The 55907-nt window shown below is 73.9% G+C and carries 52 protein-coding genes (1 of these 52 running past the window's edge); 26 read left to right on the forward strand and 26 right to left on the reverse strand.

What is annotated here, in order from left to right:
* The 7 genes from BS73_RS31340 to BS73_RS31370 form a co-directional block, all read left to right on the forward strand.
* On the forward strand, positions 1–297 hold the final stretch of the coding sequence (locus BS73_RS31340; protein ID WP_051941201.1) for an acetate--CoA ligase family protein. 1854 nt of this gene lie to the left of the window's left edge; the window shows 297 of its 2151 coding nt (coding positions 1855–2151); the start codon falls outside the window, past its left edge; its stop codon occupies positions 295–297.
* Positions 294–698, forward strand: coding sequence for a Zn-ribbon domain-containing OB-fold protein (locus BS73_RS31345; protein ID WP_152617793.1), 405 nt, complete (start codon positions 294–296; stop codon positions 696–698). Before BS73_RS31340 ends, BS73_RS31345 begins: the two co-directional genes overlap by 4 nt.
* Positions 695–1864, forward strand: coding sequence for a thiolase (locus tag BS73_RS31350; protein WP_037577748.1), 1170 nt, complete (start codon positions 695–697; stop codon positions 1862–1864). Before BS73_RS31345 ends, BS73_RS31350 begins: the two co-directional genes overlap by 4 nt.
* Positions 1865–1915: 51 nt before the next feature.
* Complete coding sequence (gene fabG / locus BS73_RS31355; RefSeq protein ID WP_037577749.1) at positions 1916–2656, forward strand: 3-oxoacyl-ACP reductase FabG; 741 nt, start codon at positions 1916–1918, stop codon at positions 2654–2656.
* A 687-nt stretch (positions 2657–3343) separates the two neighbouring features.
* Positions 3344–3697 (forward strand): hypothetical protein, encoded by a 354-nt coding sequence (locus tag BS73_RS31360; protein ID WP_037577750.1) that lies wholly within the window; start codon positions 3344–3346, stop codon positions 3695–3697.
* Entirely contained in the window at positions 3697–4476 is a 780-nt protein-coding gene (locus BS73_RS31365) for a hypothetical protein (RefSeq protein WP_037577751.1), read from the forward strand. The genes BS73_RS31360 and BS73_RS31365 overlap by 1 nt, the downstream gene beginning before the upstream one ends.
* Before the next feature lie 237 nt (positions 4477–4713).
* Positions 4714–5946 carry an MFS transporter gene (locus BS73_RS31370; RefSeq protein WP_051941203.1) on the forward strand — a complete coding sequence of 411 codons (1233 nt, stop codon included), beginning with the start codon at positions 4714–4716 and terminating at the stop codon, positions 5944–5946.
* 754 nt (positions 5947–6700) lie between these two features.
* Here BS73_RS31370 and BS73_RS31380 read toward each other — a convergent pair.
* Entirely contained in the window at positions 6701–7525 is an 825-nt protein-coding gene (locus BS73_RS31380) for a DNA-formamidopyrimidine glycosylase family protein (protein ID WP_037577753.1), read from the reverse strand.
* Positions 7526–7748: 223 nt separating this feature from the next.
* On the opposite strand from BS73_RS31380, the gene BS73_RS31385 reads away from it, so the two are divergent.
* Together BS73_RS31385 and BS73_RS31390 are read left to right on the forward strand one after the other, a co-directional pair.
* Positions 7749–8597: an SGNH/GDSL hydrolase family protein gene (locus BS73_RS31385; RefSeq protein ID WP_051941204.1), complete on the forward strand. Its 849-nt coding sequence runs from the start codon at positions 7749–7751 to the stop codon at positions 8595–8597.
* Positions 8598–8663: 66 nt separating this feature from the next.
* The gene (locus BS73_RS31390) at positions 8664–10391 is read left to right on the forward strand and encodes a thiamine pyrophosphate-dependent enzyme (RefSeq protein WP_084704496.1); all 1728 of its coding nucleotides are present in this window, start codon (positions 8664–8666) and stop codon (positions 10389–10391) included.
* A 103-nt stretch (positions 10392–10494) separates the two neighbouring features.
* Here the strand turns inward: BS73_RS31390 and BS73_RS31395 are convergent, their stop codons facing one another.
* Positions 10495–11079 carry a TetR/AcrR family transcriptional regulator gene (locus BS73_RS31395; protein WP_037577755.1) on the reverse strand — a complete coding sequence of 195 codons (585 nt, stop codon included), beginning with the start codon at positions 11077–11079 and terminating at the stop codon, positions 10495–10497.
* 101 nt (positions 11080–11180) lie between these two features.
* Between BS73_RS31395 and BS73_RS31400 the strand changes: the two genes are divergently transcribed.
* Positions 11181–11567 carry a nuclear transport factor 2 family protein gene (locus tag BS73_RS31400; protein ID WP_037577756.1) on the forward strand — a complete coding sequence of 129 codons (387 nt, stop codon included), beginning with the start codon at positions 11181–11183 and terminating at the stop codon, positions 11565–11567.
* Positions 11568–11583: 16 nt separating this feature from the next.
* Here BS73_RS31400 and BS73_RS31405 read toward each other — a convergent pair whose 3' ends face one another.
* Positions 11584–12213, reverse strand: coding sequence for a TetR/AcrR family transcriptional regulator (locus BS73_RS31405; protein ID WP_037577757.1), 630 nt, complete (start codon positions 12211–12213; stop codon positions 11584–11586).
* Between the two features lie 79 nt (positions 12214–12292).
* On the opposite strand from BS73_RS31405, the gene BS73_RS31410 reads away from it, so the two are divergent.
* A complete protein-coding gene (locus tag BS73_RS31410; RefSeq protein ID WP_037577758.1) occupies positions 12293–12715 on the forward strand; it encodes an SgcJ/EcaC family oxidoreductase in 423 nt (140 codons plus the stop codon).
* 85 nt (positions 12716–12800) lie between these two features.
* Here the strand turns inward: BS73_RS31410 and BS73_RS31415 are convergent, their stop codons facing one another.
* On the reverse strand, positions 12801–13511 hold the full coding sequence (locus tag BS73_RS31415) for a FadR/GntR family transcriptional regulator (RefSeq protein WP_037577759.1): 711 nt from the start codon (positions 13509–13511) through the stop codon (positions 12801–12803).
* Positions 13512–13588: 77 nt separating this feature from the next.
* Between BS73_RS31415 and BS73_RS31420 the strand changes: the two genes are divergently transcribed.
* Complete coding sequence (locus tag BS73_RS31420; protein ID WP_037577760.1) at positions 13589–14755, forward strand: acyl-CoA dehydrogenase family protein; 1167 nt, start codon at positions 13589–13591, stop codon at positions 14753–14755.
* 72 nt (positions 14756–14827) lie between these two features.
* Here BS73_RS31420 and BS73_RS31425 read toward each other — a convergent pair whose 3' ends face one another.
* Positions 14828–15565, reverse strand: a complete 738-nt coding sequence (locus BS73_RS31425) for an IclR family transcriptional regulator (protein ID WP_037577761.1) — start codon at positions 15563–15565, stop codon at positions 14828–14830.
* A 200-nt stretch (positions 15566–15765) separates the two neighbouring features.
* On the opposite strand from BS73_RS31425, the gene BS73_RS31430 reads away from it, so the two are divergent.
* Together BS73_RS31430 and BS73_RS31435 are read left to right on the forward strand one after the other, a co-directional pair.
* Positions 15766–17238 (forward strand): MFS transporter, encoded by a 1473-nt coding sequence (locus BS73_RS31430; RefSeq protein WP_037577762.1) that lies wholly within the window; start codon positions 15766–15768, stop codon positions 17236–17238.
* 57 nt (positions 17239–17295) lie between these two features.
* Complete coding sequence (locus BS73_RS31435) at positions 17296–18489, forward strand: CaiB/BaiF CoA transferase family protein (RefSeq protein WP_037577763.1); 1194 nt, start codon at positions 17296–17298, stop codon at positions 18487–18489.
* Between the two features lie 24 nt (positions 18490–18513).
* Here BS73_RS31435 and BS73_RS37935 read toward each other — a convergent pair whose 3' ends face one another.
* Together BS73_RS37935 and BS73_RS31445 are read right to left on the reverse strand one after the other, a co-directional pair.
* The gene (locus BS73_RS37935) at positions 18514–19035 is read right to left on the reverse strand and encodes a hypothetical protein (protein ID WP_037577764.1); all 522 of its coding nucleotides are present in this window, start codon (positions 19033–19035) and stop codon (positions 18514–18516) included.
* Positions 19036–19171: 136 nt separating this feature from the next.
* Complete coding sequence (locus BS73_RS31445; RefSeq protein WP_037577765.1) at positions 19172–19534, reverse strand: arsenate reductase family protein; 363 nt, start codon at positions 19532–19534, stop codon at positions 19172–19174.
* Positions 19535–20045: 511 nt separating this feature from the next.
* On the opposite strand from BS73_RS31445, the gene BS73_RS31450 reads away from it, so the two are divergent.
* The gene (locus BS73_RS31450; protein ID WP_037577766.1) at positions 20046–20630 is read left to right on the forward strand and encodes a hypothetical protein; all 585 of its coding nucleotides are present in this window, start codon (positions 20046–20048) and stop codon (positions 20628–20630) included.
* Here BS73_RS31450 and BS73_RS31455 read toward each other — a convergent pair.
* From BS73_RS31455 to BS73_RS31465, 3 genes are all read right to left on the reverse strand, one after another.
* Entirely contained in the window at positions 20616–21356 is a 741-nt protein-coding gene (locus tag BS73_RS31455; protein ID WP_051941205.1) for a VOC family protein, read from the reverse strand. The two genes, BS73_RS31450 and BS73_RS31455, sit on opposite strands and share 15 nt — an antisense overlap.
* A gap of 122 nt (positions 21357–21478) precedes the next feature.
* Positions 21479–22402 carry an RNA polymerase sigma-70 factor gene (locus BS73_RS31460; protein ID WP_037577767.1) on the reverse strand — a complete coding sequence of 308 codons (924 nt, stop codon included), beginning with the start codon at positions 22400–22402 and terminating at the stop codon, positions 21479–21481.
* On the reverse strand, positions 22399–23646 hold the full coding sequence (locus tag BS73_RS31465) for an NAD(P)/FAD-dependent oxidoreductase (protein ID WP_051941206.1): 1248 nt from the start codon (positions 23644–23646) through the stop codon (positions 22399–22401). Before BS73_RS31465 ends, BS73_RS31460 begins: the two co-directional genes overlap by 4 nt.
* Positions 23647–23853: 207 nt before the next feature.
* Here BS73_RS31465 and BS73_RS31470 point away from each other — a divergent pair, with 207 nt between their 5' ends.
* On the forward strand, positions 23854–25095 hold the full coding sequence (locus tag BS73_RS31470) for a cysteine desulfurase-like protein (protein WP_051941207.1): 1242 nt from the start codon (positions 23854–23856) through the stop codon (positions 25093–25095).
* Between the two features lie 185 nt (positions 25096–25280).
* Here the strand turns inward: BS73_RS31470 and BS73_RS31475 are convergent, their stop codons facing one another.
* Positions 25281–26222, reverse strand: a complete 942-nt coding sequence (locus BS73_RS31475) for an alpha/beta hydrolase family protein (protein WP_037577769.1) — start codon at positions 26220–26222, stop codon at positions 25281–25283.
* A gap of 375 nt (positions 26223–26597) precedes the next feature.
* Between BS73_RS31475 and BS73_RS31480 the strand changes: the two genes are divergently transcribed.
* Positions 26598–26978, forward strand: coding sequence for a MerR family transcriptional regulator (locus tag BS73_RS31480; protein WP_037577770.1), 381 nt, complete (start codon positions 26598–26600; stop codon positions 26976–26978).
* 71 nt (positions 26979–27049) lie between these two features.
* Positions 27050–27949 carry an IS5 family transposase gene (locus BS73_RS36770; protein WP_235215595.1) on the forward strand — a complete coding sequence of 300 codons (900 nt, stop codon included), beginning with the start codon at positions 27050–27052 and terminating at the stop codon, positions 27947–27949.
* A gap of 19 nt (positions 27950–27968) precedes the next feature.
* Here BS73_RS36770 and BS73_RS31485 read toward each other — a convergent pair whose 3' ends face one another.
* Entirely contained in the window at positions 27969–29531 is a 1563-nt protein-coding gene (locus BS73_RS31485) for an AMP-binding protein (protein ID WP_037577771.1), read from the reverse strand.
* Positions 29532–29686: 155 nt separating this feature from the next.
* Here BS73_RS31485 and BS73_RS31490 point away from each other — a divergent pair, with 155 nt between their 5' ends.
* Positions 29687–31180 (forward strand): flavin-containing monooxygenase, encoded by a 1494-nt coding sequence (locus BS73_RS31490; protein WP_037577773.1) that lies wholly within the window; start codon positions 29687–29689, stop codon positions 31178–31180.
* 110 nt (positions 31181–31290) lie between these two features.
* On the forward strand, positions 31291–31683 hold the full coding sequence (locus tag BS73_RS31495) for an acyl-CoA thioesterase (protein WP_037577774.1): 393 nt from the start codon (positions 31291–31293) through the stop codon (positions 31681–31683).
* Positions 31684–32014: 331 nt separating this feature from the next.
* Here BS73_RS31495 and BS73_RS31500 read toward each other — a convergent pair whose 3' ends face one another.
* From BS73_RS31500 to BS73_RS31515, 4 genes are all read right to left on the reverse strand, one after another.
* On the reverse strand, positions 32015–33196 hold the full coding sequence (locus tag BS73_RS31500; RefSeq protein ID WP_051941208.1) for an AAA family ATPase: 1182 nt from the start codon (positions 33194–33196) through the stop codon (positions 32015–32017).
* Positions 33193–33897 carry a nicotinamide riboside transporter PnuC gene (pnuC, locus tag BS73_RS31505; protein ID WP_037577775.1) on the reverse strand — a complete coding sequence of 235 codons (705 nt, stop codon included), beginning with the start codon at positions 33895–33897 and terminating at the stop codon, positions 33193–33195. The genes BS73_RS31500 and pnuC overlap by 4 nt, the downstream gene beginning before the upstream one ends.
* Positions 33898–34014: 117 nt before the next feature.
* Positions 34015–35010 carry a sugar phosphate isomerase/epimerase family protein gene (locus BS73_RS31510; RefSeq protein ID WP_051941209.1) on the reverse strand — a complete coding sequence of 332 codons (996 nt, stop codon included), beginning with the start codon at positions 35008–35010 and terminating at the stop codon, positions 34015–34017.
* A gap of 165 nt (positions 35011–35175) precedes the next feature.
* Complete coding sequence (locus BS73_RS31515; protein ID WP_063837104.1) at positions 35176–35676, reverse strand: hypothetical protein; 501 nt, start codon at positions 35674–35676, stop codon at positions 35176–35178.
* Positions 35677–35795: 119 nt separating this feature from the next.
* Between BS73_RS31515 and BS73_RS31520 the strand changes: the two genes are divergently transcribed.
* The gene (locus tag BS73_RS31520; RefSeq protein WP_051941210.1) at positions 35796–36821 is read left to right on the forward strand and encodes an alpha/beta fold hydrolase; all 1026 of its coding nucleotides are present in this window, start codon (positions 35796–35798) and stop codon (positions 36819–36821) included.
* A 50-nt stretch (positions 36822–36871) separates the two neighbouring features.
* Here BS73_RS31520 and BS73_RS36775 read toward each other — a convergent pair whose 3' ends face one another.
* The 6 genes from BS73_RS36775 to BS73_RS31550 all read right to left on the reverse strand — a co-directional run bounded on the left by BS73_RS36775 (position 36872) and on the right by BS73_RS31550 (position 44406).
* A complete protein-coding gene (locus BS73_RS36775; protein ID WP_084704500.1) occupies positions 36872–38293 on the reverse strand; it encodes an MFS transporter in 1422 nt (473 codons plus the stop codon).
* The gene (locus BS73_RS31530) at positions 38290–40074 is read right to left on the reverse strand and encodes a sulfatase (RefSeq protein WP_037577776.1); all 1785 of its coding nucleotides are present in this window, start codon (positions 40072–40074) and stop codon (positions 38290–38292) included. The genes BS73_RS36775 and BS73_RS31530 overlap by 4 nt, the downstream gene beginning before the upstream one ends.
* Before the next feature lie 16 nt (positions 40075–40090).
* A complete protein-coding gene (locus tag BS73_RS31535; RefSeq protein ID WP_037577777.1) occupies positions 40091–40699 on the reverse strand; it encodes a PadR family transcriptional regulator in 609 nt (202 codons plus the stop codon).
* Between the two features lie 115 nt (positions 40700–40814).
* Positions 40815–41462: a bifunctional 4-hydroxy-2-oxoglutarate aldolase/2-dehydro-3-deoxy-phosphogluconate aldolase gene (locus BS73_RS31540; protein WP_235215596.1), complete on the reverse strand. Its 648-nt coding sequence runs from the start codon at positions 41460–41462 to the stop codon at positions 40815–40817.
* Positions 41459–43072 carry an N-acyl-D-amino-acid deacylase family protein gene (locus BS73_RS31545; RefSeq protein ID WP_037577779.1) on the reverse strand — a complete coding sequence of 538 codons (1614 nt, stop codon included), beginning with the start codon at positions 43070–43072 and terminating at the stop codon, positions 41459–41461. Before BS73_RS31545 ends, BS73_RS31540 begins: the two co-directional genes overlap by 4 nt.
* A complete protein-coding gene (locus tag BS73_RS31550; protein ID WP_037577780.1) occupies positions 43072–44406 on the reverse strand; it encodes an alanine racemase in 1335 nt (444 codons plus the stop codon). The genes BS73_RS31545 and BS73_RS31550 overlap by 1 nt, the downstream gene beginning before the upstream one ends.
* 157 nt (positions 44407–44563) lie before the next feature.
* On the opposite strand from BS73_RS31550, the gene BS73_RS31555 reads away from it, so the two are divergent.
* The 3 genes from BS73_RS31555 to BS73_RS31565 all read left to right on the forward strand — a co-directional run bounded on the left by BS73_RS31555 (position 44564) and on the right by BS73_RS31565 (position 46935).
* Positions 44564–45700 carry a sugar kinase gene (locus BS73_RS31555; protein WP_063837105.1) on the forward strand — a complete coding sequence of 379 codons (1137 nt, stop codon included), beginning with the start codon at positions 44564–44566 and terminating at the stop codon, positions 45698–45700.
* Positions 45697–46452, forward strand: a complete 756-nt coding sequence (locus tag BS73_RS31560) for an IclR family transcriptional regulator (protein WP_037577782.1) — start codon at positions 45697–45699, stop codon at positions 46450–46452. Before BS73_RS31555 ends, BS73_RS31560 begins: the two co-directional genes overlap by 4 nt.
* Positions 46453–46530: 78 nt before the next feature.
* Entirely contained in the window at positions 46531–46935 is a 405-nt protein-coding gene (locus BS73_RS31565; protein WP_037577783.1) for a RidA family protein, read from the forward strand.
* 38 nt (positions 46936–46973) lie between these two features.
* On the opposite strand, the gene BS73_RS31570 is transcribed toward BS73_RS31565, so the two are convergent.
* The 4 genes from BS73_RS31570 to BS73_RS31585 form a co-directional block, all read right to left on the reverse strand.
* The gene (locus BS73_RS31570) at positions 46974–48095 is read right to left on the reverse strand and encodes a glycoside hydrolase family 88 protein (protein WP_051941211.1); all 1122 of its coding nucleotides are present in this window, start codon (positions 48093–48095) and stop codon (positions 46974–46976) included.
* A gap of 219 nt (positions 48096–48314) precedes the next feature.
* On the reverse strand, positions 48315–49622 hold the full coding sequence (locus BS73_RS35315; RefSeq protein ID WP_152617795.1) for a M14 family metallopeptidase: 1308 nt from the start codon (positions 49620–49622) through the stop codon (positions 48315–48317).
* Positions 49619–51166: a phytoene desaturase family protein gene (locus BS73_RS31580; RefSeq protein WP_084704501.1), complete on the reverse strand. Its 1548-nt coding sequence runs from the start codon at positions 51164–51166 to the stop codon at positions 49619–49621. Before BS73_RS31580 ends, BS73_RS35315 begins: the two co-directional genes overlap by 4 nt.
* 387 nt (positions 51167–51553) lie before the next feature.
* Positions 51554–52054 (reverse strand): Lrp/AsnC family transcriptional regulator, encoded by a 501-nt coding sequence (locus BS73_RS31585; protein ID WP_037577785.1) that lies wholly within the window; start codon positions 52052–52054, stop codon positions 51554–51556.
* Positions 52055–52176: 122 nt separating this feature from the next.
* Between BS73_RS31585 and BS73_RS31590 the strand changes: the two genes are divergently transcribed.
* Together BS73_RS31590 and BS73_RS31595 are read left to right on the forward strand one after the other, a co-directional pair.
* Positions 52177–54552, forward strand: a complete 2376-nt coding sequence (locus BS73_RS31590; protein WP_407675153.1) for a transketolase-like TK C-terminal-containing protein — start codon at positions 52177–52179, stop codon at positions 54550–54552.
* Positions 54553–54692: 140 nt separating this feature from the next.
* Positions 54693–55898, forward strand: a complete 1206-nt coding sequence (locus BS73_RS31595) for a metal-dependent hydrolase family protein (protein WP_037577788.1) — start codon at positions 54693–54695, stop codon at positions 55896–55898.
* Positions 55899–55907 lie beyond the last annotated feature (9 nt).

A 55907-nucleotide genomic window follows, 5' to 3' on the forward strand; every position in this document is an offset into this window, starting at 1 on the left:
GTGCTCGCGGACAGCCGGGCGGCGGTCGCCCCGCTGGACCACCCGGGCGCCGTACGGCTGCTGCGCTCGCTGCGCGCCGCCGCGGTGCTGGACGGCGTGCGCGGCGGCCCCGCCTTGGACGTGGACGCCGCCGCGGACGCGGTGGTCCGGCTCTCCTGGCTGGCCTCCGACCTCGGCGAGGAGCTGGCCGAACTGGACGTCAACCCGCTGCTCCTCGGCCCGTCCGGCGAGGGCGCCGTCGCGGTGGACGGCCTGGTGGTGCTGAGCGGGAACCGGAAGAGCGGAGGACAGGCGTGAACGACAGGGTGAGTGACGTGGCGTCAGCCGCGCCCGGGCCGGTGTACCGGGCCGGGCTGGCCGTCGGCGAGCTGCGCTACCAGCGCTGCGGCGGCTGCGCGGCGGCGGTCCACCCGCCCCGGGTGCTCTGCCCCGAGTGCGGCTCGCAGGAGCTGGACTGGCGGCGCAGTGCGGGCCTCGGCGAGGTCTACTCCACGACCGCCGTCCGCGGCCGGTCGGGGGTCCACAACGTGGCGCTGATCGACCTGGACGAGGGCTTCCGGATGATGTCCCGGGTGGAAGGGACCGAGCCGGACGAGGTCCGGATCGGGGACCGGGTCGGCTTTCTGACGGCCGATCAGGACGGCGAGCCGATCGCCGTGTTCCAGCGGACCGAGACGAAGGGCGGGCCCACCGCATGACTTCCGGCTCTCTGCGCGGACGCGCCGCCGTCGTCGGCGTCGCCGAGTCCGACCTCGGCGAGGTCGCCGAGGGACTGACCCCGCTCGACCTCTGCGGGCAGGCCGCCGCCCGCGCGCTGGCCGACGCCGGCCTCAGGAAGTCCGAGGTGGACGGCCTCTTCACGGCCTCCTCCTACTACGCCCTGGCGGCCATGGACACCGCCGAGTACCTGGGCATCAGGCCGAGGCACATCGACGGCACCAACATCGGCGGGTCCTCCTTCGTCTCGCATCTGCTGCACGCCGCCGCGGCCGTAGAGGAGGGGCTCTGCTCGGTGGCGCTGATCGTCTACGGCTCCACCCAGCGCTCGGACGGCGGCCGGCTGGTCTCCCCGTCCAAGCCGGACCCGTACGAGGGCCCCTACCGGCCGCGCTACCCGGTCAGCATGTACGCGCTGGCCGCCGCCCGGCACATCCACCAGTACGGGACCACCCGCGAGCAGCTGGCGGACGTCGCGGTCGCGGCCCGGCAGTGGGCGCGGCTCAACCCGGCTGCCTTCGAGCGCGAGCCGCTCACCCGTGAGGAGGTGCTGGGCTCCAGGATGATCAGCGACCCGCTGACGGTCCGGGACTGCTGCCTGGTCACCGACGGCGGGGGCGCGCTGGTCGTGGTCTCCGCCGAGCGGGCCCGGGAGCTGGAGCGGAACGGCGGCCCGAAGCCGGCGTACCTGCTGGGCGCGGGGGAGGCCACCTGGCACCGGAACATCTCCCGGATGCCCGACCTCACCGTCACCGCCGCGCGCGACTCCGGCCGCCGGGCGTTCGAGATGGCCGGGCTGCGGCCGTCCGACGTGGACGTGGTCGAGCTCTACGACGCCTTCACCATCAACCCCGTCCTCTTCCTGGAGGACCTCGGCTTCTGCGCCAAGGGGGAGGGCGGGTCCTTCGTCGCGGACGGCGCCATCGCCCCCGGCGGGCGGCTGCCGGTGAACACCAACGGCGGCGGGCTCTCCTACTGCCACCCGGGGATGTACGGGGTGTTCACCGTCATCGAGGCGGTCCGGCAGCTGCGCGGGACCTGCGGGGAGCGGCAGGTCGCGGACGCGGAGGTGGCGCTGGCCCACGGCAACGGAGGGACCCTCTCCAGCCAGGTCACCGCGATCCTCGGCACCGGCGAGACGCTCTGACGGCTCGCCGGCTCACATGGACGGATCAGGCAGCACAAGGGAGTCATGGGAATGCTGGTAGCGGGTAAGTCGGCGCTGGTCACCGGCGGGGCGCAGGGCATCGGCTTCGCCATCGCCAAGCGGCTGGTGGAGGAGGGGGCGCGGGTCCTGATCGCGGACATCGACCCGGAGCTGGCCGCCGCCTCCGCCGAGCAGCTGGGCGGCCCGGCGGTCGCGCGGTCGGTGGGCTGCGACGTCACCTCGGCGGAGGCCGTGAAGGCCGCCGTGGACGCGGCGGTGGAGGCCTTCGGTTCGCTGGACGTCATGGTGAACAACGCCGGGATCACCCGGGACGCCACCATGCGGAAGATGACCGAGGACCAGTTCGACGCGGTGATCGCGGTCCACCTCAAGGGCTGCTGGCTGGGCACCCGGGCGGCGTCCGCGGTGATGCGCGAGCAGGAGGGCGGCGGGTCGATCGTCAACGTCTCGTCGATCTCCGGCAAGGTCGGCATGATCGGCCAGACCAACTACAGCGCGGCCAAGGCCGGCATCGTGGGCCTGACCAAGGCGGCCGCGAAGGAGGTCGCCTTCCGCAACGTCCGGGTGAACGCGGTGCAGCCGGGGCTGATCCGGACCCGGATGACGGAGGCGCTGCGGGAGGACGTCTGGGCGTCCAAGCAGGCCGAGGTGCCGATGGGACGGGCGGGGGAGCCGGAGGAGGTGGCCGATGTGGTCCTCTTCCTGGCGAGCGGGCTCTCGTCGTATGTGACGGGGACGGTACTGGAGATCTCCGGGGGCCGGCACATCTGATCCCGCCCCGGCGCTTCCTCCGCCTCGGGGGACGCGGGGTTTCCTTCGGGACCGCCCGGTGGCGTGCCGCCTCCTGCCAAGGGGCGGCCCGCAGCCGGGAGTCGAGGCGGATCCCGGCGCGGGGCGGGCGGCGGCCCGGCGGCCGGCGGCGTGGGCGGCGGCCCGGTCCCTCCCACAGCCCGTCGCGCCCGTCGCGCGCCCGGCCGCCCGGCGAACGGCGGTGTAGGCGCGGGGGCCGGCCGGCGGGGGCGTGCGGCGGGGCCGGTCGCGCCCCGAACTGGGCTTCGCCGCAGTCGAGTTGGCTCCGCCGCCGGGCGCGGTGGCCGACGCGGCCAGAGCCGCCGGGACGCCCGCTGTCGCCTCGCCGAGTGCCGTCCCTCCGCACCCGGGGATCTCCCGCGGCGCTGTGTGACCCGCTTACTCGAACGTAAAGGCGGGGGCGGATGGATATCCCGCGGGGAAGAACCCGTAAGGTGCTCTCCGACCGGGCCCGATGGGCCCGTCGGCGAGAGGCGCCTCGGAGGGGTGTCGGAACGGCCGATCCAGGTCCGACGACCACTCATGGTGACGTCACCATACACAAGTTGCGTATGCGGACCGGAATCGAGCCCTGAATTCCTCTTTTCGCAGTGTGAGTGCGGGCACCAGTGCTCCAACTCCGCGCGCGATGCTCTAATCTGCCGAAGCATGGACGCAACGCACTTCGCAGACGTCGATGCGGTCCGCGACTACGCGGCCGGACTGTCGTTTCAGCAACTCCAGTGCCGGGACTTCGGCCACAACTGGCGCCCCCACACCGCGACGCGGCGGGACGACGGCGGTTTCGACCGAGTCCTGGTCTGCCGCTGCCACGCGCAGCGGCACCAGATCCTGGACTCCTACGGCCGGATCGTGGCCTCGCACTACTCCTACCCGGACGGCTACCAGATGCCCCGCGGCTCCGGCCGCATCAGCAGTGACGACAAGGGCATCCTCCGCATTGCCAGCATCGAGGAGAGCTCCCGCCGCTCCGACTCCAAGCGCGGGAAGAAGTCGGCCTGATGGCCCAGGACGTCACCATCTCGCTTTGGTGCGACTGGTGCGACCTGCTGGGTCTCGAGCGGGTGCCGGCTCGGCACCAGCACGAGCTCGCGCTGGACGGGCCGGTGCGCAGGGTCGACCTGTGCGACCGGTGCCATCTTCAGCTCGAACCCTTCCTGGAGCTCTACAAGGAGCGCGGGCAGCAGGTCGAGCAGCCGAAGAAGAAGGCGCTCGCCCGTAAGCGGCCCAAGCCGGAGCCCCAGCTCGTCTCCGTCCCGCAACAGCAGCAGCTGGGCGGCATGGGGGCGGGCGCGGGCGTCGGCGCGAGCTCCGGCGCGGAGCTCGCCGGCGGGGGCGCGCAGCCGGGTGCTCAGCAACAACTCGGCGGCCAGCAGGAGTTGGCCGCCGGGGACGCCGCTGTGCCCGGCGGGGTGCCGGCCGCGCAGGCCATCCAGGGTGACGTGTTCGGTGGCGCGCAGATCGTGCAGCCGCGTGTTCCGCAGAAGAAGCGCGGCGGGCGTACCCGCGACCCGAACAAACCGAGCCTGGTCTGTCCACTGGCCCACCCCGGCAGTGAGACCGGCCCGATGCGGATCAGCTACGAGGGCCGGAACAGCCACGCCGACATGGTGCACGGGCTGCGGTTCTCGCAGATCGAGTGGCATGACCCGGACCAGATACTGACGGTGCCCTGCACGGTGCACCAGGAGTGCCTGGACCACAGGGTCATGTTCACTACAGAGGTCGGGGCCCGCAGCCACCGCGCGAGCTCCAACCTGCCGCGGCTGGACGAGGACTGACCCCGGCTCGATACGTACAACCGACCACATATCCGACCACTACCGAACGCCGCCCCCTTTCCGCGCTGTTTCCACCAGCCGGAGCGGGGGCGGCGCTTTGTCGGATACGGGCCGCGAGGGCGCCGGATACCGGTGCGCGGCAGTGGTTGGACCGCGGGGAATAGGTGTATCTTGCACGTACCTTTTGAGCACCGTGTACGTCGTCCTTGAACCGATTCCGAGCAAGGAGCACAGCACGTGAGTGGCACCCCCGGCGGCGCGCACGCCAGCCCCTTCCGACAGCCCAAGGCGGTCTTCGCGGTCGCCTTCGCCTGCGTGGTCTCCTTCATGGGCATCGGTCTCGTCGACCCCATCCTGCCCGCGATCTCCCACCAGCTGAACGCCTCGCCGACCCAGGTGACCCTGCTCTTCACCAGCTACCTCGTGGTCACCGCGGTGGCCATGCTGATCACTGGCTGGGTCTCCAGCCGCATCGGCGCCAAGCGCACCCTGATCTACGGGCTCTGCCTGATCGTCGTCTTCGCCGCGCTGGCCGGGTCCAGCGGCAGCATCGGCGGCATAGTGGGCTTCCGGGCCGGCTGGGGCGTCGGCAACGCGCTCTTCATCGCCACCTCGCTGGCGGTCATCGTGGCCTCGGCCACCGGCGGCTTCGCCGGGGCGATCATCCTCTACGAGACCGCGCTGGGCGTCGGCATCGCCTTCGGGCCGCTGGTGGGCGGGCTGCTGGGGGAGGTCAGCTGGCGGGGGCCGTTCTACGGGGTGGCCGTGCTGATGGCGATCGCGCTGCTGGCGACGGTCGTCCTGGTCGAGCCGCTGCCGAAGCCGGCCCAGCGCACCTCGCTGAGCGCGCCGCTGCGGGCGCTGCGGCATCGGGGGCTGCTGACCATGTCCGTCGCGGCGCTGCTGTACAACTGGGCGTTCTTCACGATGCTGGGCTATGCGCCGTTCCCGATGGGGCTTGGGGCGATCCAGCTGGGGCTGGTGTTCACCGGGTGGGGTGTGCTGGTGGCGGTCTTCGCGGTGTTCGGGGCGCCGGCGCTGCAGCGGCGATTGGGCATCGCGCGGACGCTTTACGCCAATCTCTTCCTTTTCGCTCTCACGATGGCCGCGATCGGATTGTGGACGAACCAGCGGACGGTGCTGATCTGCTGCGTCATCGTGGCGGGCGTCTTCTGCGGGGTGAACAACACCGTCACGACGCAGGCGGTGATGACCATCTCGCCGGTCGAGCGGCCGGTTGCCTCGGCGGCGTATGGTTTCGTCCGATTCATCGGGGGCGGGCTGGCGCCTTATGCGGCGGGGCGGATGGTGGACGCGTTCAACGTCCATGTCCCGTTCTACGTGGGCGCGTTGACCCTGCTGGCGGCGATCGCGGTACTGGCGACCGCGCGCCGCGAGCTGGCGCAGTCCGAACGCGCGCAGGCGTCGGAGGCGCCGACCGCGGCGCCGGTCCCCGCGACGCAGGGCTGACGCCTCTAGCCGCAGCTTGCGGCGACGGGGTCGCGTCTGCGACCCGCGCGCCGCAGGCGCGCCTCGGGGGCGCGGGGAACTGCGCCGTGCGGCAGGGCAGTCAGTGCGCTCGGCGGCGGAGTTGGGGTTGCAGCCCGTTGGCCGTTGCCGTGTGCGGCGGGGTGGTGTCTGGGCCGCGCAGTTCCTCGCGCCCCTTGATCGCGCCTGCGGCGCCGGGGTCGCGGAGCGACTTGGGGGCGCGGGGAACTGCGCGGGGCGGCAGGGCAGTCTGGTGCGCTCGGCGGCGGAGTTGGGGTTGCAGCTCGTTGGCCGTTGGCGTGTGTGGCGGGGTGGTGTCTGGGCCGCGCAGTTCCTCGCGCCCCTTGATCGCGCCTGCGGCGCCGGGGTCGCGGAGCGACTTGGGGGCGCGGGGAACTGCGCGGGGCGGCAGGGCAGTTTGGTGTGCTCGGCGGCGGGGTTGGGGTTGCAGCTCGTTGGCCGTTGCCGTGTGTGGCGGGGTGGTGTCTGGGCCGCGCAGTTCCTCGCGCCCCTTGATCGCGCCTGCGGCGCCGGGGTCGCGGAGCGACTTGGGGGCGCGGGGAACTGCGCGGCGCGGTAGGGCAGTTTGGTGTGCTCGGCGGCGGGGTTGGGGTTGCAGCTCGTTGGCCGTTGCCGTGTGCGGCGGGGTGGTGTCTGGGCCGCGCAGTTCCTCGCGCCCCTGAGGCGCGCCTGCGGCGGCGCGGTCCGGGTTGCGGACCGTTGGCCGGTTGCGGGGTCAGGCTGTGGGGGACGGGCCGCGTTGGCAGTGGGTGCACCAGTAGGTGACGCGGTCCTCCGGGTCGGCGCCGGGCGGGGTCGTGGAGACCGGGCCGCCGCAGCGGCCGCAGCCCGTGCGGTCGCGGCCGTAGATCCAGTGGCGCCTGCCGGGCCGGGTGTCGCCGGTGGTGACGTGGCCGTGGCGGAGGCGGTTCGCCCACAGCAGCCGGCGCCCCAGCGCGACCGTGCGGGCGAGGTCCGCCTCGGAGAGCTCGCCCACCGGGATCCACGGCGTCACCCCGCGAAGGAAGCACAGCTCGACCCGGTAGACATTGCCGATGCCGGCCAGGTTCCGCTGGTCGAGGAGCGCAGCGCCGAGCGCCCGCTCGGGCCGGGACGCCAGCCGGCGTACCGCCTCGGCCGCGGCCTCCGGCCCCCACCCGGGGCCGAGGAGGTCCGGGCCGAGGTGGCCGACGGCCTGCTCCTCCTCCGCGGTGTCGAGGAGCTCCAGTACCGGCAGGCGGTAGCCGACCGCCGTGTACCGGCTGTTCCCCAGCACCGCCCGCACCTGGAACGCCGGCCCGCCCCGCCACCGCTCGCCGGCCTTGCTGATGTCCCAGCGCCCGTCCATCCGCAGATGGCTGTGGAGGGTGCGGCGGGCGCCGTCCCGTTCGATCCGCATCAGCAGGTGCTTGCCGCGCGGTACCACCTCGGTGACCGTCCCACCGGTCAGGTCGACGGTGGCCAGCCGCGGCACCCGCAGATCGGCGCGGACCAGCTCGCGGCCGGCCAGCGCCTGGTGGAGGCGGTGGGCGGCGAGATAGACGGTGTCACCCTCGGGCATCCCCCCATGATGCCCCGACCGGGCGGCGTACTGCGGCTATCTCACATGGGCATGTCAGGTTACTGATGGGTGGATTCTCCAGATGCCGGGCGAAAGTCGGCGTCGGAGGACTGTGCGGCGGGGGTGCCGTCTGCTACTCAAGAGAGGCGGGACGCCTACCGGCGAGTACCCGCAGGGCACCAGGCAGTACTCCGTGGCACCACCCGTCACCGTGGAGGAACCCATGCGCATCAGACCCAGCCGCACCGCCTCCCGCACCGCCTCCCGCACCGCCTCCCGCACCGCGTCCCGCACCGCCTCCCTCGCCGCAGGACTCGCCGCCGTCGCCGGGGCCGTCCTCGCGCTCGCCGACCCCGCCGGGGCGGCCGGCGTGAACTACGTGGCCCTCGGCGACTCGTACTCCTCCGGAGTCGGCGCCTCCAGCAGCTACCTCAACTCCTGCGACCAGAGCACCAGCGCGTACCCGTACCTCTACCAGTCGGCCGTCAAGCCCGCCTCGTTCGGCTTCGAGGCCTGCGGCGGTGCCACCACCACCGACGTCCTCAACAACCAGCTCGGTCCGCTCAACTCGGCGACGACGCTGGTCAGCATGACCATCGGCGGCAATGATGTCGGGTTCTCCACGGTGATGGAGGACTGCGTGCTGGGCAGCGACTCGACCTGCCTGAACGCCATCAACAGCGCCGAGAACACCACCCGCACCCAGCTCCCCGCCTGGCTGGACGCCACCTACAGCGCCATTCGCTCGCACGCCCCCAGCGCCCACGTGGTGATCCTCGGCTACCCGCACTTCTACGACCTCGCCAACTCCAGCTCCTGCGTCGGGCTGGACACCACCAAGCGCACCGCGCTGGACCAGGGCGCGGACCTGCTGAACAGCACCATCCAGACCGAGGTCGCCAAGTACGCGAACTTCACCTGGGAGAGCGTGGCCTCCCGGTTCGCCGGCCACGAGCTGTGCGACTCCACCCCGTGGCTCCACTCCCTCACCTGGCCGATCGGCAGCTCGTACCACCCCACCGCGGCCGGCCAGTCCGGCGCCTACCTGCCGGCGCTGGAGGCCGGGCTGTAACCGCGGCGACCGTGGCGACCGCTCCGGCAGGCGGCGGTCTCCCGTCCGGCGGCGGGAGTTGAGAGGCTGGCGGCGTTCTTCGACGCCGTCACCGCCTCCGCTCGAAAGGGAACGCATGAGCGACCCCGCCGCCACCCCGCCCGCCCCCGCCCGGGCGGGCGGATCCTCGTCGACCAGCTCCTCCGGCACGGCGTCCGCACCGTCTACGGCGTGCCGGGGGAGAGCTACCTCGCCGTGCTGGACGCCCTCCACGACAGCGCCGTGCGGATGGTGGTCTGCCGCCAGGAGGGCGGCGCCGCCTACATGGCCGAGGCCTACGGCAAGCTCACCGGGCGGCCCGGGGTCTGCCTGGTCACCCGCGGGCCCGGCGCCTCCAACGCCCTGGTCGGCCTGCACACCGCGGAGCAGGACGGCACCCCGCTGCTGCTCTGCGTCGGACTCGTGCCCCGCGGGCACAGCGACCGGTTCGCCTTCCAGGAGATGGACCTGCGGGCGGTCTTCGGCTCGGTGGCGAAGGCCGTGGAGGTCTGCGCGGACGCCGCCCGGCTGCCGGAGTACCTGGCCCGGGCGATGGCGGTGGCCGCGAGCGGGCGCCCGGGGCCGGTGGTGCTCGGGATCCCCGAGGACGTCCTCGCCGACACCGCCTCGGTGCCGGACGCCGAGCCGCTGCCGATCCCGTCCGGGGGTGTGGGCGAGCCCGAACTCGACCGGCTGGCACGGCTGCTGGCGCAGGCCGAGCGGCCGCTGCTGTTCCTCGGCGGCAGCCGGTGGACCGAGCCGGCCCGGGAGGACCTGCGGGCCTGGGCGGAGGCCTGGGAGCTCCCGGTGGCCGTGGACTTCCGCTGCCAGGACCTGATACCCGACGACAGCCCCGTCCACATCGGCAACTTCGGCTACGGCCGCTCGCCCCGGCTGGCCCGCCGGCTGGCCGAGACCGACCTGCTGCTGTGCGTGGGCACGGCCCCGGGCGACGTGGCCACCGAGGGCTACACCCTGCTGGACGAGGCCGGCACCCGGATCGTCCAGGTGCTCCCGTACGACCAGCCGCCCGGCGTCCTCTACCGGGCCGAACTCGCCCTGCTGGCCACCCCGGAGGCGTTCGGGGCGGCCGTGCGGCGGCGGCTGCCCGCGCCGGAGGGTCCCGGTCCGCTGCCCTGGTCCGCCCGCACCAAGCGGGACCGCGCCGACCGGCTGGACTTCCGCGCGCCCGTCCACAACGAGGAGGACGAACTCGATCTGGGCAGCTGCGTCGAGGAGTTGGACGCGCGGCTGCCGGGGGACGCGGTGATCACCTTCGGCGCGGGCAACTACTCCCACTGGGCGCAGCGCTTCCTCACCTACCACGCGGGAACCCGCCAACTCGGGCCGCGCAACGGCTCGATGGGCTACGGACTGCCGGCAGCGGTGGCCGCCTCGATCGAGTACCCGGGCCGGCGGGTGGTCTGCTTCGCCGGCGACGGCTGCTTCCTGATGAACGGTCAGGAGCTGGCCACGGCGGTGGGGGAGGGGGCGGCGCCGCTGATCCTGGTGCTGGAGAACGGCACCTACGGGACCATCCGGATGCACCAGGAGCGCGCGTACCCGGGCCGGGTCAGCGGCACCGCCCTGACCAATCCGGACTTCGCCGCCCTGGCCAGGGCGTACGGCGCCTTCGGCGAGGCGGTGACCGCGACCGCGGAGTTCGCGCCCGCCCTGGACCGCGCGCTGGCGGCGGTCGACGCGGGCCGCCCGGCGCTGCTGGCACTGCGGATGGCGCGGGGGCGGCTGGGGCCGGAGCTGCGCGTCGCGGAGTGAGGCGAAGCGCGGGGACGGCTCGACGCCGAGGCGGGCCGCCGGCAACCGGCGCTCCCGCCGCTCCGGGCGCTCCCGCGCTCCCGCCGACCCCGGCGCCGGGGCGTCAGAGCCCGGGCCGGGGCTCTTCGAGGAGTCCCGCGACGAGCTCGCGGACGTAGGCCTCGTCCGTGCCGGGGATCGAGAAGACCACCCGGAAGTAGAGCGGCGCGACGATCCGGTCCAGGACCTCCGTCAAGGAGGGGGGCGGCGGCGCGTCGCCGCGCTCCCGCGCCGCGTCGAGGACCGGGCGGAACCGCTCGCTGACCCGGCGCAGGCACTCCCGCAGTCCGTCGTGGCGCTCGTCGACGTCGGGTGCGACCTCGGCGCGGAAGAAGGCGATGCCGCCGGGGCGGGAGAGCTCCGCCAGCGTCCAGGCCGCCTGGTTCTCCAGGTCGGCGCGGAGCTCGCCGACCAGCGGGGGCGCGCCCGCCTCGCCGCGGTGCTCGGCCACGTCGGCCAGCAGCCCGGCGACCGTCCCCCAACGCCGGTAGAGAGTGCTGGAGTTGACGCCCGCGCGCTTGGCCACGGCGGGCAGGGTCACCTGGTCGGCGCCGCGTTCGCCCACCAGTGCCACGGCGGCGCTGTGTACGGCGGCACGGACGCGGCTGCTGCGGCCACCGGGCCGCTTCGTCGATGCGTCGGTGTTCACCCGGCCATTCTAATGCAGAGATTTGTGCTTTAGTCGCGGGTGGGTCTAGGGTCGGGTTTAAAGCGGAAATCGCTGCTTTAGTGCCATCCGAAGGGAACGCCATGTCCACCTATGAAGACGCCCTCGCCCTCGGGCGCAGCTTCCACCAGGCCCTCATCTCGGCCGACTGGGAGGGCATCCGGGCCCTGCTGCACGAGGACGCCACCTGGACCCTGCCCGGCGACAACGCCGTCTCCGGCACGGCCGCCGGCGCCGACGCGGTGGTAGAGCGCGCCCAGCGGATCGCCTCCTACGGCCTCGACTTCGCGCTGCTCCACCTTCTGGTGAGCCGGGAGAATCTGGCGCTCTCCCTCCACAACACCGCCCGCAGGGGCGATGTCGTGCTGGACGAGTACCTGGCCACGGTCTGCCGGCTCCGGGACGGCAGGATCGCCGGCATCGAGACCTATCTCTCCGACGTGGCCGGGATGGACGCCTTCTTCGTCTGACCGTCGCGGTGCGGGGTCAGCGCCTGACCCCGTAGTCGCCCAGGGAGGGTTCGAGGAGGTCGAAGGCGGCGCGGGCGGCCCGCGCCAGCGAGCGGCGGATCCGCTCGGGCGGCTCGCCGGCCAGCACGCGACGGGCCGCCTCGGCGAACAGGACCCGGGGGACCGCGGCCAGTTGGGCGGCGACCACGCGCTGCCGCGGGCCGTCCGCGCCGGACTCGGCGGCGATGGCGTCGCCGAGGGCCTGCTCACGGAGGTCGAGGAGTTCCCGGCCGCGGGCGGCGAGCACCTCGCTGTCCCGGACCAGCCGGGCGAAGTCGGCGGTGGGCGGGCCGAGGGTGACGTCGCCGGCGGCGAGCCGCGCGGAGTGATCGCGGCGGACGGCGGTCAGCAGGCTCTCGCCGGGCGCGCGGGCGGCGACGGCGTCGGCGAGGCCACGGACGGTCTCCTCGGCGCGGTCGAAGACCAGGTCCTCCTTGCGCGGAAAGTAGTTGGTGACGGTCATCTTGGACACCCCGGCGGCCTCGGCGATCCGGGCGATCGTCACGGTGTCGAAGCCCTCGGCGGCGAAGAGCGCCATCGCGGCCCCGGAGACGGCTCGCCGGGTCTCCTGCTTCCTGCGCTCCCGCAGTCCTGCTGCTGGACTCATGGCCGCCAGAATAGCGAGATGGTGGGTCGAACCAAAACTTATGCTTGACCTAAGTTTGGGTCGGGCCTACGGTGGCGGTATGAGTGACGAGTCCGTCGAGCGCCGGGCGATCCGGGAGCTCGGGCAGCGCCTCCAGGACGCCTGGAACCGCGGCGACGCGGTGGGCTACGCGTCGTGCTTCACCGAGGACGCGAGCTTCGTCGCGTGGAACGGCGAGCGGGGGTTCGGCCGCGAGGCGATCGCGGCGGCCCACCGCCCGCTGTTCGCCGGACCGCTGGCGGGATCCCGGATGAGCCTGACCGACCGCCGCCTCGGCGGCCGCCACCTCCGGTTCGTCCGCGAGGACGTGGCGATCGTGGTGGCGCCGGGCGTGGTCACGCGGGCCGGCGAGGACCCCGAGCGCCCCGAGCATGCATCAGTCCAGACCTTCGTCCTGACCAGGGATGCCGAGCGGCGGTGGCGCGTGGCCGCCTTCCAGAACACCCGCCGGTCGGCTGCGTAGCGGGGGCGGACGCCCCTGCGCGTGCCCGGCCACCCGTTCCGCCGCACTCGCCGGGGGCCCAGGGGGTGGGATCCGCGTGCGTCCCCTAGCGCGCCTCCGCCGCGTACGCGGTGACATGGCGGGCCATCCGGCGGGAGGCGGCGGGCGCGTCGCCGGCGCGGATGGCGCGGGTCACCGCGCGGTGGGCCAGGACGGTCTGGTGGCGGATCTCCGGGTCGGCGAAGCGGGTCGACTCCGCGCGGGTCGCGCCGTGCACCGCCGCCGAGAGGGCCGTCATCAGCCCCGCCAGGATCTCGTTCCGTCCGGCCGTCGCGACCGCGACATGCCAGTCGATGTTCGCCCGCAGGAACTCCTCGATCGGCGCCGAGGCCTCCGCCATCAGCTCGGTCGCCGCCTCCAGCGCGGCCAGGTCCTCGTCCGTCCGGTGCACGGCCGCCAGCGCGGCGCAGGACGGCTCGATCGCCTCCCGCGTCTCCAGCAGCGCGTCCAAGCGGATGTCGTGGCCCCGGATCACCAGTTCGACCGACCGGGCCACCGACTCCCGCCCCGGCCGCCGTACGAACGCGCCGCCGCCGCGCCCGGTCCTGATCCGCAGCAGGCCCTGGACCTCCAGGATCCGCAGTGCCTCGCGCACGGTCGAGCGGCTCATCCGGGTCTGGGTGACGAGCTCGCGTTCCGCCGGCAGGGCGGTGCCCTCGGCGAACTCGCCGTCCAGGATGCGCTCCCGCAGCTCGGCGGCGAGGACGTCGGAGGCCTTGGGGACGGTGAGCGGGCCCAGCCGCGGGGTCTCGGGCATGCGGCGCAGAGTACCAGCGCGGGCCGTCTGAACATCAGTCTGTGTTTTCGGTCAGACCTTTGTTAGCTTGCGGGCCCATGGACTTCGAACTGACAGAGGATCAGCGGACCATCCGCAAGGCCGTCGCCGAGCTGGCCGCCCGTTTCGACGACGACTACTGGCGGGAGCACGACGAGTCCAAGACCTTCCCGGAGGCCTTCTACCGGGCGCTCGCGGACGGCGGCTGGCTCGGCGTCACCATCCCCGCCGAGTACGGCGGCCACGGCCTCGGGATCACCGAGGCCTCGCTCATCCTGGAGGAGGTCGCCGCCTCCGGGGGCGCGATGAACGCGGCCAGCTCGATCCATATGTCGATATTCGGCATGCACCCGGTGGTGGTGCACGGCTCGGAGGACCTCAAGTCCCGTACCCTGCCCCGGATCGCCGACGGCGGCCTGCATGTCTGCTTCGGCGTCACCGAGCCCGAGGCCGGCCTCGACACCACCCGGATCCGCACCTTCGCCCGGCGGGAGGGCGGGGGGTACGTGGTGGACGGCCGCAAGGTGTGGATCTCCAAGGCGGTGGAGTCCGAGAAGATCCTCCTCCTCACCCGCACCACCCCGCTCGACCAGGTGAAGAAGCGGACCGACGGCCTCACCCTCTTCCTGACCGACCTGGACCGCGGGCACGTGGAGATCCGGCCGATCCGCAAGATGGGCCGGAACGCGGTGACCTCGAACGAGCTCTTCATCGACGGACTGCGGATCCCCGAGCGGGACCGGGTCGGCGAGGAGGGCCGGGGCTTCCACTACCTGCTGGACGGCCTCAACCCGGAGCGGATGCTGATCGCCGCCGAGGCGCTGGGGATAGGGCGCGCGGCGCTGCGCCGGGCGGTGCGGTACGGCAACGAGCGCGAGGTCTTCGGGCGGCCGATCGGCATGAACCAGGGCCTGCAGTTCCCGCTCGCCGACTCGCTCGCCCGGCTGGACGCGGCGGAGCTGGCGCTGCGCAAGGCCACCTGGACCTACGACCGGGGGCTGCCCTGCGGCAGGGAGGCGAACACCGCCAAGTACCTCTGTGCGGACGCGGGCTTCCAGGCGGCGGACCGGGCGCTGCAGACCCACGGCGGGATGGGCTACTCCGAGGAGTACCACGTGGCCCGCTACTTCCGGGAGGCCCGGCTGATGAAGATCGCCCCGGTCAGCCAGGAGATGGTCCTCAACTACCTCGGCGAGCACGTGCTGGGGCTGCCGCGCAGCTACTAGCGCCGCGTCGGGCGAGGGTCCGCCCCGTCCCGGGCTCCCCCCGCCTGCGCCCGCGGTGCTGCGCGACCGCGGTCACAGGCGGGCGGAGAGGTCCGCCGTCGCGGACTTCAGACGGGCCGCCGCCTCGTCGAGGAGGGCGGCCATCCGGGTGGTGGGGCCGGCGATCGCCACCGCTGCCGCCAGGCGGTTGCCGACGAAGACGCCGCAGGCCGCGGCGGAGATGTCGGGCAGGGTCTCGCCGCGGTTGTAGGCCACGCCCTCCGCCTGAACGGCCGTCAGAACGGCCTCCGCGTCCGCCCGCCGCCCCGGGTCGGCGAACTCCCGGGCGAGGTAGGCGGCCCGCCGCGCCGCGGACCGGTGGGCGAGCGCGACCTTCCCCGCGCTGGTCGGGTACAGCGGCCGCCGCACATGCAGCGGCGGTGAGTAGCGCAGCACCTGGCGGGACTCCGCCGTGTCCAGGTACACCATCGAGTCGCCGACCGGCCGGCCGAGGGTGACCGTCTCGTCGAACTCGTCCCGCAGCTGCTCCAGCATCGGCCGGGCGAGCTGCACCAGCGGCGGCTGCGGGGTGGCCAGCAGGGCCCCCGCGGCCGGTCCGAGGACGTATCCGGCGCCCCCGTCCGCCTCCGCCAGGTAGCCGGTGGCGATCAGGCCGTGGACGAGCCCGTGCACCGAGGACTTGGGCGCGTCCAGAGCCGCGCACAGCTCCGACAGCCGCACTCCGCCGCGTCCGGTGGCGGCCGCCGCCGCGGCGGCCTCCAGGATCGCGGTGACCCGGCTCACGGTGCGGTGCTCCGCCGACGACGCCACGGTTGCCGATCCCTCCCAGGTGGGACGCGATTAGGTCCTGATGCGACGTCATTGTGTCAGCCAACCGACCTGATCGGACCGGTACCCGAGCCTTGACGGTGATCTGCGCCACTTCCTAGCTTGTCCTTGCCGGCGAACCGGCGTTCGCATTTACGAACGCACGGGCATCCTCCCATCCGCCCGCAGGACAAGGATTCGCGATGACCGGAACCGGACACGGACCAGCCCAGCCCGTCGCGGGCAGACCCCAGGAGCCGGCCGGCGCCGGCGCGGCCCGCGCCCTCGGCGCGCGGATCGACCGCCTGCCGGTCTGGGGGCTCAGCCGGGCCTTCTTCGGAGTCCTCGGACTCTCCTTCTTCTTCGCCTACTTCGACATCTCCGCCATCGGCGTCGACATGGCCCCGATGCTGGCCGACCTGCACATCCCGCTGGCCGACTCGGGGCCGCCGGTCACCTGGGGCCTGATCGGCTACGTCGGCGGCTCGGCCGTCTTCGGCCACCTCGCCGACGCCATCGGCCGGCGTACCGCCCTGCGGCTGAGCATCGCCACCCTCGCCGTCGGCAGCCTCCTCACCGCCTGCTCCTGGGACCTCGTCTCGGTCACCGTCTTCCGTACCCTCACCGGCTTCGGCATCGGCGCCCAGATCGCCGTCGCCACCACGCTGGCCGGCGAGTTGGCGGGCCGCAGCGTACGGGGGCGGACCGTCGCGCTGTCGGCGCTCGGCGGGGCGGTGGCCTTCGTCGTCACCCCACTGGTCGGCCTCGGCCTGACGCCGTTCGCCCACACCGGATGGCGGGTGGTCTTCGCACTGGGCGCGGTCAGCGCGCTGCTGCTGCCGTTCTCCGGCGACCGCTGGCTGCCGGAGTCCCCGCGCTGGCTGGCCGAGCGCGGCCAGGGCGCCCGGGCCGAGGAGACCGTGCGGCGGATGGAGCGCACCGCCCGCGAGCGCACCGGCGGCGCCGAACTGCCGGAGCCGGTGGTGCCGGTGGAGCCCGCGGCGCCGGTGGAGCCGGTGGTGCCGGTGGCGCCCGGACCGGCCGCGGTCTCCGGAGCGGCCACGGCCTCCCGCTGGTCCGGGCTGCGGGCGCTGCTGACGCCCCGTCTCCTCCGGCGCCTGGTACTGGTGTTCGCGTTCTGGTTCTGCTGGTACCTCACCATCTACGGCTTCCTCGGCTACGGCCCCGAGCTCCTCACCGACCTCGGGCTCTCCGTCCCGGAGGGGCTGCTCTCCAGCGCCGTCGGCAACCTCGGCTTCCTGGCCGCCGGGCTGCTCGCGCCGCTGCTGATCGACCGGGTCGACCGCAGGTGGATGATCCTCGGCGGCGGGCTGGTCTCCGCCCTCGGCCTGCTGCTGCTGGCGGGCGCCGGCCAGTCCACGGCCTCCTGGATCAGCCTGCTGGTGGGCTTCGGCAACTTCCTCGGCGTCACCGCCGCCTACACCTACACCAGCGAGATCTTCCCGACCGCGGTGCGCGGTTCGGCGATGGCGGTCGGGGACGGCCTCGGGCACGTCGGCGGGGCGATGGCGCCCTTCCTGGTCCTGCCGCTGCTCCACGACTTCGGGGCGGGCGGGGCCTTCCGCGGCCTCGCGGTGGTCGGCGTGGCCAGCGCCGTGCTGATCGCCTTCGGCGTCCGCACCCACCGCAAGTCCCTGGTGGAACTGACCGGTTGAGGGAAGAACGGCACCGAACGCCGACCCCGGCCGACCCCGGATGAGGAGTGTGGACCCATGCGTCCCTTGGACGGAATCACCGTCGTCAGTCTCGAGCAGGCCGTCGCCGCCCCGCTCGCCACCCGGCACCTCGCCGACCTGGGCGCCCGGGTGATCAAGATCGAGCGCCCGGACGGCGGCGACTTCGCCCGCGCGTACGACGGCGCCGTCCGCGGCATGGCCGCCCACTTCGTGTGGCTCAACCGCGGCAAGGAGTCCGTCGTGCTGGACCTCAAGTCAGAGGAGGGGCGGGCGGCGCTGGCCGCCCTGGTCGCGCGGGCGGACGTCTTCCTGCAGAACCTGGCGCCCGGCGCGGCCGCCCGGCTCGGTTTCGACGCGGCGACCCTCCGGGAGCGCCATCCCGAGCTGGTGGTGGTCGACATGTCCGGCTACGGCAGCGCCGGTCCCTACCGGGACAAGCTCGCCTACGACCTGCTGGTGCAGGGCGAGGCCGCGCTGGCCTCGGTCACCGGCACCCCGGACACCCCGGTGAAGACGGGGGTGCCGATGGCGGACATCGGCGCCGGGGTCTACGCCTACTCCAGCACTCTCGCCGCTCTCCTCCGGCGCGAGCGCGGAGGCGGCGGGGCGCACCTGGAGATCTCCATGTTCGATGCCATCGCGGAGTGGATGGGACACCCGCTGTACACCGCCGTCCACACCGGCCGCGAACTGCCGCGCAGCGGCCTCGGCCACCCGGTCATCGCCCCCTACGACGCCTATCCGACGGCGGACCGGGAGGCCGACGGATCGCCGGTGCGGGTGCTGATAGGCATTCAGAACGACCGGCAGTGGCAGCGGCTGGCCGAATCCGTGCTGGGCCGCCCCGAGCTGGCCGCAGACCCCGGGTACGCCACCAACGTGGCCCGGGCGGGCAACAGGGAGGCGGTGGACGCGGTGGTCGCCGAGACCACCCGCACCCTGGGTGCGGACGAGCTGCTCGACCGGCTGGACAAGGCGGGCATCGGCAACGCCCGGCTGAACACGGTGGCCGGGCTGGTCGACCACCCGCAACTCGCCGCCCGCGACCGGTGGCGGGAGGTGGCCACCCCGGTGGGCCCGATCCGGGCACTCCTCCCGCCGATGAACTTCGCGGACGCCGACCCGGAGTCGGAGGGACCGGTGATGGGCCCGGTGCCGGCACTCGGCGAGCACACCGAGGCGGTGCTCGCCGAGTTCGGCCTCACGAACGGAGCGGGGGGAACGGACTGAACGGGGGGAACGGATCGAGACGGGTCAGCAGTCCGGGACCCCGGGGAGCGGCGCGTCGTCGTCGCCCCCGGCGACGAAGACGTTGGAGACCCAGTTGCCGTCGCCGAGCCGGGTCCACCAGAAGTTGTAGTGCCTCCCGTAGGAGACCGATCCGCCCGGCGCCTGGCAGCGGGCGAACGCCGGGCCCGTGGTGACGTGGCCGGTCACCGGGTCCGTGATGTGCGGCCCGGAGTGGACGTTGGCCCGGGCCGCCGTGACGTTGACGACCAGCGCCTGGATCGTGTGGGGCGCCAGGTCGGTGCCGGAGGCGAGGCTCGGGCGCGCGGCGTGCTGCGGGTACTGCGGCAGGGCGTGCGGGGCCGGGATCGCCGGGATCGCCGCCGGCCGGGGGGCCGGCCGGGTCGCGGCCGAGGCGGCTGCGCCGGGGGCCAGTGCCAGCGCCAGTGCGGCGGCCGCCCCCAGGGCGCCGAGGGCGCGGACCCGGAGTCCGGGGCCACGGCGGGTGCCGGAGCCGCAGCGGGCGTGGTTCTCGATCAGATTGACCATGCCCACTGCTTCGGCAGCCGGGCCCGCGGACCCCAGCGCTTTCGCCGAAAGCCACTCCGGTGGAGTAGCGGTCGGCCGTCGCGGGCGCCGGGGCGCGGGGCCGCGGGCGCGCGACGGGCGCGCCGGCCGTGGCGGGTCAGGACCGGGAGATGGCGTCCCGGACCGCCTCCTCGCTCCGCGCGACCAAGGCCGTGCCGTCGTCGGCGGTGATGATCGGCCGCTGGATCAGCTTGGGGTGTTCGGCCAGCGCGGCGATCCAGCGGTCGCGGTTGGCGGCCTTGCGCGGCCAGTTCTTCAGCCCGAGCTCCTTGGCCGCCTCCTCCTGGGTCCGGACGATGTCCCACGGCTCCAGGCCGAGCCGGTCCAGCACCTGGCGGAGCTCGTCCGCGGTGGGGACGTCCTCCAGGTAGCGCCGCACGGTGTAGTCGGCGCCCTCCGCGTCCAGCAGCCGCAACGCGGAGCGGCACTTCGAGCACGCGGGATTGATCCAGATCTCCATGCCAAGAGGGTAGCCATCCCGGCCGGTGCTCCCGACCTCGGCCGGACGGCCACCGAACGAGTGGCAGAGGGGCGCGCGCAGAGCGTGGCGCGCCGGTTCGGATGGGGACGCGCGGGTGTCATGAAACCGAACGGGATCCGGATGAACGAAGGGACTTCCGCATCATGAGTACCAGTACCGCCACTGCCCGCCGGGGGCGTGTCCGCCTGCGGGCGGCCGCCGCCACCGTCGCCGCTGCCGCCGCCGTCGCCCTGTCGACGGGGCTGTGGGCGTCGGCCGTCCAGTCCGCGTCGGCCGCGCCGCTGCCGGGCGCCGTGTCAGCCGCCGATCCGGTGGCCCCGGCCCAGACGGCCGTCCAGGCCCCGGCCCAGACGTCCACTCAGACCCCCGCCCAGGCGCCGGCACAGACCCCCGCCCAGGCGCCGGCCCAGGCGCCGGCCCCGCCCAGGCCCCGGCCCCCGCCCAGGCCCCGGCCCAGACGCCGGTCCGGGCTGACGGAGCCTCCGTGGTGATGGACGGCCATGCCTCCTTCGACCTCAGCGGGAAGATCCCCGGTCTCACCCTGGCCGGCACGGACGGCGCTGCCACGGTCGGCCAGGGCAGCGGCGTCCGGATGTGGGTCACCGGGGGCTCGCTGGACCACGCCGACCGGCGGTTCACCGGCGGCGAGGCGGTCCTCTCCGGCGGCTTCCAGCTTCGGATGGCCGACCGCAGCACCACGATCGACCACCTCGACCTCGACGTGGCCAGCGGCGAGCTGCGGGGCCGGATCGACGGCCAGGCGATGCCGCTCGGCACCCTGGACACCGACCGGCTGCACGTCACCTCCGCCGCCGGCCAGCACCGGGTGTACTTCTCGGTCCGCGGTGACCTGCGGCTGAGCGAGGCCGCCGCGGCCCGGCTGAACACCGCGCTGAACACCGGCGTGTTCGCCTCGGGTGACGTCCTGATGGAGGGTGACGTCGCCCTCGGCGTGCCGCTGGACCGGCGGCTCGCCTCCGACCTGGGCATCGGCTACGAGGCCGCGACGGACGCCAGCATCCAGGCCGACATCCAGCGGGGCGCCCCCACCGACCTGGGGCTAGGCCTGATCTGACCTCCCGGCGGCCGGGCCCTGCGGGCCGCCCGCCAGCAGGCAGTACGGCGCCCCGGTCGGGTCGGCGCAGGTCGCCGGCCCGACCTGGGCGCCGAGCCGCCGGTGGAGTGCGGCGGTCGCCGCCGGATCGTCGCAGGCCAGCGCCGGGCTGGCGGACGCCGGGTAGGGGCCGGCGGCGCCCAGGCCCCGTACGGAGAGGTCGAAGGGCAGCGGGGCGGGGGCGAGCAGCCGGTGGTCCCGGCCGCCGGCGGCGACCAGGGTGTCCCACCCCGTCAGCGAGGACCAGAAGCCCAGCTCGGCGGCGAGGCCGGCGGTGTGGACCGCCAGGACGACCCGGCCCAGCCGGACCGGCGCCGGGGGCGGGGTGCGCTCCCCGCGCCAGCCCCGTACGGTGAACGGCTGCCCGGCGGGGGAGCGGAGCCATCCGTCCGGGCCGACCCGGGCGCCCAGCGCGCGGGCCCTGACGGCCAGCCGGTCCGGCTCGTCGTCCGCCAACTCCAGCCGCACGCCGGGGAGTTCGGCCGAGGCGGCGTCGCCGCCGGCGCCCCGGCCGGTGGCCAGCAGGCCCAGGCAGGCGTCTCCGCCCGCGGGGAGGAGAGTGGTGTGGGTCCAGTCGCGGCCGTGCTGCACCGAGGGCCGGGTGCCGGTGGCCGCCGCCCAGAACTCGCGGGCGCGGGCCACATCCCGGCGCTGCCGCACGAGATGGGCGAACGTCCAGCGGATCACAACGGCTTCATGCTCCCCACAGATCTGTTTCAATCACCCTACGGGACAGCGATTCACATACAGCTCACGGGAGTTGACCGACCGTGCGCGATCGGCGGGCGGCTGCCGGCGGACCGGTGCCGTCAGCGGGTGCCCATGTCGTGCCGGGTGCCGTCGGCGAGGGCGTGCAGCTTGTCCGGGTTGGCGACGTTGTGGACGGCGGTGATCCGGCCCTCGGCGTCGAAGTCGAAGGTCACGGTGGCGATCACCCGCTCGGGCCCGCGGAAGAGGAGGCCGGGGCCGCCGTTGATCTCGGTGAGCTCGCCGTGGATGTCGGCCGGCTCGACGCCCTGGTAGGAGGTCTCGCCGAGGGCCGCGAACCAGGCCGCCACGGTGGTCGCGCCCACCACCGGGCGCAGCGCCTGGCGGACCTTGCCGCCGCCGTCTGTCCACAGCGTGACGTCCGGGGAGAGCAGCTCCATCAGCGCGTTGACGTCACCGCCGCCGGCCGCCGCGAAGAACCGCTCGGTGGCAGCGCGCTGGGCCGCGCGGTCGGCGGTGAAGCGCGGGCGGCGGGCCCGCACATGCTCCCTGGCGCGGTGCCCGGCCTGGCGTACCGCCGCCTCGGAGCGCTCCACCGCCTCGGCGATCTCCGCGTGGCTGAAGTCGAAGACCTCGCGCAGCACGAACACCGCCCGCTCCAGCGGGCTGAGCGTCTCCAGCACCACCAGCAGGGCCATCGAGACCGTCTCCGCCTCGGCCACCGCATCGGCGGCGCTCGCGGTGGTGAGGATCGGCTCCGGCAGCCACGGCCCGACGTAGGTCTCCCGCTTGCGCCGGGTGGAACGCAGCCGCTCCAGCGCCAGGTTGGACACGATCCTGGTCAGGTACGCCCTGGGGTCGGCGACCTGGCGGCGGTCCGCGGCCGACCACTTGAGCCAGGCGTCCTGCACCGCGTCCTCGGCGTCCGCCGCCGAGCCGAGGAGGCGGTACGCCACGGAGAACAGCAGGCGGCGGTGCCGGTCGAAGACCCGCTGGTCGGGATGGGCGGGGAAGAGATCGGTCACTGCGGCCCCCGGTTCCTGGTGTAGCGGCCCCCGCGGGGCCAGAACGCGCCCCAGGCGGGCATCCTCTTCATACGGCCGTACGTCGGCCAGGGCGAGGCGGTCACCGTCTCCTTGTACCTGACCGCGGCCCGGCCGGTGAGGAACATCCGCCGGGGACTGTCGTCGGGGTGGGTGAACTGCACCACGGCGTCGCCGCGGCCGAGGCTGACCGGCGTGTGGTAGTAGCCGAAGCGGAACGGCCTGGGCCGGCGGCCGCGGAGCTCTCGGTGGATGGAGAGGGCGGCGTGCGCCCCCGTGGGCATCCCGCTCTGGCAGGTGCCGTGGAGGACACCGTAGCCCTGGCGGACGGCGGCGGCGTCGCCGATCGCGTACACCTCCGGGTGGGAGACCGACCGCAGGGCGGCGTCGGTGACGATCCGGCCGCGCTCGTCGACGGCCAGCCCGGCGGCGGCCGCCAGCGGGGAGACCCGGGTGCCGCCGGTCCACAGGACGGCGTCGGCGGCGACCGCCTCCCCGCCGTCCAGCTGGACCCCGTCGGGAAGCACCTTCACCACCTCGACGCCGGCCCGGACCTGGACGCCCAGCCGGTCGAGGGCGGCCCGCAGGTGGGCGCGCGCCCGGGCGGCCATGGCCGCGCCCGGTTCCTGACGGCCCATCAGCACCACCTTCAGCCGCGGGTAGCGCTCGGCGATCTCGGCGGCCGACTCGACGCCGGCCGGCCCGCTGCCGACGACGGCGAGGGTGGGGGCGGAGGGGGAGGCGGAGCCGGGGGCGGGGACGGCGTCGCCGTCGGCCAGTCGCCGCAGCCGGTCCGCGAGCAGCTCCGCGTCATGGACGCTGTCGAGGGTGTAGGCGTGGCCGTCCGCCCCGGGGACGGCGGCGGTGTCCGCGACCCCGCCCAGGCCCCAGACCAGGGTGTCGTACCGGAGGACCCGGTCGTCGTCGATCCGCACCGTCCGGGCGTCCGCGTCGGCACCGGTGACCCAGCCGCGGACGAACTGCACGCCGGTGCCGTCCAGCAGCTCCGGGATGCTGAGGTCGGCGGTCCGCCGGCCGGCCGCCGTCATGGGCAGCCGCAGCCGCTCGGTGAACCGCTCCTCCGCGTTGACCAGGGTCAGCCGCACGTCCTCCCGGCTCTTCACCCGGGCCGCGAGCTGCACGGCCGCGGCCAGCCCCGCGTAGCCCGCGCCGAGGATCACCACCTGGCGCTGCCCCCGGTCCTCCTGCTTGTTCCGTGCGCCCATCGTTCCGCCCTCTTCCGGTTGCTCGTTCTGCCTCGTTCCGCCTCGTTCGGCGTTGACGACCAGCAGATGGAGGCGGACCGCCGGTCCGTGACATCGGGGCGGTGTGACCCGCGTCACGTCCCCGGATGGCACTCCGCCGCCGGGATCTTGCCCCTGACCTGCGGTTTGCGTAGCGTCGGGCGGACGGGGGCGGACGGGGGCGAACCGATGAGCGTGAGGAGAGCCGAGTTGGACACCGGTCGGATACGGGCGCAGTTCCCGGCGCTGGGCGAGGCCGTCTTCTTCGACGGGCCGGGCGGGACGCAGACCCCCACGCCCGTGATCGAGGCGATGGCCCGGGCGATGAGCTCGCCGCTGTCCAACCGGGGCGCGCGGACCCCGGGTGAGCGCAACGCCGAGCGCCTGGTCGCCGAGGCCCGGTCGGCGATGGCCGACCTGCTGGGCGCCGACCCGCGCGGGATCGTCTTCGGCCGCAGCGCGACCCAGCTCGCCTACGACTTCTCCCGGACGCTGGCCAAGGAGTGGTCGCCCGGCGACGAGGTGGTGGTCACCCGGCTCGACCACGACTCCAACATCCGCCCCTGGGTGCAGGCGGCCGAGCAGGCGGGCGCGACCGTGCGGTGGGCCGGATTCGACGCCGAGAGCGGCGAACTGACGGTCGATCACATCCGCCGGGAGCTCTCCGCGCGGACCCGGCTGGTCGCGGTGACCGCGGCCTCCAACCTGATCGGCACCAAGCCGCCGACGGCGGAGATCGCCGCCGCGGTGAAGGAGGCCGCGCCCGAGGCGCTGGTGTACGTGGACGGCGTCCACCGCACCGCCCACGGCCTGGTCGACCTCGCGGAGACGGGGGCCGACCTCTACACCTGCTCGCCGTACAAGTTCCTCGGCCCGCATCTCGGCGTGCTGGCGGCGGCCCCCGAACTCCTGGAGCGGCTGCGCCCGGACAAGCTGCTGCCCTCCACGGACGCCGTGCCCGAGCGCTTCGAACTCGGCACCCTGCCCTACGAGTCGCTGGCGGGAACGCGTGCGGCGGTGGACTTCCTCGCCGATCTGGTGCCGGGCGGGGAGGGCAGCCGCCGCGAGCGGCTGGCCGGCTCGCTGGCCGCGCTGGAGCGCCACGAGGAGGTCCTGCGGGCCGAGTTGGAGTCGGGGATCGCCGCGCTCGCGCCGCGCGGAGCGGTGCTGCGCTCCCGGGCCGCGAGCCGCACCCCGACCCTGCTGGTCAGCCTGGCCGGCGGCGCCGAGGAGGAGGCCGCGGCCTACCGCTTCCTCGGTGCCCGCGGCATCCAGGCCCCGGCCGGCAGCTTCTACGCGGTGGAGGCCTCCCGCCATCTGGGCCTCGGCGACAGCGGTGGCCTCCGCATCGGCCTCGCGCCCTACAACGACGCCGAGGACGTCCACGCGCTCCTCTCCGCCCTCGGGGAGTTCCTGACCCAGGCCCCGTGAGACCGGGGAGCCGCGCCCCGGTGGGGCGCCCGAGGCGCTGCGCCCGGGGCTAGGGAGCGTATTCGGTTGTGATCAAGGGGCCGCTCGTGTGAGGTCCTTGATCCAGATCACGGAGGCCCGGAGGTGGAGTCCGGCGAGGTAGCTCCCCGGTCCCATAGTTGGCGCGCGCCTCGGGCCGGTGGCGGTCACTTGGACTCCAGTCGTCCCAACGCGTGGGAATCGCCGGCGAGGACGGTCCGGGCCGTCTCCCAGTCGGTGTCGTTGGTGCCAGTGATGTGGCGCAGGTAGGCGAGGGTGACCTGCTGGACGAGGGCGACGCGGTCGGGGTTCTCGTCGGTGGTCTCCGCTGCGTCGTAGCCGGGGATGCCGCCGAGGGAGTGCTGGCCTCCATAGACCGTCAGCAGGCTCTTGTTGCCCCTGCTGAGCGTATAGGGCTCGCTCGTCCAGGACGGGCCCGTGGTGGAAAGCGGCAGTTCGTCCTTGTCGCCGGCGACGACGAGTCCCGGGGCGGTGATGTGGGAGAAGTCCTGGTCGCGCAGCCAGGGAGCGACCTCGAGAGCCAAGGGGCTCAGGTTGGCGCCGCCTTCGCCAGCGGTGGCCAGCTGGATGGTGGCCATGACCCGGGAGTCGGACAGGTCTTCGGTGACGCCGGTCACCGGGTCTGTGACGCGAAGCCCCACGAGGATGCCCGCGGTCTGGCCGCCGAAGGAGTGTCCGGCCGCGACAATTCGGCTGTGATCGACCCGACCGGCCAGACCGGGCACGGATGCCACCAGGGTGCCGAGTTCGTCGAGGATCCGCTTCATGTCCTGCACGCGGTAGCGCCACATATGGGGCTTGCGGGGGTCGTCCGCGGCCACGTTAAAGCGCTTGGAGTCGAGGTGGGTGGCCTGGGCGACCACGAAGCCGTGGGAGGCCCAGTGGTCGACCAATGGTGCGTAGCCGTCCAGGTTCGAGCCGAATCCGTGCGCGAACAGCACGATCGGCAGATTGGCGCCGGTGACCGGTGCGGAGATGCGTACGTGCAGGTCCTCGCCGCGCCACGGTGCGGGCAGCATGAGCGGCTTGACCGAAATGATCGGGGTGGACGGGGGGCCGGTGAGACCTGTCGTCTGGTCGATGGCCATGTGTGTGCTTCTTTCAGGTGTGGTGCGAGTGGTGGATCAGGAGGTCTTGAGATTGAGGATGCGATCGGCGTCGGGGTGTCCGCGCTCGCCGACATCGATCGGACGGAGATTGATCTCCCCGAGACCTCTCATCTTGTTGACGGTCTTGTCGCCGCCCCACTTGAGGGGCCCAGGCGTGTTATTCCCCGCCGGTCACCCGCTGGGGCGCGGGGTGGTGTCCTCATTCATGGGCGCTCCATTTCGTTCAACCCGTGGCCTGCCGGGGGCCTACCAGCAGGAATCCCCGGCAGAAGTTCATATCGGCTACGCTAAAACCTGACGTTGACGTCAAAGGCAAGCGGGCGTGGCGTAAGTCACATGGAAATGGAGACGGGAATGCGCATCGGAGAACTCGCCCGGAAGACCGGAGTCACCACCCGCGCCCTGAGGTACTACGAGGAGCAGAATCTGCTTGTCTCCGAGCGCAGCGACAGCGGCCAGCGCCACTATGCGGAAGCCGCTGTTGACCAGATCCGGCTGATCCGGGATCTGTACGCCGCCGGCCTGTCCAGCAAGACCATCGCCGAGTTGACACCCTGCGTCATAGACGGCAAAGCCACGCCCGAGCTTCTCGACCGCCTTGCCATAGAGCGCGACGGCATCGACCGGCGCATCGCGGACCTGAACCGCACCCGGGACCGGCTCGACTCGGTCATCGCCAGCGCCTCCGCCAACATGCGCACTGGCGCCCCCTGTCGACGAAACACGGCCGTCTAGGGCACGTCGAGTCGTGAACAAACTGCGGGACGTGCTTTCGTGGCACGGTCTGGTCCGGTAGACCGTCGTACGTGACACGAGTACAACTGACTGACCTGGAGTGGGAGTTCATCGAGCCGTACCTGCCGATTGGCGAGTACGGCCCGTACCCCGAGCGGCTGCGGCAGCAGTCCGAGGGCGTGATCTGGCGGTTCAAGACGGGCGGCCAGTGGCGGGAGATGCCAACAGAATTCGGTGCATGGTCGACCGTCCACAACCGCTTCCGGCAGTGGCGTGACGCCGGGGTCTTCGAGGCGCTGCTGGAGGGCCTGATCGCGGAAGCCGCGAAGCGCGGTGAGGTGGACCTGTCCTTGGTCAGCATCGATTCCACCACTGCCCTGGAGAAAGCCTCCGCCGAGGAGGAGAAGGCCAGGTCAAAGGGGGCGGTCTCGAAGAACAACTGGGCAGGAGAGCGAAAGCGATCCCGCGCGGGAGGAACGACGACGCGTCCGGCGTCGGCACAAACTCCGGCTGAAGGCCGCCCTCCTCGGACGCTCCAGGGGCGGATAGACCAGCAAGGTCCACCTCGCCGCCGACCGCAAGTGCTGCCCGCTGGCGTTCATCCTGACCGCGGGCCAGTCAGCCGACAGCCCACAGTTCATCCCCGTCCTGAAGAAGGTGCGGGTGCGCGGGCCTACTCGTCTCGCGGCAACCGTGCCTACCTGCGCAAACGCCATATCAAGGCGGTCATCCCGGAGAAGAAGGACCAGGCCGCCAACCGGAAGAAGAAGGGCAGTGGAGGCGGTAGGCCCGTCAGTCACGACACCGAGCTCTACAAGGAACGGAACACCGTCGAGCGGGCGATCAACAGGATGAAAGCATGGCGAGGCATCGCCACCCGCTACGACAAGACCCCGGGGAGCTACCTCGCCGGACTCCACCTCCGGGCCTCCGTGATCTGGATCAAGGACCTCACACGAGCGGCCCCTTGATCACAACCGAATACGCTCCCTAGTGGATCCGGCGGGTCTGGCCCTGCCAGAACGGCTCGCGGAGCTTGAACTTCTGGAGTTTGCCGGTGGCGGTGCGCGGCAGGGTGTCGGTGAACTCGATCCGCTTCGGGCACTTGTAGCCGGCGAGCCGCCGGCGGCAGTGGGCGACCAGGGCCTCCGCCGTCAGCTCGGAGCCCGGCGTCCGCACCACCAGCGCGGTGACCAGCTCGCCCCACTTCTCGTCGGGGATCCCGATCACCGCGGCCTCCCGCACTTCGGGATGCGCGATCACGGCGTCCTCGACCTCGATCGAGGAGACGTTCTCGCCGCCGGAGATGATCACGTCCTTCTTCCGGTCCTCGATGACCAGATAGCCCTCCTCGTCGATCCGGCCCCCGTCGCCGGTGTGGAACCAGCCTCCCGCCGTCGCCTCCGCCGTGGCCTCCGGCTGCTGCCAGTAGCCGTCCAGGTTGTGGTTGGAGGCGGTGAGGACCTCGCCGTCGGAGTCCACCGCGACCCGGACGCCCAGCGTCGGCGCGCCCGCGCGGCCCAGCTTGCGGGCCAGCTCGGCCGGCGGGAGGCCGTCCCACTCCGCGCGCCGCCGGTTGAGGGTGACCACCGGCGAGGTCTCGGTCAGGCCGTACAACTGGATGAACTCCCAGCCGAGTTCACTGTGCACCTGCTCGATGGTGCTGGTCGGCGGCGGGGCGCCGGCGCAGACCACCCGCACCCGGTCCCGCCCGGGGACCGGTCCCTCCGCCGAGGTGTCCCAGGCGGCGGCGCCGTCCAGCGCCGCGCTGATCACCGCGGGCGCGGCGCACATCAGCGTCACCCCGTGGTCGCGCACCCGCCGCAGGATCTCGCCGCCGTCCACCTTGCGCAGCACCACATGCCGCCCGCCGACGCCGGTGATCCCGTACGGCATCCCCCAGCCGTTGGCGTGGAACATCGGCAGGGTGTGGAGGTAGACGTCCCGGTCGCTGATGGTGGTGTGGAGGCCGAAGACGGTGGCGTTCAGCCACAGGTTGCGGTGGGTGAGCTGGACTCCCTTGGGACGGGCGGTGGTTCCGGAGGTGTAGTTGATGGTGGCGGTGGCCCCCTCGTCCGGCTCGGCCCACGGGCGGGGCTCGGCGCCGGTGGTGTCGTAGAGCGACTCGTCGCCGTCCTCGCCGAGGACGAAACGGTGCTTGACCCCGGCCGAGCCGAGCCCGTCCAGGAGGTGGGCGCACTCCGGGTCGGCGTAGACCGCGGAGGCGCCGGAGTGCTCGACGATGTACTCCACCTCGGGCCGGCTCAGCCGGAAGTTGACCGGCACCAGGACCCGGCCCCAGCCGGAGACGCCGAAGAAGGAGGTCAGCAACCGGGCGGAGTTCTGCGAGATCACCGCCACCCGGCCGCCGGCCGGCACGCCGAGCCGGTCCAGCCGGGCCGCCTGCGCGCGGGCCAGCTCGGCCATCCGACGGTACGTCAGCTCGCCGAGGCCGGGCGCCGGCTGGTCCGGTTCGTCGACGACGGCCACCCGGTCCGGGTAGACCGCCTCGGCGCGGTCGAGGAAGTCACGGACGGTCAGTGGGTAGTACAACGGGGCACCTCCGTGCGTGCGGCTGGCGCGATGCTGCGGCTGTGCCGCATTCAACCCGGCGGAGGGGCCCGGTCCAAGGGGTTCGACCGGGGGAGATCCGGTGCCGGGCCGGCATCGGCATTGTGAGACTACCGACCAGTTGGTACGTTCGCGTCATGACGAGCAACGGGGACGGCCCGGGCGGGGACCCGGAGCGCACCGAGCACCTCGACGTGCTGATCGTGGGCGCCGGCCTCTCCGGCATCGGCGCCGCCTGCCATCTGCGCCGCAGCCACCCCCACCGGTCGTTCGCCCTGCTGGAGTCGCGCGGGGCGCTCGGCGGCACCTGGGACCTCTTCCGCTACCCGGGCATCCGCTCCGACTCGGACATGTTCACCCTCGGCTACCGCTTCTCGCCGTGGCGGCACGAGGACGCCATCGCCGGCGGCGGCACCATCCGCGAGTACCTCCGCCGTACCGCGGAGGAGCACCGGATCACCGAGCGCATCCGCTACCACCACCGCGTACTGTCCGCCGACTGGTCGAGCGCGGACGCCCGCTGGACGGTGACCGTGCTGCGGGGCGAGGGGGCGGCGGCCGAACCCGCCACCCTCACCTGCTCGTTCCTCTACTGCTGCAGCGGCTACTACCGCTACGACGCCGGCTATCTCCCCGAGTTCCCCGACGCCGACCGCTACACCGGCCGGCTGGTGCACCCGCAGCACTGGCCCGAGGACCTGGACCACGAGGGCAAGCGGGTCGCGGTGATCGGCAGCGGGGCCACCGCGATCACCCTGGTGCCGGCGCTCGCCGAGAAGGCCGCCCGGGTCACCATGGTGCAGCGCTCGCCCAGCTACATAGCCTCCCGCCCGGCCAAGGACCGCTTCGGCCCCGCGCTGTCCTCGGTGCTGCCGGGCGACGCCGCCTGGACCCTCGCCCGCTGGGGGAACCTGCTGGTCTCCATGGGCCTGTACGGGCTGAGCCGGCGCGCTCCGGCCCTCGCCCGGCGGCTGCTCAAGGCGGGGGTACGGGCCCAACTGCCGGACGGCTACGACGTCGAGCGCGACTTCGACCCCCGCTACCAGCCGTGGGACCAGCGGCTCTGCCTGGCCGCCGACGGCGACCTGTTCAAGGCGATCCGCGAGGACCGGGCCGAGGTGGTCACCGGGGGGATCGAGCGGTTCACCGAGAAGGGCCTGCGGATGGAGTCCGGCCGGGAGGTGGAGGCCGACGTCGTGGTCACCGCCACCGGCCTCAACCTCCTTCCGCTGGGCGGGATGTCGCTCTCCGTCGATGGCGAGGAGGTCAGCCTGCCGGACACGTTCGCCTACCGCGGCCTGATGCTCTCCGGCGTGCCCAACTTCGCCTTCACCATCGGGTACGTCAACGCCTCCTGGACGCTGCGGGCCGACCTGGTCGCGGAGTACGTCTGCCGGCTGCTCGACCACCTGGACCGCAGCGGCCGCCGCACCGCCACCCCGCAGGTCCCGCCCGGCACCCGGGCCCGCCCGTACCTGGAGCTGACCTCGGGCTACATCGCCCGCGGCATCGACCGGATGCCGAAGCAGGGCGAGGCCGCGCCGTGGCTGGTCCAGCAGAACTACCTGGCGGACCGGCGGCAGATGCGCCGCACGCCGGTGGACGACGGGCATCTGGTCTTCGGCGGCTGACCGGGGCTCCGCCTCCGCGTGTCGCGGTTCATTGACGCTCGTCAAGTGAACGCTATACCTTCGCGGTGTCAGCGGCGTCACGGGCCTTTCACGGTGGCGGAGGGAGAGCGATGAGCGTCCCGGAGGTCAGCATCGAGCGACGGGTCGAGTGGATCGACACCGACGCCGCGGGGCACCACCACTTCTCCTCGGTGCTCCGCTGGGTGGAGTCGGCGGAGGCCGAACTCCTGCGCCGGTACGGCCTCGACTGGCTCTTCGGCCGCGCCCCGCGGGTGCGCCACGAGGTGGACTACCGCAACCGGCTGCGGTTCGGCGAGCTCGTCACCACCCGGCTCCGCGTGGAGCGGATCGGCCGCACCTCGCTCACCTACGCCTTCACCGTGCACGGCAAGGAGGGGCTGGCGGCGGAGGGCAGGATGACGGTGGCCCACGTCGAGCGGGACGCCCCGTCCGCCTCCCCGTGGCCGCCGGAGGTCCGGGAGGCCTTCGGAGCGCCGGCCTGAACGGGCGGACCCGCAGTGCCGAATCGGCATACGCGCGGCGGGCTGGACTGCGAACGCTGACGGAACAGCCCGCCGGCGCACCGGACCTGCCCGCCCTCCCCGCTCTGCTCCGGCTGCGGCTCGGCCACCTCCTCATCGGGACTTCGCCGAGCGCGGGAGAAAACGGGCGCTGGAGGAGGCGGCCGGCTCGGCGTCCAGACCCGAGTGGGCCCACCCCCAGATGGTCCTCCGCTGGTCCGCCCAGCGCTACGAGGCGGAACGCGACGAACACGCCGCCCGTCACCGGCCCGACCCGCCGGGCGCCTGACCGGCCCCCGGTCACCGCCCCCGGTCACCGCCCCCCGCCCGCCGGCGCCCGTTCGCCGATCGGGTCCGCCAGGCCCCAGCCGGCGGAGAGGATGCCGTCCACCGCCGCGAGCGCTCGGCCCAGGCGTTCCGGTCGGTCGCCCGCCACCTCGACCCACGGCACCGGCTGGGCCGCCAGCACCTCCCGGAAGCGCCCGGTCATCCAGGAGCGCAGATGCTCGCCGTCGCGCAGCCCGTCGTCCTCGAACGGCACCCCTTCCTCGCTGGTCAGGATGTAGAGGGCGCGCGGCGGCAGGCCCGCCGCCGCGGCCAGGACCTCGGGCGTGGCGGACCCCGTATACCGCTCCTGCCAGACGGTGGTGGCCAGCGCGTCCGTGGCGCAGACCAGCACCGGGCCGCCCTGCCTGGCCGCACGCTCCTCCTCGGCGAGCTGACGGCGCGTCACCAGCTCGAAGTCCGCGTCGCACCAGTCGAGTCCGGCCATTCCCGGCTCCGCCCGTCCGGCTCGGGCCGCCCGGGCCCGCGCCGCCGCGAGCTTGACCACGGTGAGGGCTCTGCCGTACTCCGGCACCCAGCCGGTCCGCGCGTGCGCCCCGCCCCGCGCCCGCAGCGCCGCGGCCAGGTCGAGGGAGAGCGTCGTGGTGCCGGTGGACTCCGCGCCGAGGACCACGACGCGGCGGGCGAGCCAGGCCCGGACCGGCGGCTCCAGCAGGTCCCAGTGGGCGGCGGGATCGGACCTGACCGCGGTCGCGGAGATCGCCACGGTGGCCCGCGCCTCGTCCAGGCGCACGTCGGCCGCGTCGAACCGGCGGGCGAGCTCCGCGCCGTACGGTTCGGAGGTGAAGACGGCGTCCACCGGGTGAGCGGAGTGCCGGGAGTCCCCGACGGCCTCCCGCATCAGCGCGACGTGGCCGGTCCAGACGTCCTCGTCGGCGTAGTCGACGACCAGGTTGTCCGCGACGCCGACCACCTCGACGTGCCGTCGGGCCTCCGGGCGGGCCTCGCGCAGCCAGGCGACACGGGCGGCGAGCGGGATGCTCTCCACGTCCGCGGCCATCACCACCACGGTGACCCGGCGGCAGGAGACCGCGGCCGCGTCGATCAGGAAGTGGTGGCCCGCGTGCGGCGGATAGAACTTGCCGATCACCAGGCCGTGTTCGAAGGCGGCGGCCCCGCCGCCGGGCCCGTCGGCGGCCCCGTCGCTCACGCGGCACCCGCCGTTCCCGATGCGGCCACCGCGCCCGCCGGGGCGCCCGGGCCGGCGGGGCCGGCGGCGAGCTCCCGGCGCCAGGCCCGCAGCCCCAGCAGGCACATGGCCAGGAAGACCACGTAGACGATCCCGGTCAGGTAGAGCACCTTGGCGAAGTACAGCGGGACGTAGACCACGTCGGCCGCGATCCAGAAGTACCAGTTCTGCAGCTTCTTGAGGTTGAGCAGCCACTGCGCGGCCAGCGAGAGGGCGGTGGTGAGGGCGTCCCAGAACGGCGCGATGTCGTGGGCCGAGGCCAGCAGGACGGTGAGGCCCCAGGTCGCCGGCGCGGCCGCCAGCAGGAGCCCGGCCACCAGGCGGGCCGGGGCGCGCCGCACCGTCCGCCTGCCGCGGCGCTCCCCGCCGCGCTCCCCGCCGTGCAGCCACTCCCACCAGCCGGCCGCGCCCAGCGCCAGGTAGACGATCTGCAGCGAGGCGTCCGCGTAGAGGCGTCCCTGCCAGAAGAGCACCAGGAAGAACAGGTTGTTGGCGATGCCGACCGGGAAGTTCCAGATGCTGGACCCGACGGTGAGCCCGACGCAGAGCGCGCCGGTGGCGAAGCCCAGCAGCTCGGCCCAGGTGACGGCGTCCTGCCCGAAGTGGAAGAGCACCGCGTTGAGCGGCGCCACCAGCGAGTCCAGCCAATGCGCGAGCGGCACGCCCGGCCCTCCCCCCGCTTGACGTCGGCCCCCGCTTAACGTCAACCCGACGATAACGACCGGAACGTAGCGCAGCCGCTCGGACGGCGTCAACCGGAGGGCGGGGGAGCGCTCGGCTCAGAGCACGGAGACCCGGGCCGCCGGGGCGTCGCACGGCCAGCCGGCGCGCTCCAGGACCGCACTCGCCGTGACGTAGGCCTGGTGGGCGCTGAGGGCCGGGGGCTGGGAGTCCAGCGCGTCCGACTGGACCTCCACCGAGACCGGGGCCTGGGTGCCGTGGGCCTGCAGGCGGTTGAGCAGTCCGCGCAGGTCGGCGTAGCCGAGGCCGGGGAGCTGTCGGAGGTGGGCGGACTCGTGCCGGACCCGCGGGGCCGGCTCGGCCAGTGCGTCCGAGAGCTGCACCCCGGCGATCCGGTCGGCCGGCACCTCGGCCAGCTTGGCCTCCTGCTCGTCCGGGGAGTAGGCCCGCGCCCAGTGCCAGGTGTCGATCAGGATCCCGGCGTTCTCCGCCTCGGACGCCTCGACCACCGTCCAGTCCAGCCCGGGGCCGTAGACCCCCGCGTACGGCATGTACTCGACGGCGACCAGGGCGCCGCTGTCCGCCGCCCGGGCGCAGAGCTCGCGGAGTCCGGCGACGTAGGTCCCGACCGGGAACTCGTCCAGCAGCTCGGCGTGGATCCGGCGGACGCCCAGCCGGGCGGCGAGGGCCAGCAGCTCGCCGTCGGCCTCGCGCTCCTCCTCGCTGTAGACGCTCGGATCGGCCCAGGCCTGGGCGAGCTCCACCTCGTCCAGCCGCAGCCCGTGCTCCGCGAGGAGGGCCAGCAGGTCGGCGTCGGAGAGCCCCTCCGCGCGGGCCTGGTGGTAGTGGCTGACGGAGAGCCCGATCCCGCCGAAGCCGGCCATCGCGGCCGCGTTCACCCGGGTCGCGAAGCTCGCCTGGCGTAGCGTCAGGTCACTCAGGGTGAGGTCGTACGGCATCGGTGCGGGGGAGAGCGGGAGGGCCGCCGCGGCGGGGGCCGGGGCGCCGCCCGTCAGGGCGCCGCCCGGGCCGGCGGCGGGAGTGCTGCGGGACTCCGGAAGGTGTGCGGAGCCCGGCGCCTGAGGGGTCGTCATCGAGGTCTGTCTCGCTGTCTGGGCGGTCTCGCGGTCTTACCGTCTCACTGGTGTGACCCGGCTCACCCTACCCGCCGCCTCCCCGCCACCCGCGAGGACCAAGGTCCTCCACCCCCCACCGGGCACCACACCCTCACCTCCCGTCCTCCTGCCGGGCCGCCCCGCTCAGTAGGCCGCTTGATCGGCGCCCCCGGCACTCCCGGCACCTCCGGAATCCGCAGCGTCCCCGGCCGCCTCGGCGGCCCGGCTGCGCCGGTGGAGCAGCACGGCGAGGCAGAGGCCGATTCCCGCGGTCACCGCGGCCGCCCCCTCGGCGATCGCCGAGACGGTCTTCTCGGTGTACCAGGTGGGGTCGTACATGTCGGGGATCGGGCCGAGGGCGCCGACGTCGACATGGGTGTAGACGAGCACCGCCGCCACCCCGGCCCCCGCCACCAGGAACGCCACCAGCCAGGCGAACCGGTGCCGGAAGAACAGCAGGAGGAGCAGCGCCGCGAGCGCCGCCGCGGCCGCCTCGGCGCGGAACAGTTCGCCCTCGGTCAGGCCGCCCCGCCCCACCGGGTCGAAGGAGGGTGCGAAGTCGGCGTGCACATAGGCGTCCACGGCCAGTCCGGCCGCCGTGGCGAGGGCGAGGAGGAGGCGCAGCGCGCGCAGGGCGAGGTTCATCCGCGGTCACCATTCGGTGCGAAGGGAAAGTGGTCGGCTCGAAAACGGATCCCGAACAGTTCCGAAGGTTGCTACGCCGGCCATGGTCCCGTGGTTCACGGCAGGGCAGAATCCCTGCCATGGCGACAGACCGAGGCACGGCGGCGGGTACCGGGATCCGGCATCGCACGGTGGACCTGCCGGGGAGAGTGCGGATGCACCTCGCCGAGGCGGGGCCCGCGGACGGCCCGCCGGTGATCATGCTGCACGGCTTCCCCGAGTGCTGGTACTCCTGGCGGCACCAGCTGAGGGCGCTCGGCGCCGCGGGCTTCCACGCCATCGCCCCGGACCAGCGCGGATACGCCCGCACCGAGGCCCCGGAGGAGATCGAGGAGTACTCGCTGCCGGACCTGGCCGGCGACGTGGTCGCGCTGATCGGCGCGACCGGCAACCGCTCCGGCCGCAGGCCGGTGCTGGTCGGCCACGACTGGGGCGCGCCGGTGGCCTGGGTGACCGCCATGCTCCGGCCGGACCTGCTGTCCGGCGTGGCCGGGCTCAGCGTCCCGCCGATCCTCCCGGCCGGGATGCAGCCGCCGTCCGTCACCCGGCACACCTACGGCGAGGGCTTCTACCAGATCTACTTCCAGGAACCCGGCCGCGCGGACGCCGAGTTGGCCGCCGACCCGGACCTCAGCTTCCGCTCGCTGCTCTTCTTCGGCTCGGGCGACAACCCCGGCAACAACCCGCCGAAGGTCTGGGTCGTCCCCGAGGGCCTCCGCCTCTCCGACGGCCTCCGCGCCCCCGAGAAGCTGCCGGACTGGCTGACGGAGGAGGACGTGGCGACCTTCGTCCGGGAGTACGCGGAGCACGGCGACCGCGCCTTCACCGGCCCGCTCAACTGGTACCGGAACATCGAGCGGAACAACAGGCAGCTGGCGGTCTTCGACGGCCGCACGATCCCCCTCCCCGCGCTCTTCGTCGGCGGCGACCGGGACCTGGTGATGGCCTTCCGCGGGATGGAGCACCTGCCGGAGATCCTCCGGCACGCGCTGCCGCGGCTGCGCGGCTCCCACATCCTCCCGGGCTGCGGCCACTGGACCCAGCAGGAGCGCCCCGACGAGGTCAACGGGCTGCTGCTGGAGTTCCTGCGCGGCCTGGAGGAGTAGCCGGGCAGCCGCGCCGGGCGTGCCCCGGGCCGGCCGCCCGGGGCGTCCGCTCAGCCGGGGTCGCGGGCCAGCCGGCGGCGTTCCGCCAGGGCGTCCGCGACGCGGTGGGCGTCCCGCCGGTAGGTCAGGTGGAGCGCGCCCAGCAGCACGGCGTTCGCCAGCATCAGGACCACCAGCACCCAGAGGAACACCCCCTGCAGCCCGAGGCTCGCGGCGAGCCGGCCGGCGAGGATCGAGAACAGGCCCCAGCCCAGGGTCTCGAAGACGGACAGCCACACCGCGAAGGCCTGGCCGCGCAGTTCGGGCAGCACCACGGCGGCCACCACCGGCCGGTTCACCGGCGGGTTGAGCCCCTGCCCGACACCCATCAGCGCCCAGAACACGCAGTACGGCGCGATCCCGCCGGGGTAGTGGAACTGGGTGCCGAAGAACGCCGCCACGGCGAAGAAGACCTGCGCCGCCTGGAGGTAGCCGGCCCGGCCGTGGTCCGGCCAGCGCCGGTCGACCGGGCCGAGGAGGAAGCCCCCGCCGACCGTCCCGGCCAGGTAGCCGAGGCCGAACGGCAGCGACACCACCGCCGCCACCGCATTGCTGAACCCCCGCTCGGAGGCCAGGAACTGGACGCCGAAGACGAGGATCAGCAGATGCCCGGAGAGCAGCCGGGACGCCATCATCAGCGCATACGTCGGGATCCGGAACAGCCCGAGCACCGACCGCACGGTGACCGGTCGCCGCTGCCGCTCCCGGACGTCCTCGTCGAGGTCCGCGAGCTGCTCCTCGGCGGCCCCGACGCCCGGGTCCCGGTAGACCGTCGCCACCACCAGGCCGGAGAGGAGGCAGACCGCGCCGATCGCCCACATCGCGTAGCGCCAGCCGTCGCTGAAGCCGGTGAGCAGGGCCAGCAGCGGTCCGAGCGCCGAGCCGACGGTGCTGGTGACGCCGTAGAGGATGCCGGCCGCCCGGCCGCGCTCGCGGTCGCTGAAGGAGTCCGCGATGACGGCGTTGGCGATCGGGTTGCCGCCGTTGACCGCCGCGGCCATCAGCGCGTTCAGGAGCAGCAGCCAGCCGAAGCCGGACGAGAACCCGGCGAGGATGCCGAAGAGGCCGCCGAGCGAGGTACTGGCCACCAGGGCGGCACGCCGCCCGACCCGTCCGGCGAGCCAGACGAACAGCGGTCCGGCCGGCACCGAGGCGGCCTTGCCGAGCGCGCCGAGGAGGCCCAGGCTGCCGTTGTCCAGGCCGAGGGCGGCGGCGATGGAGGGGAAGAGGGTGGCGGTGACACTGCCCTCGGTGCTGTCCACCGCGGTGACGCCGGTCAGGGTGAGGAGATTGCGCCAGCGGTGCGGCACACCGGCGGCCGCGGCCGCCCCGGCCGGCGGCGTGGACGCCGGCGTGGACGCCGGCGTGGATGCCTCGGCCGCCGGCCGGACTCCGGCATCGGCTCCCGCGCCGGACGCGGGCTCCGCGGTCATCGGACTCTCCCCTCGGCGAGCCGCGGGCGGACGGCGTCCAGGCCGGCGCCGAGCTCGCGCAGCGCGCCGACCGGGAACAGCGCCCAGCGGGCCAGGTCGATCGGGGTCGCCCCGGCCGGGAAGGCGACCAGTTCGGTGTGGGCCAGTCCGGGCAGCCGCTCCTCCACCACCGTGCGGTAGGCGGGCTCGCGGAGGAGTTCGAGCACCGGCCGGCCGAGGAGGTCGGCGGCCGGCAGCTCGTCCGGCGGCGGCATCGGCTCGGCGGTGGCGGCAGCGCGCGCGGCCTGCGCCCGCACCAGCAGATGCCGCTCGGTGACCGGCCCCTCGTACGGGATGCCCAGGCGTTCGAACTGGCTGCGGGGGGCGTCGGCGTCCCGGAGGAGGGAGGCGAGGAGGCGCAGCATCCGCAGCTCGGTCTCCGGGTCGTCCAGCGGGCGCTGTTGGCCGGGGTCGCTGTCGAGGTCGAACAGCAGGGTGCCGTGCCGCCAGGGGTTCATCCAGCCGCCGGCGCCGGGTATCCGGAGGGTCCGCAGGCCCTTGGTGAACGGCAGCGGCTCGGCCGGCTCCCACTCGGCGAGCTCCTCGACGGCGTACCGGCCGCGCATATGGGTGGGCATCAGGGTGTACTCCTCCAGCGGCCCGTTCTCCGGGGTGGCGGAGGCCCGCATGTACACATGGCGGCCGTCGGTGACGTTGACGTGGCCGCCGTGGATCCCGAACAGGGCGCCCTCGCGTAGTCGCCGATCCTCCGTCAGCACCGCGGCCAGATCGCGGCCCTGCATGTCCGGCGGGGTCTCCAGGCCGAAGTAGCGCAGCAGGGTGGGGGCGATGTCGATGGTCTGGGCGAGCGCGCCGCGGCGGGTGTCCGCGCCGCGGGTCCGCGGGTCCCACAGGAACATCGGCAGGTGCACCAGCTCGTTGAACCAGGGCATCACCGACTTCGCCCACCAGCCGTGCTCGCCGAGGAGGAAGCCGTGGTCGGTGTTGACGATCAGCATGGTGTCGTCCCACATGCCGTGCTCGTCCATCAGGTCCAGCACCCGGCCCAGCGAGTGGTCGCACATCGAGACCAGGGCGGCATAGCGGCGGCGGGCGTGCTCCACCTGCTCCTGCGGCTCGGTGACCTTCCGGTAGCTCGGCCAGTCGAACTCCGGTCCCTCGTAGTCGTCCCCGTCCTGGTAGCGGTCGGTGTAGGGCCGGTGGACGAAGAAGGGCTCGTGGGGGTCGAAGAGCTCCAGCTGGAGGAGCCAGCGGTCGGCGTCCGCATTGGTCTCCAGGAAGTGCAGCCCGGCGTCGACGGTCCGGGTCTGGGAGTGCTCGGCCTCTGTGGGCATGTAGCTGCGGTTGATGGCGTCCTGGCGGCGCAGTGGCGGGCCGCTGCCCTCGCGCAGCCCGTCCACCACGCCCTTCCACGGATCGCCCTCCTGGCCGCGGAAGAACTCCCAGGTGGTGTAGCGGGTGTGGTAGGTGGCGCCCCCGTCCTCCCAGTAGTGCGGGTGGTCGGAGACCAGGTGGGTGTGGACGCCGGCGTCCCGCAGCAGTTGCGGCATCGAGTCGTCGAACGGCTCCAGTGGCCCCCAGGAGCGGTGGAGGAAGTTGTAACGGCCGGTGTGGAGCTCCCGGCGGGCCGGCATGCAGGGCAGGGAGCCGGCGTAGAAGTCGTCGAAGGTGACCGCCCGGGCGGCCAGCCGCGCGAAGTTGGGGGCGTCCACGACGGTCCTGGCGTAGGGGGCGAGGAGGTGCCGGTTGAGGCTGTCGAACATCAGGATGATGGCGCGCACGGAGGTCCCTCCCCGTTCAGCGGACTTCGTCGAGGCGGGCCAGCAGCTCCGGGCCGGCCACGTGGTCCGGGGTGTCCAGCAGGATCTTGCGCAGCAGGTCCAGGCGCTCGATGTGGGCGTCGATGGCGCGGGCGCCGGTGCGGTGGGCCCATTCGGAGACCAGGACGGCGATCCCCGCGTCGAACGGGGCGGGGGTCTCGGCGTCCGGGAGGCTGCGGTCGCGGTGGCGGTAGCGGGCCACCTCTCCGCGCCGGGCGTGGAGCTCGGTGTCGATCAGGCCGAGGAGCTGATCGCGGGTCAGGAAGCCGGCGAAGGCGAGCCGGACGCCGAAGTCCGGGTCCTGGAACCGGGAGGGCGGGCTGTACGGGCCGGTGAGCCAGTCCAGGAAGACCGTCATCCCCTCGTCGGTGATCCGGTAGGTCTTGGCGTCGGTGGCGCCGGGCCGCCGCTGGACGGTGTGCGCGACCCAGCCGCTGGACTCCATCTTCGCCAGCGAGCGGTAGACCTGGCTCATCTGGGTGTTGGACCGCAGGAAGCGCCCGTGGCTGTCGAGGAACTTCTTCAGGTCGTAGCCGGTGCGCGGATGCCAGGCGAGGACCCCCAGCAGGATGCTCTCGAGCTTCATCGCTTGCTCTCCATGTCACTTGTGGAATGGTCGACCTGCCGAGACCATTCCACAAGTGACATGGGGTGACAAGACTCCGGACGCAGAGGCCGGGACGCTCCGGGGGAGCCTCCGATCAGAGCGCGGCCGTGAACTCCCGCGCCCGGCGGGTGATCTCCGGCCAGTCCCCGGACGCCACCGCCTGCGGCGGGACGGCGTCCGTGCCGGCCGAGACGGCTATCGCGCCCTGGGCGAGGAACTCCCCGGCGTTGCCGGCGTTGACCCCGCCGGAGGGGAGGAGCCGGACGTCCGGCAGGGGGCCGCGGAGGTCCTTGAAGTACCGCGGGCCGAGGGCGTGCGCCGGGAAGATCTTCACCGCCGCCGCGCCCAGGTCCAGCGCGGTGAGCACCTCGGTCGGGGTGAACGCGCCCATCACGACCGGGACCCCGCGCTCCCGCCCGACCGCCGCGACCTCCGGCCGCAGCCCCGGGGTGACCAGGAACTCGGCGCCCGCGTCCACCGCCGCGGCGGCGTCACCGGCGGTGAGGACGGTGCCGGCGCCGATCCGGCAGCCGGTCTCCGCCGCGACGGCCGCGGCCGCGCGGAGATGGCCGGTCAGATCCGGCGTGGTGAAGGTGAGTTCGACGGTGCGGATGCCGCCCTCGGCCAGCGCCCGGCAGAGCGCGGCGGCGTCCGGGATCCGCGGCGCGCGGACCACCGTCAGCACGCGGTCGGCGGCGAGGACGTCCATCACCGTGGGGGTGGAGGTGCGGGTGGTGGTCACCGAACGGTTCCTTCCGGGGTGCGGCGGAGGGCGCGGCCGGGGCGGGCCCCGGTCGGACGGCCGTCCGCGATGACGGCGGTGCCGTCGACGAATACCTGCGGGATGCCGGCGGCCTGCTGTCTCGGGTCCTCGAAGGTGGCGGTGTCGGCCACCGTCTCCGGGTCGAAGAGCACCAGGTCGGCGCGGTGGCCTGGGCGGATCAGCCCGCGGTCGGCCAGCCGCAGCCGGCGGGCCGGACGGCCGGTGAGGTGGGCGACGCACTCCTCCAGGCCTAGCACCCCCTCCTCCCGGACGTAGTGGCCGAGGTAGCGGGGGAAGGTGCCCCAGGCGCGCGGGTGCGGGCGGGCGGCGGCCAGGAGCCCGTCGCTGCCGCCGGTGTGCGCCGGGTGGCGCATGATCGCCCGGACGTTCTCCTCGTGGCCGACCAACTGGAGGATGGTGGTGCCCAGTTCGTCGCCCAGGAGCAGGTCGGTGTAGAGGGCGAACGGCTCCCGGCCGCGCTCGGCGGCGAGTTGGGCCAGGGTGCGGCCGACGGCGGCGGTGTCCCGGGAGCCGGAGATCTGGACGGTGTGCCAGTCAGCGGTGACGCCGTGGCAGCCGTCCGAGCCGTTCACCTCCAGATCGGCGCGGATGCGGGCGAGGGAGGACGGGTCCCGGAGCCGGTCCAGGATCGCCGCCGGGCCGCCGGCCGAGGCCCAGCTCGGCAGCAGGGCGACCAGGGTGGTCGAGCCCGGCAGGTACGGATAGCTGTCCAGGGTGAGGTCGCAGCCCCCGGCGATCGCCGCGTCCAGGAGGTCCAGCAGCTCGCCCGCCCGGCCCCGGTTGACGCCGAAGTTCATGGTGGCGTGGGAGAGGTGGAGCGGGCAGCCGGACTCGCGGGAGATCCGCACCATCTCGGCGTAGGCCGCCAGCGCGCCGGCCCCGTAGGAGCGGTGGTGGGGGGCGTAGAAGCCGCCCAGCTCGGCGACCGTGCGGCAGAGGGCGGTGAGTTCGGCCTCGTCCGCGTACATCCCGGGGGCGTAGGTGAGGCCGGAGGACATCCCCACCGCGCCCTCCGCCATCCCCTCGGCGACCAGGGCCCGCATCCGGTCCAGGGCCGCGGCGTCGGCGGGGCGCGGCTCCCAGCCGAGGACGAGCATCCGGACCGAGCCCTGCGGGACCAGGTAGCAGGCGTTGACCGCGATCCCGTCCCGGTCCAGCCGGTCCAGGTACCCGCCGACCGAGCGCCAGTCCCAGGCGAAGTCCGCGTCGTCCGGGTCGCCGTTCCAGCCGGCGACGGCACGGCGGGTCTGCTCCAGGGTGGCGTCGTCCACCGGGGCGTAGGAGAGGCCGTCCTGGCCGAGCACCTCGCAGGTGACGCCCTGGGAGACCTTGGCGAAGTGGTCCGGCTCGGTGAGGAGGGCCAGATCGGAGTGGGCGTGCATGTCGATGAAGCCGGGGGAGAGGACCAGGCCGTCCGCGTCCAGCACCCGGCGCCCGGTCAACCGCTCGCCGGGGGCGGCGAGTTCGGCGATCCGGCCGGCCGCGACGGCGACCTCGCGGCGGACCGCGGGCGCACCGGTGCCGTCGGCGACCAGGGCGCCCCGGATCACCAGGTCGGTGCCGGGCATCAGAACCACGTCCGGACCAGGTCGACCACCACCGGGTCGGCGGAGTCCGCGTCGTCCAGGACGGGGATCAGGGACCACTTGTCGAAGGCCGTGCAGGGGTGGGAGAGCCCCAGCCGCAGCACGTCGCCGACGGCGGCCCGGGCGGCGCCCGGGCCGGTCAGGAAGGCGTGCTGGTCGTTGAGGGCGCTGACCTCGCACTCCGTCAACCGGCCTGCGCCGAAGAGGAGTTGGGGCTCGGGCAGGCCCTCGTCGAAGGGCAGGTCGCGCTTTCCGGCGTCCAGCAGGGCGAGTTCGGGCTCGGGGTGCGAGACCACCCGCGCCCAGCCGTGCATCCCGGCGCGCAGCCGGGGGGTGCCCGGCGCCCGGCCGTCGGCCGAGCCGAACGGCGAGATGCCGCGGTAGAAGCCGTCGTCGTGGATCAGGTAGGCGCCGGAGCGGAGGACGGCGTCCACCTCGGGGGCGCCGTTCGGGCCGTTCGCGCCGCTCGGGCCGTTCGCGCCGTTCAGCGCGCCGAGGGCACGGGCCACCCGGTCCGGGTAGGCGCTGCCGCCGGCGGTGACCACCGGGCGCTCGGTCTCGTAGCCGAGCCCGGCCAGCCGGCCGTGGAGCTCGGTGAGCCGGTCCAGGTAGCCGTCGACGACGGCGAGGGAGTCGGCGGAGGCGTCGTGGGCGAAGGCCCCCTCGTAGCCGCCGGTGCCGGCCAGCCGCAGGAGGGGGGAGCGGCGGACCGCCTCGGCGACCCGCAGCGCGGCGTCCAGGTCCCGTACGCCGGTGCGGCCATGCGGCCCGCCCAGCTCGACCAGGACGTCCACCGGGCGGCCGGCGCCGGCCGCGCGGAGGGCGGCGTCCATCAGCTCGACCGTGCGCTCGGAGTCCACCCAGCAGAGGAAGGCGAATTCCGGATCGGCGTCCAACTCGGCGGAGAGCCAGGCCAGTCCGGCCGGGTCGACCAGCGAGTTGGCCAGCATCAGCCGGCTCACCCGGAAGGCGCGGGCGACCCGCAGCTGCGGGAGGTTGGCCAGGGTGACGCCCCAGGCCCCGGCGTCCAGCTGCTGCTTCCACAGCGCCGGCGCCATGGTGGTCTTGCCGTGCGGGGCGAGGAGCACGCCGGCCGCGTCGGCCCAGGCGGCCACGGTGTCCCGGTTGTGCGCCAGGGCGGAGGCGTCCAGGGTCAGCAGAGGGGTGCCGAGCTCGGAGAGCCGGGGGCGGGAGGCCAGCCAGGAGCCGGCGGTCTCGCCGTGGGCGGCGGCGGGGACGGCCTTGAACCGCCAGTCCAACCGCTCCTCGCGGAGGGCGGCCACCGCCACCTCGTCCAGAGTGCCCGCTGCTGCCATCGCTCTGCCTCCAGGTTCACCTGCCACGTTGCAGAATACGCAATCAACGTTGCGCTACCTGCTACCGTGGTTCTAGCATCGCCGCGACGAACCGGTCAATCCGGACGACGGCCGCGACCGCGCGGGCCCGCCGGGCCGCCCCCACGCCGAGGGAGACATGGGACACAGCAACCCGCCGACCGCCGCCGCGGTCTGCATCGGCGAGACGATGGCCCTGCTGGTGCCCGAGCAGCCGCTGCCGCTGGAGCGGGTGACGAGCTTTCAGCACGCCTTCGGCGGGGCCGAGTCCAACGTCGCCCGCGGACTCGTCGCCCTCGGCGTCCCGACCGCCTGGATCAGCCGGGTCGGCGCGGACGGCTTCGGCCGCCGGATCACCGAGGCGCTCGCCGCCGACGGGGTGGACACCGGCGCGGTCGCCGTCGACCCGCACCGCCCGACCGGGCTCTACGTCAAGGAGATCGGCACCCGCGGCGACGGCACCGGCTCCCGGATGCACTACTACCGCCGGGGCTCCGCCGCCTCCGCCCTCGGCCCCGGACTGCTGGGCGAACCGGCCGTGCGGTCCCGGCTGGACCGGGCCGGCCTGGTGCACGTCTCCGGGATCACCGCCGCGCTCTCCGACAGCGCGCTGGCCCTGCTGCGCCGGCTGGTCGCCGACCGCGCGCCGGGCGGGGATCGGCAGCCTGGCGGGGATCGGCGGTCGGACGGGGATCGGTGGTCGGACGGGGATCGGCGGCCGGACCGGGCTCCCGCCGGGGCGGGCCCGCTGATCAGCTTCGACCTCAACTGGCGCCCCGCGCTCTGGCGGGACCCCGACCGCGACCCGGCCGTCCTCCGCGAGCTGGCCGCCGCCGCCGACCTCGTGCTGTGCGGGGCCGACGAGGCCGAGGCGGTCTTCGGCACCGGCGACCCGCTGGAACTGCGGGCGCTGCTGCCCGGTCCGGGCACCCTGGTGGTGAAGGACGACTCCAGTGCCGCCACCGCGGTCGACCGGGACGGCACCGTCACCGTCCAACCCGCCCTGCGGGTACGGGTGGTGGAGCCGGTCGGGGCCGGCGACGCGTTCGCCGCCGGGTATCTGGCCGGCACCCTGCGCGGATACGGCCAGACCGGCCGGCTCCGCCTCGGCCATCTGACCGCCGCCGCCACCCTGGTCGTCTCCGGGGACCACGGCGCCCCGCCGCCGGCCCCGGCCGTGGAGCGGCTGCTCGCCGCCGGGCCGGAGGAGTGGGCGGCCGCCCTGGTCTCCGCCGACGGGATCGCCCGCGCCGGGGAAGGAGCGCTGACCGCATGAGCCAGAGCCTGGTCCGCGCGCTGACCATCCTGGTCCGGCTCGGCGACCGGCCGTACTCGCTGGACGAGTTGGCCGCCGAGCTCGGCGTCCACAAGACCACCGTGCTGCGGCTGCTGCGCGACCTGGAGGAGGAGCGGTTCGTCTACCGGGACGACCGGGACGGGGCCCACCGCTTCCACCTCGGCTCGCGCACCTTCGAGCTGGCCGGCGCGGCCCTGGAGCAGCGCGAGGTACGGGCGATCGCGGCACCGCACCTGGCCGCGCTCAACCGGTCCACCGGGCAGACCGTCCATCTGGGCGTGATGGAGGGCGAGGACGTCCTCTACCTGGACAAGTGCGAGGCCCGCGAGGCGCCGATCCGGATGTACTCCAGGATCGGCCTGCGGATGCCGCTGCACTGCACGGCGATCGCCAAGGTGCTGGTCGCCGACCTGCCGCCGGCCGAGCGCCGGCGGATCGCGGAGGGCATCGAGTACCGGCGGTTCACCGCCCGCACCCTCACCGACGCCAAGGCCTACCTGGCCGAGCTGGCCAAGGTCGCCGAGCAGGGCTGGGCGATGGACGACGCCGAGCACGAGTCCTTCATCACCTGCGTGGCCGCCCCGATCCGGGACGCGGCGGGCGGGGTGGTGGCGGCCGTGTCGATCTCCGTCCCCGACGTACTGCTGCCCCGGGAGCAGGTGCTCGCCCTCCTCCCGGAACTGCGGGAGACGGCCCGCGCCGTCTCCGCCGACTGCGGCTACCGCCGCTGACCCACACCGATCCATACCGATACGCACCGATCCGCACCGATCCGCGCGGATCCACCCAGGGAAAGGCACCACCCCGCCATGAGCGACAAGATCGAGGTCCGGACCGACGGCGCCCCCGCCCCCGCGTGGGTGTTCTCGCAGGGTGTCCGCAAGGGCCCGCTGCTCCAGGTCTCCGGCCAGGGCCCGCAGGACCCGTCCACCGGCGAGTACCTCCACCACGGGGACGTGAAGGCGCAGACCCGGCGGACCCTGGAGAACGTCAAGGCCATCCTGACGGCAGGCGGCGCCTCGGTCTCCGACGTGATCATGTTCCGGGTCTATCTCACCAAGCGCTCCGACTTCGCCGCGATGAACGAGGTCTACGGCGAGTTCATCAAGGAGAACCTGGCCGAGGGCGAGGTCATGCCCTGCCGGACCACGGTCTTCGTGGAGCTGCCGCAGGAGCCGATGCTGGTCGAGATCGACGCGCTGGCCTCCGTCTGACCCTGCGCTGAGCTCTGCCGGTCCGCGCTGACGGCCCGTCAGGAATCGAGCACCGCCACCTCCGTCGCCGCGAGCAGGAAGGCTCCGACGCCGAAGGCGGCGGTGCTCGACGCCGTCCAGGGGTAGTTGTCGGCCGGCTTGGCGCCCGTCCCCTGCACCCAGCCGAGGAGGCCGGAGGGCTGCAGGGCGGTGTGTGCCACCCACTGCCAGGCCCGTTCCACCACCGGCCGGTAGACCGCCGCCGGCAGCACCCCGTGGTTGACGCCCCAGGCCAGGCCGTAGGTGAAGAAGGCGGTGCCACTGGTCTCCGGGCCCGGATAGCGGTCCGGGCGGATCAGGTCGGCCGGCCAGTAACCGTCCTCCGACTGCAGTGGCTTGAGTGCGGCGGCCATCGCCCGCATGTCGGCCGCGTAGCCGGCCCGGTTCGGGTCGCCCGGCGGCAGCGCGCCGAGCACCTTGGCCAGGTCGGCCAGTGCCCAGCCGTTGCCGCGCGACCAGTAGGTGTCGGTGTGGAGGAAGCCGGCGTCCCGCCACCACAGTGAGCGGGCGGGATCCCACAGTCCGGGGCCGCCGCACTGGTCGCGGGTGTAGAGGTAGGAGGAGTGGGCGTAGTCCAGATAGTCCGGCCGGGAGTCCTGGGCGGCCATCCGGACGAACACCGGCATCGCCATGTGGAGGGCGTCCACCCAGGTCCAGTAGTCGGCGCTGCCGGAGGACAGCTGGGCGTCCAGCCGCTGCCGGACGGCGGCCAGGTACGCGGGGTGCGGGCCGTCCGGCGAGGTCTGGTAGAGGTCCAGGTAGGCCTGGCCGGCGGTCTCGTGGTCGGCGTGGAAGGGGGCCGAGGACGAGGGGATCAGGGCGAAGCCGTTCTGTTCGGCCCAGCCGAGGGTGAACTCCCGGTAGCGGGGGTCGCCGGTGAGCCGGTACAGCGCCATCTCGCCGCTGTGGAAGGTGGCGTTGACCCAGTCGGCGTTGTTCGCGTACGGCTGCGGCTGGGCCTGCCAGTAGTCGGCGGCGAGCCGGGCCGAGGCGACCGCGTCGGGGTTGGCCCGGCCGGCGGCCCGGGCCGGGGCGGGGCGTCCGGATGCGGACAGCAGCGTGGCGCCGAGTACCGAGCCGAGGCCGATGCCGAGTGCGCGGCGGCGGGGGACCAAGGGCATGGTTCCGTCCTCTGCTGTGCACGAGGTGGCGTTAGGCCTCCGATGTTTCTCGCGTTGTTGATGGTTCGTCAACAGTGGGTGAGCACAGGGGAATTCAGGCCACGGAAATTCGGTGGACAGGGTGTCGCGAGGCGCCCGTGCAAGTTACTCTGTTCATTGAAGGGCCCGTCGTTTCCCCCGTACGACGGGCCCTTCCCTTGTCTTCTGAGGCGCCGGCGCTCAGCGCGCGTGGTCCAGGGCGAGGAGCAGCGCGGCCAGCTGGGTCCGGATCAGGTCGCGGATCGGCGTCGGCCGCACTCCCAGCTCGGCGGCGAACTCGGCGGAGAGCGCGGGAAGCAGCGCCCGCAGTCCCGGCGCGACCGGCAGGGGGGAGCGCAGTCGCATCCCGAGCGCCCGCAGCGGCAGCCGGTACGCCCCGGCGCGCACGCTGTTCCACACATCGGCGGCCAGCTCGGGGTCCTCAGGGCGGAGCATCCCCCGCCAGCGCTCGGTCTCGTTGCCCAGCAGGCGCAGCGTCTCCCGGACCGGCGGCAGGTACACCGGGTCCTCGGCGCCGAACGGGGCCTCCGGCCCGGCGGCCCGCAGCTGCGCGCTCCGGCGGTCCGCGAGGTCCGCCAACTCGCCCATCCGGCGCCGCCACCGGGACTGCGGTGGGGCCGGCTCGCGGCGCATCCGCCAGAGCGGCACCTCGGCGATCACCCCGAGCGCCCCGCAGACCCGCTCGGCGTAGTGGAGGCTGCAGGCGCCGTGGCCGCGTCCGTCGCCGCCCGCGGCGGCGTTCGCCTCCGGGCCGAGGATGTAGAGCTCGTCGGCGCCCGGCAGGACGTGCACCCCCGGGGCGGGGGTGGCCCAGCCGACGCTGTCCGCGTCGTACCGGCCGAGGGAGAGGCCGAAGCGGGCCGGCAGCCGGGACAGCTCCTGCGCGAGACCGCCCTGCTGCCGGCTGAGCATGAAGAAGGAGCCGTCCAGGTCGGTGTTGTGGAGCGAGGCGACCAGCTCGGGACGGAGCCGGTCGACCGCCTCCATCACCGCCCGGGTCTCCGGCCACAGCGCCTCCCGGCCGGTCCGCGCCCCGGCCAGCGGGAAGGTCCACTCCGGCTGCTCGCACAGCCGCGGCCGGTAGAACCAGCGGTGGTAGACCTCCGGGGTCAGCGGGCGGACGCCGTACCAGCCCTCGTTGCGGCGGGCGCCGACGGCGTCCCAGCAGGCGACGACGTTCCAGGTCCAGCCCGCCCGCAGGGCCGCGGCCTGCGGGCCGGGGCCGCCGAGCAGCCGCAGCAGCTCCAGGCAACTGGCCATCCCCACCGGCTCGTTGGGGTGGGGCCCGCCCAGCAGCAGCACCTGGCGCCGACCGCTGCCGGCGCGCACCAGCTCCAGCGGCCTGCCGTCCCGGTACCGGCCCAGCGCTTCGACCCGCCCCCCGGCGCGCTCGGCCAGGCTCCGCGCCTGGGCCAGCACTTCGTCCACCCCCGGGAAGCCCGGGAAGTCCCGTACGGGATCGAGCGTGCCTGCTTCTCCACTCGTCACCCTCCGGTCATACCCGCCTCGGGCCGCCGCCGGAACCGGAGCGGCGGCAACTGCCGGGCCGACGGCCGGCCGGGCGTCTCCGGCGAGCGCTCCCCGCAGGCGCGGAGCGCGGCCCTGGCCGCCAGATAGCCGGCCATGCCATGGACGCCGGGGCCGGGCGGCGTGGAGGCGGAGCAGAGGAAGACCCCGGGCAGCGGGGTGGCGTACGGATTCCAGCGGGCGACCGGGCGCAGCAGCGTCTGCCGGATCGTCACCGCCCCGGCGCCGATGTCCCCGCCGACGTAGTTGGGGTTGTACGCCTCCAGCGCGCGCGCCGGCACCGAGCGGGCGGCGACGATGGTGTCCCGGAACCCCGGGGCGTGCTCCTCGATCCGCCTGATGATCTCCTCCTGGGCGTCCTCCGGCCGCCCCTGCGGGACGTGGGCGTAGGCCCAGAGCGGGTAGCGGCCGCCGACCGCCCGCCCGGGGTCGGTGTTGGCCGGCTCGGTGACCAGGATGAACGGGCGGGCGGTGGCCAGCCCGCGGGAGGTCTCCGACTCCGCCCGGTAGAGCTCCTCGCGGGTGCCGCCGAGGTGGACGGTGCCGGCGATCCGCAGCTCGGGATCGCGCCACGGCACCGGCGAGTCGAGCAGCAGGTCGGTCTTGGCCGCGCCGGGCCCGTGCCGGAAGCGGCCGAGCGCCCGGGCGTACCCGGCGGGCAGCCGGCCGCGGCTGATCCGCAGGAACTCGCGCGGGCCGAGGTCGGCCAGGACCAGCCGGTCGGAGTCGAGTTCGGCCAGGTCGTCGATCCGCCGGCCGGTCACCACCCGCCCGCCGTGCGCCTCCAGGTCGGCGATCAGCGCGTCCGCCAGGGACTGGCTGCCGCCGGCCGGCAGCGGCCAGCCGCCCGCGTGGGCGAGATGGCCGAGGAGGAGCCCGGTGGCCGCGCCGGTCAGGCTGGGCAGCGGCCCGACGGAGTGCGCCGCCACACCGGCCAGCATCGCGGCGGCCTGCGGGGTGCGCAGCCCCCGCTCGGCGGTCAGCCGCAGGGCGAGCAGCAGCGGGGCGACCGGATCGCGCGGCGGGGTGCGGAAGTCGGAGAGCATCAGCCGGACCACCTCCTCGCTGTGCGCCCGCAGCGGGCCCATCAGCCGCCGCCAGCCGGGGCCGTCCGGGCCGAGGCCCTCGGCGGTGACCTCCAGCGAGCGCCAGGCCAGTCCGGGCGGGCGGCCGCCGGGGAGCGGATGGGCGTAGGAGAGGGCGGGGGTGAGGAGCCGCACGCCGTGCGCGGCGAGGTCGAAATGCCGGAAGAAGGGCGAGGCGGCGGCCATCGGATGGACCGCGGCGCAGATGTCGTGCCGTACGCCGGACTCGAAGAGGTCGACGGAGCGCAGCCCGCCGCCGGGGGTGTCGGCCGCCTCGTGGACGGTGACCCGCAGCCCGGCCCGGGCCAGGGTGACCGCGGCGGCCAGCCCGTTCGGCCCGCTGCCGATCACGCTCGCCGTGCCCGAGTCGGATGACCGTTTCGCTGACCGCCCCGTCGCGCGCCCCGAGTTCACCACCATGGTCCCGGACCCTAGCGCTCCGCAACGACAATCGGGCGTACGGGCGCGGACCGGCCCGGACACCGGGGCCGGAGCGGAGGTCAGGACAGGCCGAGGCCCCCGGAGCGGGGGACCGCTCCGGGGGCCTCGGCAGGGCATCCGTCAGACGAGCACGCCGATCAGGTGGAGGAGCCCGGCCAGCGCGTCGGTGAGGAAGTTCATCTCGGTCACTCGTTTCTCTGCTTGCTCTTACTGGGACAGTTCGCGCCACGCGGTCTGCAGCCCGTCTCTGGCACACCGTCAGCATCACGTGTCACGTTCACCCGTGGGCGGGATATCGATGGGGTGCATTCGTTCGCGTGAACACCCGATCGTTTGTACGGAGAGCAATCAGAAGTTGACGCAACGTCAACCCGACGCCGAAATCGCCCGCAGCAGGGGGTCCACCCGGTAGGGCACCAGTTCGCGCATGGCCAGCGCGGTCGAGGTCCGCTCGACACCGGGGACGGCCAGGATCCGGTCCGCGATCCCGTACAGATGACCGGCGTCCTCGGCCACCACCCGGACCAGCAGGTCCCGCTCGCCGGTCAGCCCCAGCACCTCGACCACCTGCGGGATCTCCGCCAGCTCGGCCGAGACCTCGGCCAGCCGGTGCTGGTTGACCTGAGTGGTGACCACGGCCGTCAGCGGATGCCCGAGGGCCTCCGGGAGCACCCGCCGCTGGGCCCGGCCGAGAGCCCCGTCCCGCTCCAGGCGGGCCAGCCGCGCCTGCACGGTGTTCCGGGACAGGTCCAGCTTCTGGGCGAGGGAGAGCACCGTCGCCCGCGGGTCCGCGTCCAGCGCGAGGAGGATCCGCGCGTCGGTGGCGTCCACGGCGCGGCGGGGCGGTCGGCTGCTCACGGTGCTCAACTGCGGGCTCCTGTGCTCGGCTGGTATTGGGCAGACTGCTCAATCGGACAGTCGAATATTGTGCGTCGGCCCAGCTCTGTGTCTACTGAGCGGCAGAAAGAGCAGCAGGGCCGGCAATGGAGGTGGCCGCGGTGACGGTGACGGACGCGAACTCGGCGGAGTCCGGGGCGGAGCTCGGGGCGGCCCGGCTCGGCACGCTGGAGGCGATCGAGCGGCGGGTGCTGTGGCTGGCCACCGCGATCATCGACCACACCAACCGGGTCAACCCGGACCCCTCAGGCCTCAAGGTCGGCGGCCACCAGGCGTCCAGCGCCTCGATGACCACCATCGCCACCGCACTCTGGTTCCACGCCCTCGGCCCCGAGGACCGGGTCTCGGTCAAGCCGCACGCCTCACCGGTGCTGCACGCCGTCCAGTACCTCCTCGGCGACCTGGACGCCCGCTACCTCACCACCCTCCGCACCCTCGGCGGACTGCAGTCCTACCCCAGCCGCTCCAAGGACCCGGACACCGTCGACTACTCCACCGGCTCGGTCGGCATCGGCGCTACCGCCCCGCTGTGGGGCGCCATCGCCCGCCGCTACGTGGACGGCCGCTTCGGCACCGGCCCGGCGGCGGGCGCCGGCACCGGCCGCCAGTACTCGCTGCTCGGCGACGCCGAACTGGACGAGGGCGCGATCTGGGAGGCGCTCCAGGACCCGATGGTCGCCGGGCTCGGCGAGGCCGTCTGGATCGTCGACCTCAACCGCCAGTCCCTGGACCGGGTGGTGCCGGCGATGGCCGGCGAGCGGCTGCACGGCATGTTCCGGGCGGCCGGCTGGCAGGTGCTCACCGTCAAGTACGGCCGGCTCCTCGAGGAGCTGTTCGCTCGGCCGGACGGCGGGCCGGAACTCCGCGCCCGGATCGAGACCATGGGCAACCCGGAGTACCAGCGGCTGCTCCGCTGCACCCCGGCCGAGCTGCGCAGGCGGCTGCCCGGCACCGGCTCCACCGCGGCCCCGATCGGCCGGCTGCTGGACGGCCTGGACGACGCCGTGCTGCCCGCCGCCCTGCGCAACCTCGGCGGCCACGACCTGGGCGCCCTGCTGGCCGCCTTCGACGCCGTCGACGACACCCGCCCGACGGTGATCCTCGCCTACACCGTCAAGGGCCGCGGCCTGCCCACCGAGGGCCACCCGCAGAACCACTCCTCGCTGCTGACGGGCGATCAGATCGCCGCCCTCGCCGCCGACCTGGGCGTCGACCCGGCAGACCCGTGGGCCGCCTTCCCGGCCGGCAGCCCGGAGGCCGGGCTCTGCGCGGCCGCCGCCGAACGCCTCCGCCGCCCGCGGCGCGAGTACACCGCCCCGCCGCCGGTCCCCACCGACTTCGGCCGCACCCCGACCGGCACCGCCACCACCCAGCAGGCCCTCGGCCGGGCCCTTCTCGACCTCACCCGGCAGGCCCCGGAGGCGGCCGCCCGGGTGGTCACGGTCAGCCCGGACGTCAGCTCCTCCACCAACCTCGGCGGCTGGCTCAACAAGGTCGGGGTGTGGTCCCCGAACGAGCGGCCGGACTGGTTCGCGGACGACGCCGAGACCATCCTCCACTGGCGGGAGGAGCCCACCGGCCAGCACATCGAGCTGGGGATCGCGGAGACCAACCTGGTCGGCCTCCTCGGCGAGCTCGGCGCCACCTGGTCCCGCTGGGGGCAGCCGCTGCTGCCGGTCGGCGTGGTCTACGACCCGTTCGTCAACCGGGCGCTGGAGCCGTGGTCCTTCGGCGTCTACGCGGGCGGGCAGTCGCTGCTGGTCGGCACGCCGGCCGGGGTGACCCTGGCCCCCGAGGGCGGCGCCCACCAGTCCGTCACCACCCCCTCGCTGGGCATCGAGCAGCCCGGCGTCACCGCCTGGGAGCCCGCCTTCGCGCTGGACGCCGAATGGTGCCTGCTGGCGGCCCTGGGCCTGCTCGGCCGGCCGGACGGCGGCTCGGCGTACGTCCGCCTCTCCACCCGGCCGGTGGCCCAGGGCCTGGCCGGGGTGCCGGCCGACCCGGCGGCGCGGGAGCGCCGGCGCCGGCAGGTGGTGGCGGGCGCCTACCCGCTGCGCCGGGCCGCCGGGGTCGACCGGCCGGACGTCACCATCGCCGTGATGGGCGCGCCCACCACGGAGGCGCTGGAGGCCGCCGACCGGCTCACCGCCCTCGGCCACCCGGCCGACGTGGTCTGCGTGACCAGTCCCGACCTCCTCTTCCGCGCCCAACGGGCCCGCCGCGGCCTCGCCGACGCCCCCGACTGGATCCTCGACCAGGCCTTCCCCGCCGACCGGGCGGCCCCCATGGTCACCCTCCTCGACGGCCACCCCCACACCCTGGCCTTCCTCCCGACGATCCACCGGGTCCCCGGCGCCAACCTCGGTGTCACCGACTTCGGCCAGTCCGGCCGCCTGGCCGAGGTCTACCGCAAGCACGGCCTGGACGCCGACACCGTGGTCGGCACCGCGCTCGACCTGGTGGAGTGACCCTCCGGAAGCGCGATCCAGCTGATCCCCCTCACCCCTCCTCAGCTGTGCGGATGCCGGGTGCGCCCTTCCGCAAGATCGGGAGTTGGGGCAGGATCGGGCGGTAGGCGCGGAACTGTCCGACGGAGGGTGAGACGGGCGTGACCAGGACTCTGCTCAGCGGCGGCCAGGTGTTCGACGGAACCGGCGCCGAGGTCGCCGACGGCGATGTGGTCGTCGAGGACGGCCGGATCGTCGACATCGGCACCGGCCTCGACGGCGACGAGCGGGTGGACGTCTCCGGTCTGACCGTGCTGCCCGGCCTGATCGACTGCCACGTCCACGTCACCGTCTCCGGCGTCCTCGGCGACAAGGGCCTCCATCTCCCGTACTCCTACGGCTACTTCGAGGCCGTCCGGAACCTCGCGGCCACCCTCGACTGCGGGGTCACCACCGTTCGCGACGCGGGCGGCGCCGACCTCGGCGTCCGCCGCGCGGTCGAGGACGGCCTGATCGAGGGGCCCCGGCTGCGGATCGCCATCACCATCCTCAGCCAGACCGGCGGCCACGCCGACGGCTGGCTGCCCTCCGGGGCCTGCGCCCCGCTGGTCCCCGCCCACGAGGGCCGCCCGGACGGCGTGGTCGACGGGCCGGAGGAGATGCGCAAGCGCGCCCGCGAGATCATCCGGGCGGGAGCCGACGTCCTGAAGGTCTGCACCTCCGGCGGCGTCCTCTCGCCGCGCGACGATCCCCGCCACGCCCACTTCCGCGCCGACGAGTTGGACGCCCTGGTCGCCGAGGCGACCGCGGCCGGACTGCCGGTGATGGCGCACGCCCAGGCCACCGACGGGATCAAGAACGCCGTCCGGGCCGGCATCCGCTCCATCGAGCACGGCATCTTCCTCGACGACGAGGCCATCGACATGATGCTGGCCGCCGGCACCTGGCTGGTGCCGACCCTGGTCGCCCCGGCGGCGGTGCTGGAGGCCGTCGCGGCCGGCGTGGAACTGCCGGAGAGCGTGGTGGTCAAGGCCCGCGAGGTGATCGACGTCCACCGGGAGTCCTTCACGCGGGCGGTGGCCGCGGGTGTGCGGATCGCGATGGGCACCGACTCCGGGGTCGGCCCGCACGGGCGCAACCTGGAGGAGCTGGCGCTGATGGCGGCCGGCGGGATGAAGCCGCCGGCGGTGCTGGCCGCCGCCACCTCCTCGGCGGCCGAACTCCTCGGCGTCGCCGACTCGGTGGGCACCCTCACCCCGGGCCGGCGGGCCGACCTCCTGCTGGTCTCCGGCGACCCGTACGACTTCACCGACCTGCGGTCCCGGGTGCACTCCGTCTACCAGGACGGGCGCCGGGTGCGGGGCTGAGTGCCCGCG

It is taken from the genome of Phaeacidiphilus oryzae TH49 (assembly GCF_000744815.1).
Lineage (GTDB): Bacteria > Actinomycetota > Actinomycetes > Streptomycetales > Streptomycetaceae > Phaeacidiphilus > Phaeacidiphilus oryzae.

Bases quoted from the DNA above. Each gene is read 5' to 3' on its own strand.
- BS73_RS31350 (WP_037577748.1), top strand. From the start codon at position 695: ATGACTTCCGGCTCTCTGCGCGGACGCGCCGCCGTCGTCGGCGTCGCC.
- fabG (WP_037577749.1), top strand. From the start codon at position 1,916: ATGCTGGTAGCGGGTAAGTCGGCGCTGGTCACCGGCGGGGCGCAGGGC.
- BS73_RS31360 (WP_037577750.1), top strand. From the start codon at position 3,344: ATGGACGCAACGCACTTCGCAGACGTCGATGCGGTCCGCGACTACGCG.
- BS73_RS31365 (WP_037577751.1), top strand. From the start codon at position 3,697: ATGGCCCAGGACGTCACCATCTCGCTTTGGTGCGACTGGTGCGACCTG.
- BS73_RS31380 (WP_037577753.1), bottom strand. From the start codon at position 7,525: ATGCCCGAGGGTGACACCGTCTATCTCGCCGCCCACCGCCTCCACCAG.
- BS73_RS31385 (WP_051941204.1), top strand. From the start codon at position 7,749: ATGCGCATCAGACCCAGCCGCACCGCCTCCCGCACCGCCTCCCGCACC.
- BS73_RS31400 (WP_037577756.1), top strand. From the start codon at position 11,181: ATGTCCACCTATGAAGACGCCCTCGCCCTCGGGCGCAGCTTCCACCAG.
- BS73_RS31405 (WP_037577757.1), bottom strand. From the start codon at position 12,213: ATGAGTCCAGCAGCAGGACTGCGGGAGCGCAGGAAGCAGGAGACCCGG.
- BS73_RS31410 (WP_037577758.1), top strand. From the start codon at position 12,293: ATGAGTGACGAGTCCGTCGAGCGCCGGGCGATCCGGGAGCTCGGGCAG.
- BS73_RS31415 (WP_037577759.1), bottom strand. From the start codon at position 13,511: ATGCCCGAGACCCCGCGGCTGGGCCCGCTCACCGTCCCCAAGGCCTCC.
- BS73_RS31420 (WP_037577760.1), top strand. From the start codon at position 13,589: ATGGACTTCGAACTGACAGAGGATCAGCGGACCATCCGCAAGGCCGTC.
- BS73_RS31430 (WP_037577762.1), top strand. From the start codon at position 15,766: ATGACCGGAACCGGACACGGACCAGCCCAGCCCGTCGCGGGCAGACCC.
- BS73_RS31435 (WP_037577763.1), top strand. From the start codon at position 17,296: ATGCGTCCCTTGGACGGAATCACCGTCGTCAGTCTCGAGCAGGCCGTC.
- BS73_RS37935 (WP_037577764.1), bottom strand. From the start codon at position 19,035: ATGGTCAATCTGATCGAGAACCACGCCCGCTGCGGCTCCGGCACCCGC.
- BS73_RS31445 (WP_037577765.1), bottom strand. From the start codon at position 19,534: ATGGAGATCTGGATCAATCCCGCGTGCTCGAAGTGCCGCTCCGCGTTG.
- BS73_RS31450 (WP_037577766.1), top strand. From the start codon at position 20,046: ATGGACGGCCATGCCTCCTTCGACCTCAGCGGGAAGATCCCCGGTCTC.
- BS73_RS31465 (WP_051941206.1), bottom strand. From the start codon at position 23,646: ATGGGCGCACGGAACAAGCAGGAGGACCGGGGGCAGCGCCAGGTGGTG.
- BS73_RS31470 (WP_051941207.1), top strand. From the start codon at position 23,854: ATGAGCGTGAGGAGAGCCGAGTTGGACACCGGTCGGATACGGGCGCAG.
- BS73_RS31475 (WP_037577769.1), bottom strand. From the start codon at position 26,222: ATGGCCATCGACCAGACGACAGGTCTCACCGGCCCCCCGTCCACCCCG.
- BS73_RS31480 (WP_037577770.1), top strand. From the start codon at position 26,598: ATGCGCATCGGAGAACTCGCCCGGAAGACCGGAGTCACCACCCGCGCC.
- BS73_RS31490 (WP_037577773.1), top strand. From the start codon at position 29,687: ATGACGAGCAACGGGGACGGCCCGGGCGGGGACCCGGAGCGCACCGAG.
- BS73_RS31495 (WP_037577774.1), top strand. From the start codon at position 31,291: ATGAGCGTCCCGGAGGTCAGCATCGAGCGACGGGTCGAGTGGATCGAC.
- BS73_RS31510 (WP_051941209.1), bottom strand. From the start codon at position 35,010: ATGACGACCCCTCAGGCGCCGGGCTCCGCACACCTTCCGGAGTCCCGC.
- BS73_RS31515 (WP_063837104.1), bottom strand. From the start codon at position 35,676: ATGAACCTCGCCCTGCGCGCGCTGCGCCTCCTCCTCGCCCTCGCCACG.
- BS73_RS31520 (WP_051941210.1), top strand. From the start codon at position 35,796: ATGGCGACAGACCGAGGCACGGCGGCGGGTACCGGGATCCGGCATCGC.
- BS73_RS36775 (WP_084704500.1), bottom strand. From the start codon at position 38,293: ATGACCGCGGAGCCCGCGTCCGGCGCGGGAGCCGATGCCGGAGTCCGG.
- BS73_RS31535 (WP_037577777.1), bottom strand. From the start codon at position 40,699: ATGAAGCTCGAGAGCATCCTGCTGGGGGTCCTCGCCTGGCATCCGCGC.
- BS73_RS31545 (WP_037577779.1), bottom strand. From the start codon at position 43,072: ATGCCCGGCACCGACCTGGTGATCCGGGGCGCCCTGGTCGCCGACGGC.
- BS73_RS31550 (WP_037577780.1), bottom strand. From the start codon at position 44,406: ATGGCAGCAGCGGGCACTCTGGACGAGGTGGCGGTGGCCGCCCTCCGC.
- BS73_RS31555 (WP_063837105.1), top strand. From the start codon at position 44,564: ATGGGACACAGCAACCCGCCGACCGCCGCCGCGGTCTGCATCGGCGAG.
- BS73_RS31560 (WP_037577782.1), top strand. From the start codon at position 45,697: ATGAGCCAGAGCCTGGTCCGCGCGCTGACCATCCTGGTCCGGCTCGGC.
- BS73_RS31565 (WP_037577783.1), top strand. From the start codon at position 46,531: ATGAGCGACAAGATCGAGGTCCGGACCGACGGCGCCCCCGCCCCCGCG.
- BS73_RS31570 (WP_051941211.1), bottom strand. From the start codon at position 48,095: ATGCCCTTGGTCCCCCGCCGCCGCGCACTCGGCATCGGCCTCGGCTCG.
- BS73_RS31580 (WP_084704501.1), bottom strand. From the start codon at position 51,166: ATGGTGGTGAACTCGGGGCGCGCGACGGGGCGGTCAGCGAAACGGTCA.